Origin of the sequence: Paenarthrobacter sp. CCNWLY172 (assembly GCF_037402035.1) — a bacterium.
Taxonomy (GTDB): domain Bacteria; phylum Actinomycetota; class Actinomycetes; order Actinomycetales; family Micrococcaceae; genus Arthrobacter.
This window is the reverse complement of record NZ_JBBEGB010000004.1, coordinates 338,217-394,867: the sequence shown is the minus strand read 5'-3', so window position 1 is coordinate 394,867 and position 56,651 is coordinate 338,217. Positions and strand designations below refer to the sequence as shown.

Genomic DNA, 56,651 nt, shown 5'->3' with positions numbered 1-56,651 from the left:
GACGGGAATACCGTGGCCATCCCCACCGAGCGAGAGGAACTCAACGGGAAAATTCTTCGCAGACCACTCCTGCCCCAGCGCCGAGGTGCGTGCGGTCAGCTTCTCACTGCCGGTGGCGGGCGTGGCCAGTCCTGAAAGATCACCCTTGATGTCCGCGAGGAAAACCGGGACACCCGCCGTACACAGCTGTTCGGCCATCATGTGCAGCGTGACCGTCTTGCCGGTGCCCGTGGCGCCGGCCACCAGTCCGTGCCGGTTCATCATGGCGAGCGGGAGCCGGACCTGGGCCTCTTTGTGGATCTCACCGTCCACGATCGCGGCGCCCAGCTCGATGGTGGCACCTTCCAGGGTGTACCCCTGCTGGATGGTGGCAAGTTTCTCGGCAGTTGTTGCAGTGGGTTTCTTGGCCATGCGCATAGCTTAGCTGTGCACGGCAAAATCCTTGCTGAACGCCAAATGCTTGATGTCCTCGGGGTCTGCGGCGAGGTCGAACAGCGCCTTGTAGCCCGTGGCAAGGTAGAGGTTTTTCGCCTCCGGCTGGCGCGGGCCGGTGGTGAGGTAGAGCTTCCGGTAGCCGCGTCGTCGCGCCTCATTTTCCAGTTCCGTCAGGACCAGGCGTGCCAAGCCGCGACGTCGGTGGGCCGAGTGCGTCCAGATCCGCTTGAGTTCGGCAGTGTGGTCGTCATAGCGCCGGAACGCGCCGCCGGCCACTGACTCGCCATTCTCCTGGATGATGATCAACGCGCCGTGCGGGGCAGCGAACTCTTCGGCAGGGTACCGGTTCAGTTCCTCCGCGGCCCCTTCGCTGCTGAACAGGTCGCCATAGCGGGTGTTGTATTCGACGGCGAGCTCGTCCAGGAGGGGGCGAACGCGGGGATCGCGCATGGGCAGGCTGAGGACGGTCAGGCCCGACGTCGGCAGGGTTGGCGTTGTTGTCATGTCAGGCCTTTCGTAGGTGGAATCCAAGTAGGTAGCAGTTAATGCCGTTTTGAGGGCTCATAACGGCGTTAACTGCGACTCAGTTGGGCGGGCGGCAGCAACAGTGGACAGGATCCTCCGCGCCAGGGCGTCGTTCTCCCGGAAGGGTGCTGCGTTGGTGTTGGGCCGTGCAAAAGCCCCGGCACCCCACCCGGACGTCCACGGGCCCACCGCGAACAAACCCCTCTGAGGAGTACCAACAGGGGACAGGACCTCGTGATTCCCGGAGACCAGCAGCTTTCCTGTGGAGTGGGCACCGTCGGAGGTGAGGAGCCGCTGTTCGGTGCCCCATCCGGCGTCGTGCAGGTCAAACAACGCGGGGTTGGCGGAACGTTCCACCGAAGCGGCAGGCAGCCGCGCCTCAATGTACGCGGCGGCGTCCACCACAACGGGCGATTGGAACGAGCCGGCAACGAACCTGCCCATGGAATCGTCGGCACGGACCCACATGCCCGGACCCAGGAACTTCAGGAACCCGGCCCGGTGAAGTGCCAGCATCTCGCGGAGGCGGTGGGAGGGCGGCCCGGAGTCGACGAAGCTGAAGAAGCCGTGCCACCACCCGTGAATGGCCTGCTGGGAGCGGGCATTGAGCCTTTCCTGCGGGACCAGGCGGCCGAGGTCCATGTAGACAAACAGCAAGGCGGTGAAAAGGGCCAGGGTCTCGGAATGGTCGGGGCTGGTGCGGAGATCAAGGTCGCGCTGGATATACGCGGCCACCGAGCGTTGCACTGAGTCATGGTCGGCGAACGCGCAGCCGCTCAGGGGATGGTCCAGCTTCTCGAGGTCCAGGCGCAGCGCCGGATCCGGCACGGAGAAGTTGACCAGTTCTTCGCGGGCAGCGCTGTACCAATCGAGGGCCTCGAAACGTGACTCAAAACTGGTCCACGTCCCCAATACCCGCTCCGGGTAGCCGGTGAAGAGCTCGCGGTAGTAGGCGTACCCGGCGTCCTTGGCGATCAGCGGCCACAGGTGCTTGCGGAAATCGAGTTCCTGATGCTGGGCGAGGAGCGCATCAATGGCCTCTGCGGTGAAGTATCGCGGGCGGGCGATTGGCTCGCCGCGCAACGTGGAGGAGATCTTGGAGTGGAAAGGTACACCGCGCCGGGACCCTGCCCAGACCCGCGGTTCGGCGCCGGAGGCTACGTAGTCCAGGTGGCCATCGGGCGTTTCTTCGAAGCGGCCACCACGTCCCTCGAACAGCAGCACGAGCAGGTCCACGAACGCCAGGCCCATCCCGGAAACGATCACGTCCTGGCCGGGTTCAATCGCGGAGTAGTCCACGTCCGTGGTGTACGACGGCGGCGCATGGAACCCGCCGTGCCGGGCAGCGAATTCGCTGAGGCGGGCGGACTCGGGGTCGGGAACGGAATCTGTGTGCCCCAGCGCATACACCACGACGTCGGCAAGCACCTCCGCACCGGAAGCCAGCCGCACGCGGTGAGGACCGTCGTCGAGCCCGCTGTGAGACCCAGCGGAGGCGCCGTCCGCAACCGAACGCTCGACGGCGGTGGCCGTGTCCCGATGCACGGTGACCGTCGCGTCGGAGCCCAAAGCGCTGACAGCCCGGCCGAAGAACCATTCAAGGTACTTGCTCTGAAGTTGACGGGTGGGAAACGACCCCGGAGTCAGCGAGCGAAGATGTTCGAGCAGGTGCGGCTCCAGCGAAGGAACATCCCGGATGCTGCCGTCCAGCACGCCCGACGCCCACGTGGACAATCCCGGCCCCTCCACCGACGGGCCGTCGCAGGCTACCGAGGCGTCCGTGAACATGGTGACGTCCGCAGCCGTGGAGTTCAGCAGCAGCCCGGGATCCTGGTCATAGCGCCAGATCCTCCCGGAACCGGGTTCATGGGGTTCGATGACGTGGATGTGCAGGGGACCGAGGAACACCGCAGGACGGTTGGCGGCAAGCCGTTCCAGGACGCCGGCGGTGCGCGGGCCGCCGCCAATGAAGGCGATGGCTGGAACTCGTGACGGCATGGGATCTCCTGAAGAGCAGTGGTGTTGTGATGCCCAATCTAGGGACGAACCGGGCCGCTGGTCGAGGCGGTGGTCACGGCCGTTCACCACGCGTCACGTCACGTTAAGGTGCGCAAAGAAGGGACGCATATGGCGCCTGATGACATCGATTATGACGTTGTACGAACCCTTGCGAAGCCGCGCGAAGCCCAGTGAAGAAGTGCAAATTCCCGCCTTGCTGCGGGGTTTCGCACGCCCATAGATTGGCAGCCATCCGATAGACAACAACCGATCTGAAATGAGGTGGCGCATGAGTGCAATCGCACCGCCTGCCACGGCGGACACTGCACCGCCCACCCCGGATTACTCCGAGTACAAGCTGGTCCCTGCACGTCACCCGTGGCGGTGGGTGGGCACCGTGCTGGTGGCTGCCGGCGTGGCCGCCATCGCGTGGTCGCTGGTCACCAACCCGCGCTGGGAGTGGGGCGTGGTGGCCGAGTGGTTCACCGCCCAGTCGGTAGTCAACGGGCTCATCGAGACCCTCAAACTCACGGCCATCTCCGGTGTCCTTGGCTTTGTCCTCGGTTTCATCCTGGCCCTCATGCGCCTGTCGGCCTCGCCGCTGCTGGTCTCGGTGTCCTGGACGTTCTCCTGGATCTTCCGCTCCACTCCGCTGCTGGTCCAGCTCCTCCTCTGGTACAACCTGGGGTACCTGTACGAGAAGATCAGCCTGGGCATCCCGTTCACGGACGTCCGCTTCTTTGAAGCCCAGACCACCACGCTCATCAGCCAGTTCGCCGCAGCGGTCCTCGGCCTCACCTTGAACCAGGCGGCCTACTCCGCCGAAATCATCCGCGGCGGCATTCTCTCCGTGGACCAAGGCCAGCTCGAAGCCGCCTCGGCCTTGGGCATCCCGGCGTGGAAGCGTTCCACCAGGATCGTGCTTCCCCAGGCGATGCGGGCCATCCTGCCCAACGCGTTCAACGAGATCATCGGCCTGGTCAAGGGCACCTCGATCGTTTACGTCCTGGCGTACTCGGAGCTGTTCTACACGGTCCAGGTCATCTACAACCGGACCCAGCAGGTGCTGCCACTGCTCCTCGTGGCGACGCTCTGGTACGTGGTGATCACCTCCGTGCTGAGCATCTTCCAGTACTACATCGAACGCCACTTCTCCAAGGGCGCACTGCGGACCCTGCCGCTCACCCCGTTGCAGAAGGCCCGCAAGTTTTTCACCACACACGTTGCTGTCTCTCCCACCAAGGACGCCCGATGAGCATCATTGCTTCACGCAAGGAAAACACGACGACGGCGGCACAGCCTGACGCTGAAGCTCCGGCCCGCGATTCGGCCGGCACAGTCCCGGCCGGAAAAGCTCCGGCCGGCGCAGCCAAGGCCGCCACCCGCGGCCAGGTGGACATCACCAACGTCCGGAAGTCCTTCGGCGCCACAGAGGTGCTCAAGGGTGTTTCCTTGTCCGTCCCACCGGGCGGCGTCGCGGTGATCGTGGGGCCGTCGGGCTCGGGCAAGTCCACCCTGCTGCGCACCATCAACCACCTGGAAAAAGTCGACGGCGGCTACATCACCATCGATGGCGAACTGGTGGGCTACGAAGTCCGCGGCAACAAACTCCACGAACTGCGCGAGAAGGACATTCTCAAGCAGCGCACCCACATTGGCATGGTGTTCCAGAGCTTCAACCTGTTCCCGCACCTCACTGCCCTGGAGAACGTTATCGAGGCGCCCATCGTGGCCCAGAAGCGTTCCAAGGCCGAAGCCCGGAAGCGAGGATTGGAGCTCCTGGATCGGGTGGGCCTGAAGGACCGTGCAGACGCCTACCCGCGCCAGCTGTCCGGAGGCCAGCAGCAACGCGTGGCCATTGCGCGGGCGCTGGCGCTTGATCCCAAGATCCTCCTTTTCGACGAGCCCACCTCAGCACTGGACCCCGAACTCGTCAACGAAGTCCTGGACGTCATCCGCGAACTCGCCAAGTCCGGTACCACGCTGATTGTGGTCACCCACGAGATGGGCTTTGCCCGGGACGTCGCTGACACCGTGGTCTTCATGGACCAGGGCCAGATCGTCGAATCCGGCACTCCGCAGGATATCTTCGCGAACCCCCGTGAGGAACGTACCCGCAGCTTCTTCTCCAAAGTCATCGAACCAGCTTTCAACATCTAGGACACTCCATGCTTCGCAAGACCCGCACCTTTGCCACGAATAAGAGCAAGCTCCTGGCGCTCGCAGTACTTCCCGCCGTTGTGCTTCCCGTGCTGGCCGGGTGCTCCGATCCCGGGGCGTCGGCAGCCAAGCCGGAGTCCGAAGCTGCCAAGAACGGCGTTGTCTACAACACCTCCGTGGACCAGAACCGGATCCGCGGCGAGAAGGACACAGCTGCCGCAGCGGCCGTCCCGGCAACGATCGCCAAGGACGGCAAGCTGACCGTGGCTACCACCGCTGGTTCCATTCCGCTGTCCTTCCACGCCACGGATGACAAGACGCCGATCGGTGTGGAGGTGGACATCGCCCAGCTGGTGGCCGACAAGCTCGGCTTGGAGCTGGACCTTCAAGTGACGTCGTGGGAGAACTGGCCGCTCAAGACCCAGTCCGGTGACTTCGAAGCCGTATTCTCCAACGTGGGCATCAACGCAGCCCGCGTGAAGCTGTTCGACTTCTCCACCTACCGCGCCGCGTACATGGGCTTCGAAGCGAAGAAGAGCTCCACATACGACATCAAGGGTTCAGACGACATCTCCGGGCTGAAGATCTCCGTGGGCTCCGGCACCAACCAGGAGAAGATCCTGCTGGCCTGGAACAAAGAACTCGAGGACAAGGGCAAGGCGCCGGCCACCCTGCAGTACTACTCTTCGGATGCCGACACCATTCTGGCCCTCTCTTCGGGCCGCACGGACTTGAACCTGGCACCGTTCCCGTCCGTCACGTACCGCGAAAACACCCGCGACGACCTCAAGGTAGTGGGCAAGGTCAACGCCGGATGGCCGGCCGAAACGCTGGTAGCCGCCACAACGCTCAAGGGCAACGGATTGGCTCCGGCCATCACCGACGCACTGAACTCCACCATCAAGGACGGCTCCTACGGCAAGGTCCTGGAACGCTGGGGCCTCTCCGAGGAAGCCCTGCCGGAGTCCAAGACCGTCACCGAAGCGACGTTTGGGACCCCGGCCGGGACCACCAAATGAAGTTCCAGGTCCTTGACATCATTCCGCACCTGAAGAACCCGGTGACCGGAGAGATCGTCTCCACCGCCGACCGGCTGAACCAAGTGGTGGAAACGGCCCGCCGGGCCGAGGAGCTCGGTTTTGACAGCTTCTCCGTGGGGGAGCGTCACGCCGGCGAGTTCGTCTCGTCGTCCCCGACGACGGTTCTCGCCGCGATTGCCGCCGTCACCAGCCGCATCCGCCTGCAGACCGGCGTCACCGTGCTCTCCGTCCTGGACCCGGTACGGGTGGCGGAGGACTACGCCACCATCGACCAACTGAGCCGAGGCCGCCTGGAGCTCGTGATCGGCAAAGGCAACGAAGTCCTGCAGTATCCGCTCTTTGGCCTGTCATTGGATGACCAATGGGACCTGCTCGCCGAGAAATACGCGCTGCTGCGCACGCTCTGGCGCAAGGAAAGTGTCACGTGGTCGGGTCGCTTCAGGCCCGCGCTCACCGAACCAACCACGACGACGCCCCGCCCCTTTGCGGGGTCGCCCCGGATTTGGCACGGCTCGGCTACAACCCTGACGTCCGCTGCGCTCGCCGCCAAGTGGGGCGACCCGCTGTTCACGGCCAACGCCATCCAGCCACGGGAGAACTACAAAGTCCTGATCGACCACTACCGCGAAGAGTACGAGCGCCACGGGCACGATCCACGGCACCAGTACCTCGGCTCGGGCAGCGGCGCCGGAGGAGTGTTCATCGCGGACACCACACAGGAAGCCATCCGCCAGTACGGACCGGTCTATGAAGGACTTACTGCCAGCCGTAACGTCCCCGGCAACAACTCACCGTTCCGGGATATCCAGCACGCCGTGGCCGAGGGACCGGCACTGGTTGGCAGTCCGGAGCAGGTCATCGACAAGATCCTCAGCTACCACTCGCTGTACAACCACGATCTTCAGTCAATCTCCTTGCCTACTACGCTGCCGTTCGACCAGCAGCTGGAGATTCTGGAACGCTTCGCCCTCGAAGTTATCCCAGCCGTTCGCGCTTCCGCACCCAGCACGCTGTGGGAAACCGGGGATCCCTTTGCGGGCCGACCCGAATTTGCCGGGGCCACCGAACCGGACGCCGCAGCCACCGTGACAGCAGACCATGCCTTCAACAGGAGTGATACCGCACATGTCTACGCACACTGAAACAGCACTCGAAGCCTTCGACGAGGAATGGCAGGAGTGGCACGAGGCCCATGAGCGTCACCGTGCCCACCCGCACGGCTTCCTCGCAGTGACCCACCTGCACTGGCTCGGCAGCGAAGCGGCCCGGCTGGAAGGTGCGCCGGGCACGTGGAGTGTGGACGCCGACGTCGTACGTGTGGTCCTGGAGCCGGGCGAAAGCCTGCAGCAGGATGGGGTGGAATTGAACACCGGCTCGGGCAAAACGCTGGAGCTGGGCCCCATCGAGGAACGCGGCGGGATCAACCTGGTCTCCGGCGACACCGTGATCGAGGTGGCCAAACGTGGCGGCGAGTACATCGTTCGGCCTCGAAATCCGCAGAATCAGCTGTTGCAGGAGTACCAGGGAACACCTGCATACACCCCCAATGCCGCATTTGCCGTGGCAGGTACCTTTGTTCCCTTCGATGCTCCGCGCCCCACCACGGTGGGTGCCGCCGTCGAGGGTATCCAGCATGTTTATGAAGCACCGGGTGAGATCCGCTTCAAGCTGGCCGGTGAAGAACTTGCACTGACCGCGTTCAACGGCCACGCACCCGGCTCACTGTCCGTGCTGTTCACAGACCAGACCTCCGGCAAGACCACGTACGCGGCCAACCGCTCGCTATCCGTGGTTCCCGCAGCTGATGGCTCTGTGCAGCTCGACTTCAATCGAGCCGTGAACCTGCCGTGCGCCTACACCGACCTCGCAACCTGCCCGCTGCCGCCTGCCGAGAACCGGCTTCCGGTGGCCATTGAAGCCGGCGAAAAGATCCCCTACGAACGTCAGGACCAGAAGTGAGCTCCTCCGAAGAAAAGAAGGCCGGATTCCTGGCCATTGAACTCGATGGCGCCGGCTATGAGAACCTTGCAACCGCCGTCCTCGCCGCCGAGTCCGCCGGCTTCCACGCGGCAACCTTCACGGACGGACGGGTTCCCGGCCGCGCCAACGCCCTGCAGCGTGCCGCGTTCGCCGGTCCCGTCACCCGGAACATTGCCGTGGTCCCTGAGGTGGACACCGTCTACACGGAGCCCTTCCATATCTCCACGCAGCTCGCGAGCCTGGACTACGTGTCCGGCGGCCGTGCCGGGTGGATTGTCACAGCCGCTGAGTCGCCCGAGGCCGCTGCCGCCGTCGGACGTTCGTCGGTGGAAGGCGCCGCGCTGGCACACGAGGCCGCAGCGTCCATCGAGGTAGGCCGCCGACTGTGGGACTCCTGGGAGGACGACGCCGTGATCCGGGACGTCGCCACCGGCCGCTACATCGATGTGGACAAGCTGCACTATGTGGACTTTGAAACACCCTCCGATTTCCCGGGTCCGGGCTATTCCGTGAAGGGTCCCTCCATCATTCCGAGGCCGCTGCAGGGCCAGCTGCCGGTGCTGGCCGCGGCATCGCTGGTGGGCGATGGCTTGGTGCCTGCTGATGCCGTTGATGCTGTGCTCGTCTCTGCCCCTACTCCGGAGCTGCTCGCTGGGGAGGTTCGCGACGTGCGGGCCCGCCTGGGTGCGTCCGTGGCGATTGTCGTCGAGCTCGACGTCGTCCTGGACGCGCGCGGCGAAGCTGCGGCTTCGCGCTCCGGGTCCGCTGAGGAAACCGGACGGGCGCGGTTTATTGGCTCTGCCGCGGCTCTCACCGATCTTCTCGACTCGCTCCTCCAGGAATCCGACGGCGTCCGTCTCCACCCTGCCGTCCTGGACGTGGAGCTGGATGAACTTTCACGGGCAGTCCTTCCGGAACTTCGTCGCCGCGGTTCCCTGCGGGCGCCCATCCAGGACGGCACGTTCCGCGACCTGCTGGGCCTGGGGCCGGCGGAGAACCGTTATGCAACCACCGCTACCGGCGCAGGAAAGTAAAGGAACACCATGACACGCGACATTTTCCAGCCGAGCGGCCAGATCCAGTTCGGTATCTTCTTCCAGGGCGTCAATTCCGGCACCATTTGGAAGGCCCCGGAATCCGGTTCGCAGACGGACTTCGAGTCGTTCCGCCGGCTCGTCCAGACCGCAGAGCGCGGCAAGTTCGCTGCTTTTTTCCTGGGCGAAGGGCTGCGACTTCGCGAGCACTTGGGCCGCCCGCACGCACTGGATGTGGTGGGCCGTCCGGACGCGCAGACCATGCTGGCCGCGCTTGCTGCAGTAACCACGAACATCGGTTTGGTGGCCACCCAGAACGCCACGTACAACGATCCAGCGGACCTCGCGCACCGTTTGTCCTCCCTGGACCTCATCTCCGGTGGCCGCGCTGCGTGGAACATCGTCACCACGGACAACGCCTGGACCGGTGCGAACTTCCGCCGCGGTGGATACCTGGATCACGCCGACCGCTACCGGCACGCAGAAGCCTTTGTTGAGACCGCCAAGAGGATTTGGGATTCGTGGGAAACGCCGAGCGGTCCAGCGCGGAGGGTCCTTCACGAAGGCCAGCACTACACCGTGGACGTCACCCCGTTGTTGCCCCGAAGCGCCCAGTACCGCCCTGTCCTCTTCCAGGCCGGGGACTCACCTGAAGGGCGCGACTTCGCGGCCCGCCAGGCCGACGTGATCTTCTCCGCACATCCGAAGTTCGACAACGCCGTGGAATTCCGCCGCGACATTGTTGCCCGCTCGGTTGCCGCCGGGCGTGGGGCCAACGCCGTCCAGATCATGCCGGCCAGCGAATTTATCCTCGCTGCCACTGACCAGGAGGCCCAGGACAAGAAGGACTGGGTCCGCAGCCTCCAGATCGGCCCGCAGCAAGCCATTGCCTACCTGGAGCAGTTCTGGGGCCGCGAGCTCTCCTCGTACGACCCCGATGGGCCCCTTCCGGAGATCGATCCCGTGGTGGAAGAAACCTCGGAGACCCGCGGCAGCGGATTCCACGGCGCCAAGGCCCGGCAGCTCGCTGATCAGTGGAGGGCCGAGGCCAAGGACAAGGGCCTCTCCATCCGCCAGTTCGTCACGTCGAAGACGGCACGCGTCGACGCCACTTTCACCGGCTCCTACACCGCAGTGGCGGACCACCTGGCGGAATACGCCCGGGTTGGTGCCGTGGACGGCTTCAACATCTCGCCGTGGCTGGTCCCCACCGGCCTGGATGACATCGTGAACCATCTGGTGCCCGAACTCCAGGAACGCGGCGTCTACCCCACGGAATACCGAGGCACCACACTTCGCGAAAACCTTGGGTTGGAGACGCCGGTGCGCTCGGAAGAACCGGCGCGGGTCCGATGAGCATGGGCCGACTGTTGCAGCTCTGCCGGCGCTGGTTTGGTTTCACGCCGGACCAGCACGGCAAAGCGCCCGACGGCGGCGGGCCGGGTCCCGCCGTCGTCGACGGTTCGCGCGGGACCGTCAGCCTGCAGTTGACGGTGTTGGGGCAGCCGCTTTAGAGCAGTTCCTTGAAGACGTTCCAACCCTGGCCGATGGGACCATACGGGCCATACAGCCCTGTGCTTGATGCGCCGGTAAGGTAACTGAGAAGGTTGCCGTTGGCGTCTACGGCAGAGAGCTCGTTGTATTTCGAGTGGCCGGAACTGCCGAGTCCGGCCACTTGGGAGAACGACTCCCACCCGACGCCAACCTGCGCAGGTTCCTCCCAGCCGCCATGGCCGTCGGAGGGGTACTGGTGCAGCTGGCCATACTGGTCGCGACCGAAAATATCCACGGCACCATCGGCGTTCATATCGCCACCGGTGATGATCTTGTTCATGACCTGCCAGCCCCACCCCACCTGCTCGGGGTTGAGCCAGCCGCCGTCTCCATCGCCGGGGTAAAGGAAAAGGCCACCTGCTGCATCGCGTGCCAGCACATCGTTGGTGCCGTCGCCATTGAAGTCGCCCGGGCCCACGATGGCATTGAAGACGTTCCAGCCCTGGCCTACCTGCTCGCGATCGAGCCAACCGCCCTCACCATCGCCGGGGTAGAGGAAGAGTTTGCCTGCGGCGTCCCGGCCGAGGAGGTCGTTGAAGCCGTCGCCGTCGAAATCGCCGGGGGAGAAGACGATGTCAAAGACGTTCCATCCTTGCCCTACCTGCCGGGGTTCGTCCCATGAACCCCAATACGCAGGGCAAGGGCCCTCGCACATGCCTTTGTAGTACGTGTAGGTCCGTGGGTAAAGGATGAGCCTGCCGTCGTTGGTCCGGGCGAGGGGCTCAAAGTTGCCCCTGCCGGTCCACCCCATGGCCCGGCTGGAGGCTTTCACGGGCAGGGATTCCGCGCTCAGTTGCGTACCGGTGGGGCAGCCTTGGTTCCCGGGTGTCAAGGGATGTACCCGCATCAAAATGCGGCTTCCTTGGTCCTCTGGGAGGATCCGCAAGGTTTCCCCTTGCCGTTCCTCCGGGAGCGTCTCGCCGTCGCGCAACCACTCCAAAGTAATGGCGTCGCCCCCACCGTCCGGATTCCTGCAGCCCCAGTAGCTGTAGTCGTACTGTCGGCGCAGCTCGGCACCCACGTACGGGGCGCCGTCGATGATTGGCGTCGGTTGGTTGTCCGCAGTGGCAGGCGGTGCCTCCGCGACCAAAAGTCCAGCTGCCAAAGCTATCGCTGAAAGCGTTGAAAGCCGTGTGGTGCGTGCTCGAACGTTCCCCATGATGTTCCCCCCGGAAGCCTGCATTGACGTTTGTGCTGAGGCTACCGCATGGGCGGCCGGCGGTCAGGAGGCGTGGGGGTTCGGGGCCACCATGAAGACGTCGATCGGGTCCTCGGATTCCAGCATGAAACCATGCCGCTCATACAAGCGGCGGGCGGCGCTGCCCTGAAGCACGTTCAAACGGAACGGGCGTTCGTCAACGGAGGCAGCCATGACGTGACGCAGCACGGCACCGCCCAGGCCCCTGCCTTGGTGGGTGGGAGCAACATAGAAGTGCTCGATCCACCGCTCGTCGGGCTCCGGACGAACGGCAATGACACCGGCATCCACGCCGTCGGTATGGATGATGTAGGTGTACTCCGGCTGGAAACCGTTCAGGAACCGCTCGCGCACACGGACGGGATCGAAACGGTCCAAGCGTTCAAGGTCCGGGCGCATCACCACAGCGCGCAGTTCCGCTATCCAGGCAGCATCCGAGGCAACGGCAGGACGGAGGGCAAAATCGGCAGGCATGGAACAAGCCTATTCCGCCGGACCCAGCCCACCCGCGCAAACCATAGGATGAAACGGACGGAAAGGTGCAGCCACGATGGTCACACGCGAAGAAGTAGAAGCAGCGTACTCACGGACAGCGGGCTGGGTCCGCCACACGCCCCTCGCCGAGAGCGGCGACCAAGAGCCGTACCACCTGTGGTTCAAATGCGAATACATGCAGCACACGGGCTCGTTCAAAGCACGGGGTGCCTTCAACCGGCTCCTCACAGCGAAGGAGAACGGCGAGCTGGACCCGACAGCCGGCGTCGTGGTGGCGTCCGGCGGCAACGCAGGCCTGGCCAACGCGTACGCGGCAGCCAAACTCGGAGTCCCGGCAACGGTGTTCGTCCCGGAGTCCGCGCCGGCGAACAAAGTCCACAAGCTCTATGCCATTGGCGCCACCGTGGTCCAGGGCGGGGCTGAGTACGCCGAAGCCTATGCGGCTGCCGTGCGCTTTGCCGAGGAGAAGGGTGCGGTCTACTGCCACGCCTACGACCAGCCGGAGATCGTGGCCGGCGCCGGTGGAGTGGGGCTTGAACTGCTGGATGAACTGCCCGACGTCGACACCATCCTCGTTGCTGTTGGCGGCGGCGGATTGATGGGCGGCATTGCGGCCGCGGCAGAGGGCAGGGCGCACGTCGTGGGGGTCGAACCTGAAACTGTTCCAACTTTGCACACGGCGTTGGCCAAGGGTGAGCCCGTGGATGTGGCTGTCTCCGGGATCGCCGCGGACTCCTTGGGAGCCCGGCGGATTGGTGGGATCGGCTTTGGAGTTGCCCGCCGCACGGGTGTCGAGAGCGTCCTGGTCACGGACGAGGACATCATCCAGGCGCGTCGTGCGCTTTGGGAGAAGCACAGAATAGTGGTGGAACACGGCGCTGCCGCAGCCTACGCTGCGTTGCTGTCCGGCGCCTACACCCCTCGGGCGGGCGAAACCGTGGCAGTGATTCTGTGCGGCGCCAACACGGACCCCGCCCACTTCTAACGGCACCCAACTGGGTCACAGCAAACGCTCCATTGAGCGGTCATTGCGACATGTGCTGTCACCTACTTGGGTCAGCGGCGCAAAGAATCCCCGCCGGTGATGTCCGGCGGGGATTCGGCGTCGGCAGGTCTGCCCTGCCATAGCGGTTCCTACTTTTTGGGCAGGCCTGCCGGGTTCAGTTCGGACGCGGGAATGGCCTCCGAAGCGAGACCCCAGCGGTCCAGGATCTTGCCGTAGTTGCCGTCCTTGATGAGGGTGTTAAGCGCGGCCTGGGCAGCCACGGCCAAGCCGTTGCCCTTCTGGGTAGTGAAGGCGATTTCGGCCTTCAGCGGCCAACCACCTTCGAGTGTGCCCACTTCCTTGGTCTTGCCATCCTTGGCTGCCTTGTAAGCTGCCGAAGCGTTGGGCCCGAACGTGAGGTCCGCACGGCCTGACTGGAGGGCGAGCTGGGAGGCGGAGTCGTCGTCGTAATACTGGAACTCAACGGGCTTCAAGCCGTTCTTCTTGTTCTCCTCATCCCAGCGGACCAGGATGGCTTCCTGGTTGGTGCCCGAGCCGACGATGATGCGCTTGCCGGCTACGTCCTTGGGTTCCTTGATGGGAGAGATGTCGGCGTCGGACTTGGCATAGAAGCCCAGGAGGTCGTTGCGGTAGGTGGCAAAGTCGAACTTCTCCTTGCGGGCCTCGGTGACGGTCACGTTGGAAAGCACAGCCTCGTACTTGCCTGACTCGACGCCCAGCGGCCAGTCAGCCCACGCTACCGGTAGAACCTCAACCTGCAGCCCCAAACTCTCACCCACGGCATAAGCGATGTCCACTTCGCTGCCGATCAGGGTTTTGTTGTCTGTGGCGAAGGTGCTCAACGGGGGAGTGCCACCGGTGGTCACCACGGTCAGCTTGCCGTCGGCCTTGATGGCGTCCGGAACCAGGGCAGCCGCGGCGGAGTCCACCGTCACCTTGATGCGGTCCTGCTGCGGGGTCAGGTTGAACTCCTTGGTGCTTGAGGAGGCGTTCGACGCCGGAGCGGACGCCCCTGTCGCCGCCGTCGCACCCGGGTCCGAGCAGGCCGCGAGCCCGAGCAAAGCGGTGGCGGCCAGCGCCGCGGTGACGCCGGTCTTGGCTGCAAAACGTGCCATTGGTTCTCCTTGGTATGCCCTCTTTGGGAAGTCTGATGCGTACTTGTGGCTGCAACTATCCGGCAGCCCGCTGATACAGGTCAAAGTGCTCTGAAACGCTGGGATACAGGGGTTCATGGCGGTTAATCGGGCGTCGAACGGGGTCACAAAAGCCTCCCGACAGCGGGTGGAAACCAGCGCGCGACGCAACTCACAGAAATAAGCCGGGTGCCGCCGTCGTTGTCGCTTAAGTGCCAGGCAACCAAAGCAGGCACCGCCAACGTACCGAAAGGCCTTCCCGTGACTGTTCCTCTTTCCATCCTCGACCTGGCAACCATCGGCAAGGGCCAGACGGTGGCGGAAAGCCTCGCGGGCAGCGTGGCCATGGCGCAGAAGGCCGAAGAGCTGGGCTACCGGCGGGTCTGGTATGCCGAGCACCACAACATGTCCGCGATCGCTTCCTCGGCCACGAGCGTTTTGATCGCCCACGTCGCCGCCCACACCAACACCATTCGCCTGGGGGCGGGCGGCGTCATGCTGCCCAACCATTCACCGCTGACCATCGCAGAGCAGTTCGGCACGCTGGAGACGCTGCACCCGGGGCGGATCGACCTCGGACTGGGCCGCGCACCGGGCAGCGACCAGAACACCATGCGGGCACTGCGCCGCGACCACACATCCTCTGACAGGTTCCCGCAGGACGTCCTGGAACTTCAGGGCTACCTCACCGGACCCACCCGTATCCAAGGTGTCGAAGCGACGCCGGGCAAGGGCACCAACGTGCCGCTCTACATCCTGGGTTCATCGCTGTTCGGCGCCCAGTTGGCCGCTCAGTTGGGCCTTCCATATGCGTTTGCTTCACACTTTGCGCCGGCTGCCCTGCAGGATGCAGTTGCCCTCTACCGGCGCGAGTTCACGCCCTCAGAGCAGTTGTCGGAGCCCCATGTCATCGCGGGCGTCAACGCTACTGCCGCGGATTCCAATGCCGAGGCCCAGGCCATCCACCTTGCTGTGAAGCGTGCCCGCGTTTCATTGTTCTTTGGTGGTGGCCGCGAGTTCACGGACGACGAAGCGGACATGGTGCTCGACTCCCCGCAGGGCCAGCACATCGCCCAGATGATGAAGTTCTCAGCTGTGGGAACCAAGGACGTGGTGCGCGATTACCTGGACGAGTTTGCGGCGTTCGCTGATGCCGACGAGCTGATCGTGGCGCACCAGAGCGTCGGCACCGAAGAGCGCTTGCGGTCCGTGGAACTGGTGGCCGAGGTCGCGGGCCTGGTTCCCGCATAAATCCAAGGAAAAGCTTTACGCGTTTGCAATCTACTAGGTAGTCAAGCGAAACCGTCCGGGCAGACACTGTAGGTATCCGCCCCGGAAGGATCTGCCATGCCTACGCACCTGAATCAATCAGTTGCCGATTCCGCGCTGCTGATGAAATCGCTCCCGCTTGGCCTGCTCCGGACTGTGCTCCAATCCGACGCGGAGAACGGCATCAGCCCGCAGTTATTCGCGGAGCTGAGGGTCCTTGCCCGGGTTCCTGGTTTGCTGGTGGCCTGCAACTACGGCGGCACCCTCTGCTCGGCGGAGGGCGTATCCACGGAGACCTTGCCCCTGGACAGCGCAGCCGTGGCGCTCCGCGCGCTGGCTGCGCTGCCGAACACCCACACGGCCATCATTTCCGGCCGGTCCCTCAGGGATCTGGCCGCAGTGTCCCGGCTGCCTGCGGAGGTCCACCTGGTGGGGTCGCACGGGGTGGAGTTCGACATGGGCTATGCCTACACGCTCTCCCTCGCCACGGAACAGTTGCTTCAGCAGGTGGCCACCGCGCTGACGGAAGCCGTCGGTTTCGAAAAGGGCATCAGCGTTGTCCGCAAGCCGGTGGGTGTCGCGGTGCACACCCGGCCGGCGACACCCGAAGTGGTGGACAGGGTGGTCTTCGCTTCGCAGAAGATCGCCATCGAGTTCGGGCTCTACTTCATCATTGACGGAACGGTGCTGGACCTGACCGTCGAAGAACCGGCCAAGGGCCAAGCCCTGGAACAGCTCCGTGCGAGGCTTGGCGTCAGCGCCGCTCTGTACGCAGGTGACGCCGAGAGCGATGAAAAGGCGCTCGCCACCCTGCGTGGACCGGACCTTGGCCTGCACGTCGGACCGGGGGATACGACGGCGGGACACACCATTCCGGACCCGGAAGCCTTTGCACACGTGCTGGCTCTGTTGTTCGAACTGCGCCGGGCGTGGCTCTTTGGCGAAGACGCGGTAGGCCTGGAACGGCATTCGATGATCGGCAACGGAAGTTCCACAGCGCTGCTCACCCCGGATGCAAAGGTCTGTTGGATGAGCCACCCCCTGCCGGATTCCGGCTCGCTTTTTGCCCACATCCTGGGCGGTGATCCCGCCGGCCACTTCAGCATTGAGCCCGTAAAGCCATCGCCGGTACTGGCCCAGCGTTACGTGGAAAACACCATGATCGTGGAAACCCGCTGGGCCGATGTCACGGTGACTGACTATCTGGAGCCCGCACCCGAGGGCATCACCAGCCTGGTCCGTGTCCTGTCCGGGACGGGTAACGCGCGTGTAGTGTTCGCGCCAAGGCCTGACTACGCCAATGCGCCGTTCAACATGGAGATCCGCGGCGATGAGGTCCACATCATCGGGACATCGGATCCCATCATCCTCTCGGCGCCGGGCGTTGTTTTCACCATCACCAGCGACGCCAAGTACGCCACGGCAACGGCAGAGGTCGCATTGGGTGATGGTCCCGTAGTGCTGAATATGCGCTGCGGTGACACTGAGCCGCCACCCGCAGACCCGGCCGGCGAACCTCACCGGCGTGCCGCCGTCGGGCTGGTAGCGCGCGAGTGGGTCAAGGCACTCCAGGTGCCCACCATCAAGACCTCGCTGGTGCGGCGCTCCGCGCTGGTGCTGAAGTCGCTGGTCCACGAGCCCACCGGTGCCGTCCTCGCCGCGCCCACCACGTCCCTGCCTGAAGGCATCGGCGGCACGCGTAACTGGGATTACCGGTATTGCTGGTTGCGGGACGGGTCCATGACGGTGAACTCGTTGGTGTCGTTGGGATCCACGGAAGAAGCCGACGGTTTCCTGGGGTGGCTGGGCCGGATTTTGGAGAACGCGCCGGGACCGGAATGGCTGCACCCCCTCTATTCGGTGACGGGCGCGCCGCTGTCCACGGAGGCCATTGTGGAGAGCCTTCCCGGGTATGCGGGATCGCGGCCGGTGCGGATCGGCAACGCCGCGGACCACCAGGTGCAATTGGACGTGTTCGGGCCCATCGCCGAGCTGATCCACGATCTTGCCGAGCGGCGCGGATTCCTGCCGGACCAGCACTGGTTCCTCATGGAGCAGATGGCGCATGCCGTGCTGGCCCGCTGGCACGAGCCGGACCACGGGATTTGGGAAGCCCGCCGGCCGCCGCGGCACCACGTGTACACCAAGGTCATGTGCTGGATGACGCTGGATCGGGCGCTCCGGGCTGCCGCGTTGCATGGCCGGGTTCCTCATGCGGACTGGTCACCTACCGCGGACACCATCCGCGCGGAAGTCCTGCACGAAGGGTGGGATGAGTCCGCCGCTTCCTACACTGTGGCCTATGACAGTCCGGACCTCGATGCCGCCGTCCTGCACATCGGATTGTCCGGCCTGCTGGACGCCCAAGACCAGCGTTTCCTGGATACCGTGACTGCCGTTGAACGCGAACTTCGCGTGGGGCCCACCGTTTTCCGTTACAGGTACGACGACGGCTTGCCGGGTTTGGAGGGCGGCTTCCACATCTGCACTACCTGGTTGATCGAGGCGTATCTGGCAGTGGGACGCCTGGACGATGCGCTGGAGTTGTTTAACCAATTGGTGGCGCTGTTTGGCCCCACGGGCCTGCTGCCCGAAGAGTACGATCCCGGCACCGAAACACACTTGGGCAACCATCCCCAAGCGTACTCGCACCTGGGCTTTATTCGCTGTGCGCAGCTCCTTGACCACTATCTGGCCAGCGCGGACGTGGAGTAACCCAAGTAGGTCGCAGCAGAGCGCGTTTTGAGTGCTGACAACGCGATCAATTGCTGCTCAGTTGGGTGCTGGTGCTGGTGCGGTTAGGTGAGCAGCAGCGCCACCGCGATCATGGCCGGCACGGCCACGATGGTGGTGATGAGGACGGTGTCCTTGGCTACGGTGATACCGGCCTGGTAGCGGTTGGCCGCGACAAATACATTCTGGGCCGTGGGCAATGCGGATGTCACCACCACAGCGAACAGCGCGTGCCCGTCCATCCCCAGGGCGAAGCGGGCGAACAGGTACGCGATCAACGGGTGCACAATCAGTTTGAAGCCACTGGCCAACAAGGTGTCCAGTCTCCGCCCGGCGTCCTTCTGCAGGGGTTTGGAGCCATTGAGGCTCATGCCGAACGCCATCAGCATGGCCGGAATCGCTGCTCCGCCGATCAGGTGGATGGGCTCCAGGATCAGCGTCGGCACTTGGAATCCGGTCCCGGCCACCAGCAGGCCGAGCGCCGAGCCCACGATCATGGGGTTCCTCACGATCATCAGCAGGAAGCGCAGGGGAGTGGTGCGATGCGAACTGGTACTGGCGTCCAGGGCCATCAAGTACATCGGAGTAAAGAACGCCAGTTGGAAGATCAACAACGGCGCCACGTAGCTCGCATCGCCCAGGACAAACACGGCGATGGGAATGCCCAGGTTGGCGGAGTTCGCCAGCGATGCGCTCATGGAGGACATCAGTGCTTCGGGCATGGCCCGTTTGAGCCAAAACTTTACGATCAGGAAGAACAACAAACCGGTGAGGACGGCACCCACGGCGGTGACCAGGAGCGGGGCGGCAAAGACGTCATGGAGCTTGGCCTTGCTCAAGGTCTCGAACAGCAGGGCAGGACTTGCCACGAAGAACGTCAGTGAACTCAGGACCGACCGGGCGTTTTCGCCCAGGATGTTGCGCCGTCCAACAAACATGCCCACCAGGATGATGGCCCACACTACGAAGAACCCCTGCAGTACGCCGATCACGAGGCTGCGCCGAAGGGGAATCGTTGGATCACGAACAACAGCCTAGCCAATGCCTCGCCGCGAGTAAGCGTTTTCTCGCGAGAGTTCCGTCATGCGGACACTCGAGTTTTTGTACAGCTAATGACCTTATTGGGCCTTCTTAGGGGCATTAGTTGTACAAAAACGCGCTCGACGTCGGCGCCGGTGGTGAGTGCCGGCGTCGGGCCTTATTTCGTGGCTGGCTTTTGCGTCGTTCCGTTCGCCGCCTCCAGCGCGGTTATCAGTCGCCCTACCTGAACGACGGCGGACCTGATCCGGGCGGGGTCGCTGATGGTGAGGAATTGAAGCATGAGGCCGTCGAGGGCGGCGAAGATGGCAAGCGAGGCTTCGTTGCGTGTGTCCACTCCGCGGCGGGTTAGCGCCTCCTCCACTGTGCTGACGTAGTTCGCGTAAAGGCGTTCAACCATCGCGCGGATCTGCGGGTTGCGCCTGGATTCGAGGATCATTTCGAACTGAAACAGCTGGAGTTCCGGTTCGGCGGAAACGGTGGCGATAAGAGTATCGGCGAAGTTCCCGTCGAAGTCCGCGATCCCGGACAGTCCCGTTTCCTCAATGGACCGCTGGACGGACCATTCCATGGTGGCGGCCAAAAGACCTTCCATGGAACCGAAGTGGTGCGTGACCAGTGCGTGATTGACTCCGGCGCGGGCGGCAACTGATCTGTAGGTCGCCCCGCGCAGTCCCTTCTCTGCTACGACATCCAGCACGGCAGCCAGAAGGGCATCCCGACCGTCTCCGTAGGGCAACTTGCGTGCTTCCTGGCTCATACAGCGAGTTTAGCGGCGTTGAAATCCCGGGCCGGAACCCATTGACACTCCAAACTATACAAACGTATAGTTTGGAGTGTGGCCCGCATCACCCGCCACCAAGAGCAGCTTCAGTCCAGCCCCGTGTCCCGCGGCCGCAGGACTCCCTATCCTCCGCAGTGGCGATGGCGCCAGTGCATTCCGGAAAGAACAGCCTCATGAACAAATTCAGTCAAACCTCGGCCCCAGCCGGTCCCCAAGATGCCGGTTCTCCGGCGGGTACCGTGCGGCTCAGGGCGAACAAGCTTGGCGTCGTTGCCATAGCCTTCTTCGCTATTGCCGCCGCCGCCCCTATGGCCGCCGTTGTTGGAGCCAGTCCCGTCATCTTCTCGGCGAGCGGGCCCGGCACTCCGGTGATCTATGTGATCGCGGCCTTGCTGGTAGCCCTGTTTTCGGTGGGATATCTCAGGATGAGCCAACACATCACCAACGCAGGCGGATTTGTTGCGTACATAGCCAAAGGCTTAGGCAATAAGTGGGCCACGGGAGGTGCCGGAATAGCCATCCTGACTTATCTCAGCCTTCAAATAGGCCTGTGGTCCCAGTTCGGTGTCTTCGCCCAGCAGCTCGTGGAGAGTCTTACGGGCATTGGGTTGCCGGTCTATTTTTGGATCGTCGCAGTGCTGGCGCTGACCACGTTCCTGACCATGAAGGGCGTGGACGCCAGCTTAAAGGTGTTGGGAGTGCTCATTCTCGGTGAAACGCTGGTGGTTGCAGCACTGGTTGCCTCCCTCATCGTCCAGAAGGGGCTGGGGATCTTCACGTTCGCAGGGTTCACGGGCGAGAACATTTTTGGGCCTGGCCTGGGAATCTCGTTGTTGTTCGCCTTTGCCTGCTTCACCAGCTTCGAAGCCACGGTTGTCTTCGCGGAAGAAGCCAGGAATCCACGGCGCACCATCCCTCGGGCGGCCTACTTGGTCATCGCATTTATTGGTCTCTTCTACATGGTGTCCACATGGGCCATCAGCGGCGCTGTGGGGATCGATGGGATTCAGGCCGTGGCCACGGAGAACCCCTCAGGGATGATCTTCGAACTTGCCGAAGCCAGCGCAGGAGCCTGGTTGAGCGTCGCCATGCAGGTTTTGGTGGTCACGAGTTTCATCGCAATGCTCCTGGGCCTGTCCAACATGTTTTCCCGGTACCTGTTCGCTTTGGGACGGGCCGGCGCGCTCCCAGCCAAGTTGTCATCCGTGTCCGCCACGGGGGCGCCGTCGTTTGCAGGACTGGTCAATTCGCTGGTGGTCCTGGCCATCATCGGTGCCTTTCTCATGGCCGGTGCTGACCCGATCGCGACGGTCTTTGCCTGGTTCGTGGCGTTGGGAACCGCAGGCTTCATTTCCATCCTGCTACTGACGTCCGCCGCAATCCTGGTGTACTTCGCCCGATCCGGAATGAAGGACAACCCCTGGGTCACGGTGATTGCTCCGACACTTTCCTTCCTGGCATTCGCCGTGGTGGGCTACCTGACCTTGGACAACTACGACGTCCTGCTCGGAGGCGCAGGAGGGGTGGCCCGCTGGCTCCTCCTGGCCATCCCGCTGATCTTTGCGGCCGGCCTAATACGAGGAGCGCACAAGCCCGCCATCAACTACGCCGCCGAAATCGTCTGAATCCGAACTCTCTCAACAAAAGGACCAACTCATGACCTCCGCTGAACTCCAGGACTACGTTCCCGAGGAAGAATGGCCGCCGGTCTCCACCATGCTGGACGGCTTCGGGGATCAGACCCTCCCCGCGTCTCCTGCGCTTGCCGCGACAACTCTTTTCCTTCAGGCAGCTGATGGCACCCCTATCGAGTACAACTTCCCCACCCCGTCAACGCTGACGTGGAACGAGGGCACTGCCAGCGGGACCGCTGCCTACAAAGCGATTGAGGCCCGCCCCGGAATCTTCATCATTGATTTCGTCCGTGGACACGACGGCGCCAAAGTCGCCGACGCCGAAGACGTCACCATCATCTTCGACCAAGCCACAGGTGCCGTCACTACTGCTGTCTCCCGGTTTGTAGCCTCGGACGGCAAGGTCCGGGGAACTACAGACTTCACGCATGCGAACGCCAACGGCCAGCCGACGGTTCACCAACGGTCCTCGGACCTCGTGGGCAAGCGCATCTTCTACCGCTACAGCGACGTGGAATCCTACGAGCACATCTACTTGAATCAAGGGACCTTCACGTGGCACTGCGTCCGGGGAGGGGAAGCGGGGCTCGCCGATACCGACCGTTGCATGACCTGGGCCGTCGCGGAGGACCTGTACATCTTCTTTTGGACCGAACAGGTGATGACCGTAGAAGCAGTGCTCCTGATCGACCTGCGCGAGCAGCGCTCCATCGGGCGGATGTTCGGCTGGGACAATCCCGCAGCGGAACCGGTCACCTTGCCGTTCAACTCCAGGCTCAGCGTCCTGAACACCACCAGCTACCCACAGGACACCCACAAGCACTGAGGTCCGCCTCCGCGAACCCACCATAGAGGAGCCACACCATGTCCCAGGTCTTTCACGCCCACCTTGACCACGCAGCGTTTGAACCGTTTGCGCTGGGCGCCGTCCAATGGCTTCGGCGCCCCGGCGATAACGGAAACGAGTTGTTGAGCGGCGGCATCTGGAAAGTCACACCGGACGAAGCGCCTGAACCGTTCGACCTCCCGATTGACCAGGATGAAACCATTTACATCGTTTCAGGCCATCTCCGCATCGAGGTCAAAGGCGGGAGCACCCTTGAGCTGAAAGGAGGTTCCATGGCTTCCCTGTCCAAGGGGGCAATGACCCGCTGGAGTGTCCTGGAGCCGACCGTCGAATTCTTCGTTTACAGCTGAGGAACGGGCAAGTGGAAACCTCCGACGTCATCGTTATCGGCGCAGGATTTGCCGGTCTCACAGCAGCACGGGAACTGTCCCGCAGCGGTTACACCACCATGCTGCTGGAGGCGAAGGACCGGATCGCCGGACGAACCCATCTGGCAGAACGCCTTGGCCGGAACCTGGAACTCGGTGGCACCTGGGTGCACTGGACCCAGCCATATGTTTGGGCGGAAATGGGGCGCTACGGCATCAAGGCCCTTCCCGGTCCAGAGTTCACCAAAGCTCTGTGGACGGTGGGCAGCCAGCGGCATGAAGGCACCGCTGAAAGCTTGATGGAACTGCTGGATGAGCCGAACCGGCTGCTGCTGGCTGACTCAAGGCGCTACTTCCCGATGCCGTGGTCACCCTTGGATAACCCCGACGTGGCGGACATTGACGGGCTCACGCTTTCGGAAGCCATCGAGCGCCTGGAGCTTCCCGATGATCAGCGCCGGCTCCTGAGATCCTTCTGGACGCTGAACTTCAACGGCAGGCTGGATCAAGCGGCCTACACCCAGGCGCTGCGTTGGTGCGCGGTGGCCAGTGGTGACTGGCAGCTGATGTTCGAGGCGTGCGCGAGCTTCAAGATCGACGGCGGCACCCACCGGCTTGCCCAGGCGATCCTTGCGGACTCAACGGCAGAGCTGCGGCTGAACCAGAGGGTCGCGTCCATCGACCAGGATGACCATCGGGTCCTCGTGACCACTGAAGCGGGCAAGCAGTACGCGGCCCGCCAGCTCATCCTCGCGCTGCCGCTCAGCGTGCTCAACTACCTTGAGATCCAGCCAGCGCTGTCGCCCGGTAAACGGGAGGCGGCGGTAAAGGGACAGGCAGGACGCGGCGCGAAATTGTGGGTTCAGGTGGAAGGCCAGCAGGAAAGGTTCGTCGCGTTTGGGCCCGAGTCAGCAGCACTCAACTTCGTCCAAGCCGAGTACATCGATCATGACACCACCACGCTGGTCTGCTTCGGCCCGGACGCCGGGGCCGTGGATGTCCAGGACGTCGCCGGGGCACAGCGGCACCTGAACGCACTAGTCCCGGGGCTGACAGTACTCGATGTTGCCGGACACGACTGGGTTGCCGATGAGCACGCACGGTCCACCTGGCCCATGCATTACACCGGCTACCTGACCCGGTACCTGGCAGAACTCCAGCGGCCGGAGGGAAGAATCCGCCTCGCGGGATCCGACTTCGCCAACGGCTGGGGAGGGTTCATCGACGGTGCCATCGAGAGCGGCCTCGACGCCGCCCGGCACGCAGCATCTGCACTGGGCAGTGATGCTACGTCACCCCTTCAGGCTCCTGCTGCCGTCGGCTAAGCAGCCCAAACGCGCGCTCGACGCCGGCACTCACCTGAGTGCCGGCGTCGAGCGTTGTTGTGGAACCTTAGCTGAGGTGCGCCGCGTTGCTCAGGGCGTGCGGCGGGCGCATCAGCCCGGGAGTGTGCCCCTCAGCGGGGTCGTTGCCGAGCTGCAGGATCGTGTTGTCCTTGCCCACGTGGACCACCCGGGGCTCGTAAGTCCTGGCTTCCTCCGTGGTCATTTCGGCGTAGGTGATCAGGATGACGGTGTCGCCAACATGGACCATGTGGGCCGCCGCGCCATTGATGCCGATTACGCCGGAACCGCGCTCGCCGGCAATCGTGTACGTCTCCAGCCTGGCGCCGTTGGTGACGTCCACAATGGAGACGAGTTCGCCGGGGAGGATGTCGGCCGCGTCCAGGAGGTCCAGGTCGACAGTGACCGAACCGACGTAGTGGAGGTCGGCGTGGGTCACCGTTGCGCGGTGGATCTTGGACTTGAACATTGTGCGGATCATAATGCGATCAGTTTAGCGCGGCACCCTCATCCGGCGCTGTGACGTACCAGACGTTCAGCCGGTTCGTAGCGTTCCAGGCTCGTGCCTGCCACCACCAACTGCCGCAGCCCGGCCAGCCCGCCGGCCACCACTCCGGCAGCGCGCGCTTGGACCAGGACATTGCCCTGAGCGGTCGCCTCAACGGGTCCTGCAATCACGGGCTTTCCCGTGGCGTCCGCGGTCAGTTGGCACAGGAGCCGGTTTTGCGAACCCCCGCCCACAATGTGCACCACGCTGGTGCTGCGGCCCGTAAGGCGCTCGGCGTCGGCCAGCGTTCGGGCGTACCCGGCGGCGAGGCTGTCCATGATGCACCGCACGACGGCGGCAGGCCGGTCCGGGAGCACCGCGCCGGTGTTGCGCACGGCTGCGCGGATACGGTCCGGCATGTTGTCCGGGGCAGTAAACGCAGGATCATCGGCATTGATCTGCGGACCGCCGGCCGGAAGTGCGGCCGCCGAGTCCAGCAGCGCCGGGAGTGCCTGGGTGTAGCCTTCCGCTGCCCACGAACGCTGGCATTCACTGAGGAGCCACAGACCACCCACGTTGCGGAGGTACCGGATGGAGCCGCCCACGCCGCGTTCGTTGGTGAAGTTTGCTTGGCGGCTGGATTCTGTGAGGACGGGTTTGTCCAGTTCCACGCCTACGAGGGACCAAGTTCCCGAGGAGATGTAGGCAAAGTCTTCATGCTCAGCTGGGACCGCTGCCACGGCCGAGGCGGTGTCGTGCGAACCCACGGCGACAACTGTGGTGTCCGCTGGGAGCCCCGTCTGCTCCAGGATTCCGGGCAACAGTGTGCCCACGGTTTCCCCCGGCTGGATGAGCTCAGGGAAGATGTTCCGGGGCAGCCCCAAAGCCTCCAGGAACTCGGTGGCCCACTCGCCGCCCACGGCATCGAACAGGCCGGTGGTGGAAGCGTTGGTGGCTTCCGTCCGGCGCTCACCTGTCAGCAGGAAAGCGATCAGGTCCGGAATCAGCAGGGCCTGCACACCGTCAAGGTTCGGCTCCGCTGCGAGCTGGTACAGGGTGTTGAACTGCAGGAACTGCAGGCCCGTGGTGGCGTACAGCGTTTCGGGAGAAATTGTTGAGTGCACCCGCTGCACGGTGGCCCGGCTGCGCTCGTCCCGGTAGCTGAACGGCACCGAAGTGAGGTCGCCGGCGTCGTTCACCAAGCCGTAGTCCACCGCCCACGTGTCGATGCCGATGCTCACGATGCGCTCGCCGTTCCCACGCGCCACCGCAGCGGCAGCCGCCAAGCCCTTGAGTACCTCCGCGAACAGGGCGTCGAAATCCCAGTGGAGGCCGCCGTCGAGCTCTATGACGCCGTTGGGGAAGCGGTGGATCGTCTCGAGGGACACCCCGGCTTCAGGTGAGACACGGCCCAGCATGACACGGCCGGAGGACGCTCCGATGTCGATGGCGGCGAACACTGCGTTGGGGCCGGACACCGCCCCGGCGTGTGCCGGGACGGTGCCTGCGGTGGTTCCGTTGTTCACTGTCAGTCCTAGCGGAGGAATGCTGCCGCGACGCCGGCGTCCACGGGGATGTGGAGGCCGGTGGTGTGCGAGAGTTCGTTGCTGGTCAGCACGGACGCCGCGTTGGCCACATGCTCCGGGAGGACTTCGCGCTTGAGGAGCGTGCGCTGGGCGTAGTACTTGCCCAGTTCCTGCTCGTCCACGCCGTACACGGCTGCGCGCTTGGCGCCCCATCCGCCGGCGAAGATGCCGGAGCCGCGGACCACGCCGTCGGGGTTGATGCCGTTGACGCGGACACCGTACTCGCCCAGTTCAGCGGCGAGGAGGCGGACCTGATGCGCCTGGTCCGCCTTGGTGGCGGAGTACGCGATGTTGTTCGGGCCGGCGAAGACCGAGTTCTTGGAGGAGATGTAGATGATGTCTCCGCCCAAACCCTGATCGATCATGACCTTGGCCGCGGCCTTGGAGACCAGGAACGAGCCCTTGGCCATGACGTTGTGCTGGAGGTCCCAGTCCTTTTCCGTGGTCTCCAACAACGGCTTGGAGATGGACAAGCCGGCATTGTTGACCACCAGGTCCAGGCCGCCGAACGCGAGCACGGCTTCCTGGATGGCAGCGGCGATCTGGGCTTCGTCGGTGACGTCAGCCTGGACGCCGATGGCGACGTCGGTACCGCCCAGTTCCTCGGCGACCTTTTGTGCGTTCTCAAGGTTCAGGTCGGCAATCACTACGCACGCGCCGTCGGACGCCAAACGCGTGGCGATCGCCTTGCCAATGCCCGACGCCGCACCGGTCACCAGTGCGATGCGGGTGGCGTGCGACTTCGGCTTCGGCATGCGGGCGAGCTTGGCTTCTTCCAGCGCCCAGTACTCGATGCGGAATTTCTCGGATTCCTCGATCGGGGCGTAGGTGGAGATGGCTTCGGCGCCGCGCATGACGTTGATGGCATTGAGGTAGAACTCGCCGGCCACGCGGGCGGTCTGCTTGTCCTTGCCGAAGGAGAACATGCCCACGCCCGGGACCAGCACGATGGCCGGGTCAGCGCCGCGCAATGCCGGGCTGTTCTCGTCGGCGTGGCGGTCGTAGTAGGCCTGGTAATCCTCGCGGTAGGCCGCGTGCAGTTCCTTCAAGCGGTTGACTGCCTGTTCCAGCGGGGCGTCGGCCGGCAGGTCCAGGACCAGCGGCTTGACCTTGGTGCGCAGGAAGTGGTCCGGGCAGGACGTACCCAAAGCGCCGAGGCGCGGGTGCTCTTCCGAAGCAAGGAATTCAAGGACGACGGCGTCATCGCTGAAGTGCCCCAGCTGCGGTTTGTCCGTGGAGGCCAGGCCGCGGATCACGGGAGCCAGGGCGGCTGCCTTGGCTTTACGCTCAGCCTCCGGGAGGGCGCTGTAGCCGGGGAGCGCGGCGCCGAAGGGCTCGGCCTTGCCGTTGTCCTTGATGTAGGCCTCGGCCTGGTCAATGATCCAGAGCGAGTTCCTTTCGGCTTCTTCGCTGGTGGCGCCCCACGCCGTGATGCCGTGGCCACCCAGGATGGTGCCGATGGCCTGCGGGTTGGCTTCCTTGATCGCCGCGATGTCCAAGCCGAGCTGGAAACCGGGACGGCGCCAGGGAACCCAGACCACTTTGTCGCCGAACACCTTGGAGGTCAGCGCTTCGCCGTCCACCGCGGTAGCTATGGCGATGCCCGAGTCCGGGTGCAGGTGGTCAACGTGCGCAGCATCGACGAGGCCGTGCATGGCGGTATCGATGGATGGCGCAGCGCCGCCCTTGCCGTGCAGGCAGTAGTCGAACGCGGCCACCATCTCGTCTTCACGCTCGACGCCGGGGTAAACGGACTTGAGCGCCTGCAGCCGGTCCAGCCGGAGTACTGCGAGGTTCTCCGCCTTCAGGGTGCCGAGGTCGCCGCCGGAGCCCTTGACCCAAAGAAGCTCTACGTCCTGACCCGTCACCGGATCCTTCTCAGTGCCCTTGGCGGAGGTGTTGCCGCCGGCGAAGTTGGTGTTCCGCTTATCCGCACCGAGGCGGTTGGAGCGGGAGATCAGTTCTTCAACAGTTGCGTTGGTCTCTGGCATGGTCATGCTTATGCGCCCCATCCGGCTTGCTGGCCGCCTGCGCGGTCCTCGTTGATCTTCTTCTGGTATCCGCTGGCCTTGTAGGCGGCCATCGGGTCGGCGGGCAGGCCGCGGGACTCGCGCCACTCGGCCAAGGCCGGGCGGACATCCGTGTAGAAGGCATCGTTGAAGATGCCGTTGGCGGCCAGGACATCGCCGGCACGCTGGGCTTCGGAGAGCGCTGCGGTATCTACGAGCAACGCGCGGGCCGTCATTTCCTGGACGTTGAGCACCGAGCGGATCTGGCCCGGGATCTTCTCTTCAAGGTTGTGGCACTGGTCCAGCATCAGGGCGACACCGGAATCCTTGCCGAAACCGCCGCCACGGATGACCTCGTGCATGATGCGGAACAGCTGGAACGGATCGGCGGCGCCAACAATCAGGTCATCGTCGGCGTAGAAGCGGGAGTTGAAGTCGAACGAACCCAGCTTGCCCAGCCGCAGGAGCTGCATCACGATGAACTCGATATTGGTGCCCGGGGCGTGGTGGCCGGTATCCAGGCAAACGAACGCCTTCTCACCCAGGGCGAGGGTCTGCGCGTACGAGGTACCCCAGTCCGGAACATCGGTGTGGTAGAAAGCGGGCTCGAAGAACTTGTACTCAAGAACCAGGCGCTGCTCGTCGCCGAGGCCTGCGTAGATCTCCTGGAGTGACTCCGCCAGTCGGTCCTGACGGCCACGGATATCGTCCTGGCCCGGGTAGTTGGTGCCGTCGGCCAGCCAGATCTTCAGATCCTGGGAACCGGTGGCGTGCATAATCTCAATGCATTCCAGGTGGTGATCGATGGCGCGGCGACGGACGGACTCGTTGGAGGAGGTCAGGGAGCCGAACTTGTACTCGTCATCCTGGAAAGTGTTGGAGTTGATGGTGCCCAGTCCAACGCCCAGCCCCGCAGCGTACTCACGCAGTGCTGCGTAGTCATCCACTTTGTCCCACGGAATGTGCAGGGCCACAGTGGGGGCCAGCCCGGTGAGCTCGTGGACCTTGGCGGCGTCGGCGATCTTTTCCTGGACGGTGCGTGGAGTACCCGGGGTGCCGAAGACCTTGAACCGGGTCCCGGAATTTCCGTAGGCCCAGGACGGCACTTCAATGGCCAGTTCTCCCAGACGGCCCAGGGCCGATTCTGTGGTGTTCATGCTTGTTCCTTTTGCTTGGCTGGGTCTTTGTCTATGTGTGTGGCACCGGGCGTATCTGTGACGATGCCCACGGCCGCAAGCTGGTCTTCGAGGTTGAAAACTTCTTCGACGATTTCAAAACCCTGGTCCGGCGGGACGTCGCTGTTCGCGAAGAGGGTTGCCATTTCCGCCTGCCAGCGGGCGTTGACCTTGGTGAGCGCCATGCGGGCCTGGGCTGCCTCGTAGTCTTCGCATTCCAAATAGCCGATGAGTTGGCCGTCCGGAGCGAGGAACAGCGAGTAGTTGTTCCACCCTGCTTCTTTCAGTGCGGACAGCATCTCCGGCCATACGGCGGCGTGGCGCTGCTTGTACTCGGTCATCAGTTCCGGCTGGACTGAAGAGCGGAAACAAACCCTCATGTGCGGTTCTCCAGGGTCACTCGTCTTTGAATCGTTTCATTTGTTACGATTCAAATTACCCTCGGAAACGGGAGGGTGTCAAGGCGTTTCCAGCACATTGACGTCAGCCAACGGAGATCGGAAAGCATGTCCCAGACAGCCAGCATCAAAGACGTTGCAACCCACGCCCAGGTAGCAGTGGGAACTGTTTCCAATGTGCTCAACTATCCGGATCGTGTGTCGCAACGAACCAAGGAACGTGTCCTCAAGTCCATCGCGGAACTGGGCTTTGTGCGCAATGACGCCGCCCGCCAGCTCCGCGCCGGGCAGAGCAGGACCATCGGCCTGATTGTGCTGGACGTGGGAAACCCCTTCTTCTCCTCGGTGGCCCGTGCCGCGGAAGATGCAGCTACGGCGCTTGGGAGTGTGGTGCTGGTGGGTGACAGCGGGCAGGACTCCTCCCGCGAAGCGCATTACATGGACCTTTTCCAGGAGCAGCGCGTCCAGGGCCTGCTCATCTCCCCCGTGGGTGATGTGCGGGAGCGCATCGACACCCTGCGCGAACGCGGCGTCCCCACTGTGTTGGTGGACGAACTTGCAGACACCGATCGTTGCAGCTCAGTGTCCGTGGATGACCAGGAAGGCGGGTATCTGGCCGCCAAGCACCTGTTGGAGCTGGGCCGTCGTCGTCTGGCTTTTGTTGGCACGCCCTCCATCCGCCAGGTGGCGAGCCGGCTCAAGGGCGCACAGCGTGCCGTGGCCGAGGTGCCGGGGGCCAGCGTTGAGGTGCTGGACTCCGCCGGGCAGACCGTCCTTGCAGGCCGACAGGTGGGTAACGCCCTGGTGGAACGCGCCCCGGAGCTTCGGCCTGAGGCGGTTTTCTGCTCCAACGACCTTCTGGCGCTCGGCGTCATGCAGTCGCTGACCATGTTGCGCACGGTGAAAATTCCCGAGGACATCGCGCTCATTGGTTACGACGACATCGACTTCGCCATCTCCGCAGTGGTGCCGCTGTCTTCCATCCGGCAGCCCACCGAGGCGCTGGGCCGGACGGCGATCGAGTTGCTCGCCGAGGAGCAGGACAACGGCGGGACCAAGCACCGGGCAGTGGTGTTCACTCCGGAATTGGTGGTTCGCCAAAGCACGGCCGGTTCACCCAACTGAGTCGCATTTAAGCGCATTCTGACCGCTCAAAAAGCGCCTGACTGCGACTTAGTTGGGGTAGCTACAGGGCGTACATGCTCCAGGACGCCTTGTGGGACGCGCCAGGTTCCAGTCGGATCAGGTCCGTGCCGCTGTTGAAGGCATCCGGAGGACAGGTCATGGGTTCCACGGCAAGGCCGATCCGGCCCGGGATCGGTTCCGGCTTGTCAGCCGTGTGGATCTGCAGCCACGGACAGCTTTCGTCCCACGACAGTCCGACGCCGGTGCCCGCCGGGTCCCGCACGGAAAGCCGCGCCAGCCCGCCGTCGAACGTTATTCCGGTGAAGGCGTGGTCGATTTGGGTGCTGCCGATGGCGCGCGCTGAACGGAAGTCGAAAGCGTGGCCGTCAACTGGCAGGACGCCAATGGGCAGGAGCCTGTCCGGGGTGACATCCAGGAAAGAGTCGGCTGAAAACTCGAGAAGCCACTCATCCAGCGGTGAGGAACCTGCCACCAAGTAAGGGTGCGGGCACACGCCGTAGGGAGCGGCGACGTCGGCGGCGTTGCGGGCTGTGACCGAGGTGTGAAGCCCGGCGTCGTCCAGCGTGTACCGCGCCTCAAGTTCCAGCACGAAGGGGTAGCCCGCCGTTGGCCCCACCGTGCACGTCAAGGTGAGCGAACCGGCGTCGGACTCTTTCAACGTCCAGTCGAGCGGGAAGGCGAGGCCGTGCAGCGCTGTTTCCCGCTCAGGTTCGTTGACCGGCAAGTGATGCTCGACGCCGTCGAAGCTGTACTTGCCGTCAGCAATCCTGTTGGGCCACGGCGCGGCTATGATGCCGCGGTAATCCGGGATGGGGCCGCCCTCAGGAAACGGGACCACGAGGTCCCGGCCTTCAAACTGCAGGATGCGCAGCGCGGCCGCGCGGGCGGTGACAACTGCCGTGTAACCGCCCGCGCTCAGCGTGAATTCAGTGCTCACAGGCCGCCAGCCAGCTTGTAGTATGCGGCGTTCCAATTGAGCTCTTTCTTGAACTGTTTAATGGTGGTGCTTTCGTCGATGGTGAGGAGTTCGGTCTTGGCAATTTCGGCGAAGTCCTCGAACACGTCCAGGCCCACCTGGGTGGACAATACCGTGTGGTGCGCCGCTCCGGCGGTGAGCCACGCGGCGGCCGAGGTGGAGAAGTTGGGTTTCGGCTTCCACAGCGCACGGGCCACCGGCAGGTTGGGCAGCGGCTGGTCGAGGTCGACAACGTCCACCACGTTGGCCACCAGGCGGAACCGATCACGCATGTCGGAGAGCGCAACCACGATGCCGGGACCGGCGTCGGTGTCGAACACCATGCGGACGGGGTCTTCCTTGCCGCCGATTCCCAGCGGGTGGATCTCAACGCGCGGCTTTGAGGCGGTCAGCGAAGGGCAGACCTCCAGCATGTGGGCGCCCAGGATCTTCTCGCTGCCCGGTTCCAGATGGTATGTGTAGTCCTCCATGAGCGACGCGCCTCCGGGCAGGTCGCCACCCATGACCTTGGCGGCGCGTACCAGGATGGCGGTCTTCCAGTCGCCCTCGGCGCCGAAGCCGTAACCGTCGGCCATGAGGCGCTGGACGGCCATGCCGGGGAGTTGGCGCAGTTCGCCCAGGTCTTCGAAGGACGTGGTGAACGCTGCAGAACCGTTGGCTTCCAGGAAGCTGCGGAGGCCCAGTTCGATCTTGGCGCTGTACCGCAGCGACTCGTGGCGGTCGCCGCCGGTCTTCAGCTCGTCAGCCACCTCATAAAGGCGCTCGTACTCGGCAACCAAGGCGTCGACGTCGGACTCTGCGGCAGCGTGGACAGCCTCGGCGAGCTCGTTCACGGACCAGGTGTTCACGGAGACGCCGAAGCGCAGCTCGGCTTCGGTCTTGTCGCCCTCGGTGACCGCGACGTTGCGCATGTTGTCGCCAAAACGGGTCAGCTTCAGTGTTCGGACGGCGGCCCAGCCGGCCGAAGCGCGCTGCCAGGCCCCCACTTGGCGGGCAACCTCAGGATTGGAAACATGCCCGACGACGGTCTTCCGCGGCACGCCGAGGCGTGACTGGATGTATCCGAATTCCCGGTCGCCATGGGCTGCCTGGTTCAGGTTCATGAAGTCGAAATCGATGTCAGCCCAGGGAAGGTCCCTGTTGGCCTGCGTGTGCAGGTGCAGCAACGGCTTGCGGAGCGCGTCCAGGCCTTGGATCCACATCTTGGCCGGGCTGAACGTATGCATCCAGGCGGTCACACCGATCACGGAGTCGTTTGAGTTGGCTTCCAGGGCGGTGCGTCGTATGGAATCGGAATCGGTGAGGACCGGCTTCCAGACGAGCTTGATGGGGACGTCGCTGCTGGCGTTCAGGGCGTTGGCAATCTCCTGCGACTGCGCTGCCACCTGCTTGAGGACATCCTCGCCGTAGAGGTGCTGGCTGCCGGTGAGGAACCAGACCTCGTACTGACCCAGGGACGTGGTGTTGGCGGATGTGGTGTTGGCGCTGGGCATTGTGGTGGCTCCTGGATGCTCTTGGGTTTTCGAGGTGGCTTCTGGTTGACCGCGTCAGCGGCCGTAAACGTTCTGGTATCGGTCGTAGAGGGACTCGATCTTGGCCTGGTCGATGGGCAGTGGCTCACCGAGTTGGCGGGAGATATGGACTGTCCGGGCCACTTCCTCACACATCACCGCTGCCTTAACGGCCTCGCGGGCGGTCTTGCCGATGGTGAACGGCCCATGGTTCTGCATCAGGACCGCGGGGGAGTTGGAGTTCTTGAGGGTTTCCACGATGCCTTGGCCGATGGAGTCGTCTCCGATCAACGCGAACGGCCCCACGGGAATGGATCCGCCGAATTCGTCGCCCATCATGGTCAGTACGCAGGGGATTTCTTCGCCGCGCGCAGCCCAGGCCGTGGCGTAGGTGGAGTGTGTGTGGACAACGCCGCCTACCTCTGGCATGTGCCTGTAGACGTAGGCGTGGGCAGCGGTGTCGGAGGACGGCGAGAGGTCCGGGTTGCCCCAGTCCACGGTTCCGGCACTTCCGGTGTTCATGCCCCGGACCGGGGTGCCATGGAGGTCCGTGACCACCATAAGCTCTGGCGTGAGGTCATCGTAGGAAACGCCCGATGGCTTGATGACCATGAGGTCGTGCCCGGGGATCCGGCCCGAGACATTGCCGGCCGTCCAGACCACCAGTTCGTAGCGGGTCAGTTCTGCATGCAGCTCGCAGACCTCCCTGCGAACTCGCGCAATGGATTCCAGGAGGGTGCTCATGCGGAGGCTCCTTCCAAAGTGCTGGCCTGGGCCGCTGGGCCATTGTGTGAGGAGCCCTGGATCGCGGCGCGTTGGATGGCTTTGAGGCGGTGCATGACGTTGTTGGTGCCGCGGCCGAAGTAGTCGTGCAGGGTTTTGTATTCCTGGAAGAGGACCTCGTAGGCCGCCACGTTTTCAGGGATGGGTGTGTAGACCGCGCCGGGAGCTGCTGCCATGGAGGCTGCAGCTTCGCGGATGTCTTTGTATTTCCCGGCTGCGACAGCTGCGTGGATCGCCGAGCCCAGCGCGGGACCTTGCTCGGAACCGATGGTGGAGAGCTGCAGGCCAGTGATGTCGGCGTAGACCTGCATCAGGAATGTGTTCTTCAAAAGCCCTCCGGCCACGATGAATTCCTTGACCGGAACACCCGAATCGCGGAACGCGTCCACGATGGTGCGGGTGCCAAAAGCGGTGGCTTCCAGCAACGCCCTGTAGGTGTCCTCAGGCTTGGTAGCCAAGGTCTGGCCCACCACCACGCCGGAGAGCTCGTGGTCCACCAGCACTGAGCGGTTGCCCGAATGCCAGTCCAACGCGATCAGGCCGTGCTCGCCGATCGCCTGCTTCTCCGCGAGTTCGGTCAGGTACTCGTGGATACCCAGCCCCTTGTCTGTGGCGGCCTGGTGGTACTCCGGCGGGACGCCGTTCTTGGTGAACCAACCGAAGATGTCGCCAACTCCGGACTGGCCTGCTTCGTAACCCCAGAGGCCGTCCACGATGCCGCCATCCACGACTCCGCACATGCCGGGGACTTCGCGCAACACGTCGCCGTTCATGACGTGGCACGTGGACGTTCCCATGATGGCTACGAGCTGTCCTGGTTCCACGGCGTTCGCGGCCGGGGCGCTGACGTGGGCGTCAACATTTCCCACGGCCACTGCGATCCCGGCCGGAAGCCCGGTCCAGCCAGCCGCTTCCTCGGTCAGATAACCTGCAGCGTCGCCCAAACGGCCGATGGTGTGTTCCAGCTTTTCGGACACGAACCCCTTGAACCCGGGGTTCAACGCTGCCAGGAAGTCTTCGGACGGGTACTTTCCATCCTGGTAGATGCCCTTGTAGCCGGCGGTGCAGGCGTTGCGGACGTAGCTGCCGCAGAGCTGCCAGACGATCCAGTCCGCTGCCTCAACCCAGTGGTCCATGGCGCCGTAGACCTCGGGATCCTCTTCAAGGAGCTGCAGACCCTTGGCAAACTCCCACTCCGAGGAGATCAGGCCGCCGTAGCGGGGAAGCCAGGACTCGCCGCGTTCTTCGGCGAGCTTGTTGATGCGGTCAGCCTGCGGCTGGGCTGCGTGATGGCGCCACAGTTTCACGAAAGCGTGCGGCCGGTCAGCGAAGCGGTCCAGTTCGTTCAGCGGCGTGCCGTCCGCCGTCGTCGGAACCATGGTGCAGGCGGTGAAGTCGGTGGCGATGCCCACCACCTTGGCCGGGTTGATTCCGGCGTCGGCGACGGCGGCCGGGACAGCATTGCGCAGGACGTCGCGGTAGTCGTTGGGGACCTGGAGCGCCCAGTCGGCGGGGAGTCGTTGGCTGCTGCCGGGGAGGGTTTCCGTCACGACGGCGTGCGGATATTCGAACACGCCGCTGCCAAGTTCTGCCCCGTCCGATACACGGACGACGACGGCGCGCCCGGACAAAGTGCCATAGTCCACGCCAATGACGAACTGCTCGTCCAGCGGGAGGAATTCAGAGGTATTCATGGGGTCTCCATCCGGCTGGCCAGGGCCTCATTGCCGGGGGTCGGGGTGGAAAAGTGAAGAAGGTCTGATGCAATTGTTAGCGCTCACAACTTTGATGTCAAGAGCTGTCCCGTGGTTGGGTTCAGTAGCGGGACTCGTTCGTTAGCCGGCGAGCGGCGCCGTGGTGGCGCGGATGACCAGACGCGGTGTCACGGTGGCGGCTGAAACGGTGTCGCCGTTCTCCAAGCGGTCCAGCAGCAGGCCGATGCACCTCTGGCCCAGTTCCTCAAAGTCCTGAGCCACTGTTGTCAGCGGCGGGATGAAGTAGGCGGACTCGGGTTGGTCATCGAAGCCCACAACGCTGATGTCGCCGGGTACCTGCACGCCGGTCTCGTTGAATGCCCGCAGGACACCGAGGGCCATTTGGTCGTTGGCCACGAACAGTGCCGTCAGGGAACGGTCGGCGGCGATTTTCAGGCCTTCGCGGTAACCGCACTCAGCGCTCCAGTCGCCTTCGATCAAGGATCCCGGTTCACGTCCGGCCTCATTCAGTGCCTCGTGCCAGCCGTCGATACGGGCAGCGGCGTCAATCCAGTCGGCCGGCCCGGAAAGATGGCCGATCCTCTGGTGGCCTAGCTCAAGGAGGTGCTCGACGGCGAGCTTGGCGCCCTGCCGCTGGTCGACGGTGGCGCCGCTCAAGTGTTCGTCGCCGACTGAGCCTACGGCCACCAAGGGCACTGGAACGGTGATGTCCCTCAGGACATCGAAGGTGCCGGGGTGGGGCACGGTCACCACAATGCCGTCAACGCCCTGATCCATGAAGTGGGCGACGGCGTCCTTGATGGTCTCGGGCGTCACTTCGCGCAGGGCTGCGACACTGACGAAATAGCCCGCATCCCGTGCCGCCTGCTGGACGCCGAGGAGCGTGTGGGATGGACCGTATTGGGCCATCTCGCTGCCGAGGACTCCAATGGTTTGGGAACGTCGGGTCACCAGGCTGCGTGCCGCCGTGTTTCGGCGATAACCCAGCTCCGTGATGGCTTGCTCAACGCGCTCGCGGGTCTTGGCACTCACGTTGGGGTGGTTGTTCAGCACCCGGGAAACGGTCTGGTGGGAAACCCCCGCCACGCGGGCAACGTCCTCCATGACAGGCGGACGGGCTGGTGCAGATTGATCTGAGCTCACCCTGTCACGATAGAGCACCGACAGCCACGATTACCTCATGGCCGCAGTGGCAGCGTACTGGCGATACCTGGTCAGGAAGGGGGCCGTCCCGCCGATTTCCCGGGGTTTCACGTCCACGCCATCCAATGGCCATTCAGGGAGCTGGCCCGTGAGGACGCCTGCCGCTTGGCGGGCAGCGCCGTCGGCGACATACTCGCCGGGCCGGGGTACGAATACCGGCAGTCCAAAGGCCGAAGCAGCCACCTGTTGGACGGCCTCTGACTGGGCGCCTCCACCCACCAGGATGATGCGCTGAGCGGAGACGCCCTGCGCCTGCAGCGCAGCCAACCCGTCCGCTAGTGAACACAGCACACCCTCCACGGCGGCCCGGGCCAGATTGGCCGGCGTGTAGTTGGAGACCGTGATGCCGTGGAGTGAGCCCGTTGCATCAGGCAGGTTGGGTGTCCGTTCACCTTCGAAGTACGGCACCAAAGTAAGCCCATCGGCGCCCTCGGGAGCGGAGAGGGCCAGGGTTCCCAGTTCCGCGAGAGACACCCCCAGGAGAGCAGCTGTGGCATCAAAGACCCGTGTTGCGTTGAGCGTGCAGGCGAGGGGAAGGAAGTTGCCCGTGGCGTCGGCGAAACCGGCAACCAGTCCACTGACGTCCTGCGCCGGAACGTCCGACACCGCGAACACGGTCCCGGAAGTTCCAATGGAGATAACAACGTCCCCGACGGCGGCGCTGACGCCCAGGCCTGCTGCGGCGTTGTCACCGGCTCCGGGTCCGATCAAAGCGCCGCCAGGCGTCTTGCCCGCAACGTCCAAAGGTCCGACCACTACCGGCAAGATGGGGACATGTCCGAGCGTGCTTTCGAGTACGTCGGGAAGATACTCCCCGTTGCTGGCCGAGAAGTAGCCCGTACCTGAAGCGTCGGACCGGTCGGTGCGCAGGAGTTCCAGCGATGCGGGTCCGTCTCCGGGACCGTGGCCGGCCAGCCGCCAGGACAGCCAATCGTGCGGCAGGCACACCGCGGCAGTACGCCGGGCGTTCTCTGGTTCGTTCCGGGCCAGCCAGCGGAGCTTGGTGGCCGTCAACGATGCCACCGGCACGGTTCCGGTGCTGGATGCCCAGTATTCTGCACCGGCAGTGGCATCGCCATGACCGGCTTCAAGAATCATCTCTTTTGCCTCAGGCGCGGACCGGGTGTCGTTCCATAGGAGAGCTGGACGTACAACGTTTCCGGAATCGTCCAGGCACACCATCCCGTGCTGCTGGCCGCCCACGGAAACGGCGTCCACGTCGTCCAGTCCGCCTGCCTCCCTGATGGCTTCCTGGAGGGCTGTCCACCAATGATCGGGGTGGACTTCCGTGCCCTCTGGATGGGGCGCCCGGCCTTGGCGAACCAAGGCGCCGGTGGCAGAGTCCCGGATCACCACTTTGCACGACTGGGTGGAGCTGTCGATCCCGGCTACGAGAGGCATGCGTTTGTTCCTTCGGCGACCCGGCGCCGGGCCCCAAACCGAAGTTTGGCGGCCCGGCGACGGGACTGTGGTGGGTGGGGGTGATTTAGCGCGCGCCGAGCAAGTGCTCGATGGCCAGCTGGTTGAGGCGGACGAAGGCGAACGAGCGCTCGGCGGCGTGATCGGCGTCGAACGTTTCGAAAGCACTGGCGTCAGCCAGCAGGTCAGCGGTGGTTTCTCCGGCGTTCAAGGTGGGCTGGCCCAACTCGAAGACACCAGAGGTGGCGAGGGCTTCCTGGACTTCCGGATCTGCACGGAAAGCGAGGGCGCGTTCCTTCAGCAGGAGGTACATGGACATGTTGGACTTGGCTGATTCCCACACGCCGTCGTAACCGTCAGTGCGGGAAGGCTTGTAGTCGAAGTGGCGGGGGCCGTCGTACGTGGGTCCGCCGTTGGGGAAGCCGTTCTCCAGCAGGTCCACCGTGAAGAAAGCGCTGGTGAGGTCGCCGTGGCCGAAAACCAGATCTTGGTCGTACTTAATGCCGCGCTGGCCGTTCAGGTCGATGTGGAAGAGTTTGCCTGCCCACAGGGCCTGGGCGATGCCGTGGGTGAAGTTCAGCCCGGCCATCTGCTCATGGCCGGTCTCGGGGTTGAGGCCCACAATGTCGCCGTGTTCCAGTTGGGCAATAAATGCCAGGCCGTGTCCAACGGTGGGGAGGAAGATGTCGCCGCGGGGTTCGTTCGGCTTCGGTTCCAGCGCAATCCGGAGGTCGTAGCCCTTTTCCTTGATGTAGCCGGCGGCGGTGTCCACGCCTTCCTTCATGCGGTCCAGTGCTGCCGACAGGTCCTTGGAGCCGTCATATTCGCTGCCTTCGCGGCCGCCCCACATCACGAACGTTTCGGCGCCAAGCTCGGCGGCGAGGTCGATGTTGCGCAGGATCTTGCTTAGGGCGAAGCGGCGGATCGAACGATCGTTCGAGGTGAAGCCGCCATCCTTGAAGACGGGGTGGCTGAACAGGTTGGTGGTGACCATCGGCGTCTTCAAGCCGGTCTCAGCCAAAGCGGCCTTGAAGTTCTTGAGGATGAGGTCGCGCTCGGATGCGCTGGCATCAAAAGGAATCAGGTCATTGTCGTGGAAAGTGATGCCATATGCACCAAGTTCGCTGAGCTTGTGCACTGCTTCCACCGGGTCCAGGGCTGGGCGCGTGGCAACACCGAAGGGGTCGGCACCGGTCCAACCGACAGTCCAGAGGCCAAAGGTGAAGCGGTCTCGCGGGGTGGGCTGCGGGGTCATTTTGCTCCTTTGCAAAGCACTGGGGGAGGAGACGAAGAAAGGCGCTCCAATTAGTTTTCAATCTGAACTATATGGGGGATGATGGATCATGGTCAATGGAAGCCAGCAACAATTTTTCAGATCCGCAGGGAGTCCCACGCCAGTGAACGAGTCAGCAGCGCCCGGCCGCGTCGGCGATGTCCGCCGTCGAAATCTTTCGCTGGTCCTGGACTCCATTGCGCGGACCGGCGATGCGAAGCCCAGCCGCGCGCAGCTCGCGGCCGGGACGGGGCTCACCAAGGCGGCGGTCTCCAGCCTGGTGGCGGATCTGGTGGAATCGGGACTTGTATCTGAAGTGGGCCTCTACCGCGATGGCGAGCGGGGAAGGCCCGGCCAAGGGCTGGAACTCAGCTCACGCCGTGGCGTGGTGGGGATGGAAATCAACGTTGACTACCTGGCCGTGGGGTTGGTGGACCTGCGTGGCAATCTCCGCTTCCACTCCACCGTTGAGTCACGGAACCGCGGGATGGCACCCCGGGAAGTCATGGAACGCCTGCGGGTTCTGGTGTCCGAAGCAGTTGACACAGCGGCGGCCGAAAAGGTCGCCATCCTGGGTGGCGGACTGGCCGTCCCTGGCCTGGTGGATGAGCGGCGAAACATCGTCCTTTCTGCCCCGAATCTGCATTGGGAGAACGAGCACTTGGACCCGGGCTCGTTGCTCAAGGGCGCGCCGCTTGGCGTCCGGCTGTCCAATGAGGCCAACAGCGCCGCTCTTGGCGAGCTGTGGTACGGCAACGGCCCTGCCGACTTCCTCTATGTCTCCGGTGAAGTGGGTGTTGGTGGCGGTGTCATCATCGGCTCGGACCTGTACCTGGGGCCCGGAGGATCGGCGGGCGAACTGGGCCACATTGTGGTCCACCCGGAGGGGCCTGCGTGTTCCTGCGGTGGGGCGGGATGCCTTGAAACGTTCGCCGGCCAGGAGGCCATCTTCGAGGCGGCCACCATTCCCGAAGGCTCCCTGGCCGAACGCACGGAACAGCTTCTCGCCGCTTTGGCCGCCCAGGATCCGAACGCACTGAAGGCAGTTCACGACGCCGGGCGGTACTTGGGGGTCGCGCTCGCCTCCTCAGCCCGTTTGATGGATATTGACGCCATAGTCCTCGGTGGGCACTTTGCGTTGCTGGGGGAGTGGCTGAGGCCGGCGTTGCTGGCCAGTTTGGATCGCTACGCGCCTGGGCTGCTGGACCCGAAAAACCTGACCGTGTCCGGCCTTGAACATTCCGGCACGCTCCTGGGCGCTGCCGGCCAAGTGATCCGGTCTGTGATTGAGTCGCCGTTCGAGTTCCTTTTGGCGAGCAAGCTGGCGTAGTCATGTCCGGGTTTGCCGGCGGTAATTCGGCGTGGGTTCTTCCGCATGATTCATCAGCATGCTTACTATTGATGGGTCAGTTGTTCGCGAAAACCCAACCCCACGGACGAGTGCCCCATGACTACACAAGACTCAGCTCACACCAGCACAGCCAAGGCTCACACCGCACCTTCCCCGGAAGACTCGCGCAAGCCTGACAGTCCCAATGACCTGGCCAAACCCACGTGGATGTACATCGCCAAGCGGACGCTCCGCGAGTTCAGCAAAGACCAGTGTCCGGACGCTGCTGCGGGCCTGACGTATTACGCAGTCCTTTCCCTGTTTCCAGCCCTTTTGGCGCTGGTTTCCCTGATCGGCATCTTCGGAGATGCCGGCAAGACGACGTCGTCATTGCTGGATATAGTCCAACAGTTCGCGCCGGGGCCCGGCGTTGACGCCATGCGCCAGCCGATCGAGGAACTGACGCAGTCCAACACGGCCGGGCTCGCGTTGGTTTTCGGTATTTTGGTGGCGCTCTGGTCCGCCTCGGGCTACACCACGGCGTTCAGCCGGGCCATGAACCGGGTCTATGAAGTGGACGAGGGCCGCGGCTTCATCAAGCTGCGGGGCACCATGCTCGCCGTTACCATCGTTGCGGTAGTTGGTGCGGCACTCGCAGCGGCCATGCTGGTCTTGAGCGGCCCCGTTGCAGAAGCCATAGGCGGAGCCATCGGTTTGTCGGAGACCTTCCTGACCGTCTGGAACATCGCCAAATGGCCGGTCCTCATTCTGGTAGTCATCGTCATTATTGCGGTGCTGTACTACTTCACTCCCAACGTCAAGCAGCCCAAGTTCCGGTGGATGAGCATGGGCTCCCTGATCGCCTTGGTGATCTTCGCCCTTGCGTCGCTGGGCTTCGGCTTCTACGTTGCCAACTTCAGCAACTACAACAAGACCTACGGCGCCTTGGCCGGCGTCATCATCATGCTGCTGTGGCTCTGGATCCTGAACATGTCCCTGTTGTTCGGTGCGGAGTTCGATGCCGAGATGGAACGCGGACGCCAGTTGCAGGGAGGCATTGAAGCTGAAGAAAGCATCCAGTTGCCGCCGCGCGATACCAAGAAGAGCGACAAGATGCAGGAGAAGGAAGACCAGGTCATCCGGGATGGCGAAGAAATCCGTGAAACCCACGGCGACGAACCGCAGAAGAAATAGCGCATTGGAGAATCAACGGTGAACGCTGACGGCAGGAACAAGAAGCTCAAAGCCATCCGGCATGGGGACAGCGTCCGGATCAGCGGTGAGGTTTTCCGGGTGGGCTCCGTGCAACCCCTCGAAGGATCGCGGAACATCAGCCTTGAACTGCAAGGGCCCGACGGCGGTTCGGTCACCTTCATCGGCCTGCCGGGGGCCAAGGTTCAGCTCGCTGCGCGGGCTTCCTGACCTGACAGCTCAGGCTTCCGCAGGGAAGCCTTGGTCGGCGTCGTCCCACCAGCCTTCCCAGGCGCTGGAGGTCAGGCGCTCGGTGGCGAAAACGGGGTAGTGCTCGGGGCTGGAATCGCCGGTGGGGCCGCTGTGGGTGCCGCTGGCATCGAGGAAAAAGTTAAGGGTCTTCAAGAGCATCATGGTGGTGTCCTTTCAGTGGCTTGGTGAACGCCTTTGTTAAGGTAAAACCAGCGTAGGTGCCCATTGTTTCCTCCCATCGACGCAATGTTTCAGCTGTGTACCTTCTATCTCACCGGCTCCTTCCGCGACTCACAGCCGACACAAAACGGAGGGCGCGGTAGCAGCAAAAAGCGGGCCCCTGCCGTGACCGTGGCAGGAACCCGCTGGTTTTGGAGTGATCCTCCCGCGGAGCTTAGGGCATCCGCGGGAGGACCACGGTGTTACGCGAACGGGAGAACGAGCTCCGCGTAGCGCTGCTTCATGGTCTCCAGGACGGTGTCGCCGTCGGCGTCCCAGATCTCCTGGTTGAAGATTTCAACCTCGATATCGCCCGTGTACCCGGCGTTCCTGACCCAGGTGCCGATGGTGGCGAAGTCGATGACGCCGTCGCCCATCATGCCGCGGGACAGCAGCGCGTCAGCGGCGATCGGCAGGTTGAAGTCGCACACCTGGTAGGAGGCGATGCGGTTTTCGCGCCCGGCGCGGTCAATCTGCGCCTTCAGCTCGGGGTCCCACCACACGTGGAAAGTGTCGACGGCGACGCCAACAGCCTTTGCGTGGTACGGCGCGGCAAGATCGAGTGCCTGGCCGAGGGTGGAGATGAGTGCGCGGTCAGCGGCGTACATCGGGTGCAGTGGTTCCAGCACCAGGCGGACGCCGTTCTCGGAAGCGAAGGGCACAAGTTCCTCGAGTCGGTCGGCGACGCGCTGGCGGGCAGCCACCACGTCCTTCTCGCCGGGAGCGAGCCCGCCGACCACCAGGAAAAGTTCCTGGGTGTCCAGCGCAACGGCTTCACGGACAGCCTCGAAGTTGTCGGCCAGGGCAGCAGCCTGTCCCTCAGCGTCGGCTGCGGTCAGGAATCCACCGCGGCAGAGCGAGGAAACCCGGAGACCCGCGTCCTTGATGAGCTTGGCTGCCTTGTCCAGTCCGGCCTCGGCCACGCGGTCACGCCACGGTCCGATCGCGGGGATGCCGGCTCGGGCACAACCATCCACGGCCTCGGCCAAGGTCCACTTCTTGGTGGTGGCGCTGTTCAGTGACAGCCGGGAAAAGTCGCTCATGCACCCACCCCGTTGATCCGCAGGAAGTCAGACATCCGGAACGCGGCCAGCGATGGGTCCTTCAGCAAGCCGGCCTGATCTGCCAGTTCAAAGGTCTTGGCCAGGTGCAGGACCGAGCGGCCCGAGTGCAGGCCGCCCACCATCTGGAAACCGGGCTGCTTACCGTTGAGCCAGGACATGAAGGCAATGCCGGTCTTGTAATAGAACGTGGGTGCGCTGAAGATGTGCTTTCCCAGCTCACGGGTGGAGTCCAGGATGGCGCGCCCTTCAGCACCTTGGCCGGCGTCGTACTTCTGCAACGCGGCCGAAGCGGCCGGGTAGATGGCAGCGAAGATGCCCAACAGGGCGTCCGAGTGGTGCGTCTCGTCGCCGTCGATCAGTTCCGGGTAGTTGAAGTCGTCACCGGTGTAGAGGCGGACGCCTTCCGGAAGGTCGGCGCGGAGGGCGACCTCATGGGAAGCATCCAGCAGCGAGACCTTGACGCCGTCAACCTTGTCCGAGTGCTCGCGGATGAGGCTGAGGAAAGTTTCGGTGGCGACAGAGACGTCGTCGGAACCCCAGTATCCTGCCAGTGCGGGGTCGAACATGGTGCCCAGCCAGTGCAGGATGACCGGCTGGTCAACTTCCTGAAGGAGCGTCGAGTAGACGTGCAGGTAGTCGTCGGCCCCGTTGGCAACCTTGGCCAGCGCCCGGGAGGCCATGAGGATGACCTTGGGTCCGGCTTCACTGACGACGGCGATCTGCTCGCGGTAGGCGTCGATGACAGCCTGGATACCTGCAGCCCCCGCAGGGAGTGCAGCGATGTCCAGCTGGTCGGTGCCGGCGCCGCAGGAAACAAGGTCGCGGACCGACTTGCCCGTAATGGCGGCGTTGCCCGCGGCCACCACGGAGGCGGCTTCCGCGCCCGTGCGCTTGATGAGCTGCTGGGTGGCTGCCCAGTCAAGGCCCATTCCGCGCTGCGCGGTGTCCATGGCGTCGGCAACGCCCAGGCCGTAGGACCACAGTTCGTGCCGGTACGCCAGGGTGGCGTCCCAGTCGAGCTGCGCGGGGGCGCCGGGGGTGTTGTCGGCTGCAACCTCGGGGATGACGTGTGCTGCGGCGTAGGCGCGGCGGGCCGTCAACGGAGCGGTCGGCTTGACCCAGGAGGTGGCGGGCTGAAGGCGGTACTCGCGGGTGCCGCCGTCGTCGGTGGGAAGAATCAGTGACGTCATTAGAGGGTGATCTCCGGGATGTCGATGGTGCGGCGCTCTGCCGAGGACTGGAGGCCGAGTTCGGCAAGCTGCACGCCCCGGGCTGCGGAGAGCAGGCCGAAGCGGTGCTCACGGCCTGCGACGACGTCGCGCAGGAATTCTTCCCACTGCAGCTTGAAGCCGTTGTCCAGTTCAGCGTTGGCGGGGACTTCCTGCCACTGGCTGCGGAAGGATTCGGTGACGGGCAGGTCCGGGTTCCAGACGGGCTTGGGGGTGTGGGCGCGCTGCTGCGCAACGCACTTGTTCAGACCGGCGACGGCGGAACCGTGCGTGCCGTCGACCTGGAACTCCACCAGTTCGTCGCGGTAGACACGGACGGCCCAGGAGGAGTTGATCTGGCCGATGACGTCGTCGCCGCCCGGGGTTTCGAGCTCGAAGATGCCGTAGGAGGCGTCGTCTGCGGTGGCCTTGTATTCCTTGCCTGCCTCATCCCAGCGTGCGGGGATGTGCGTGGCGGTCTTGGCGTTGACGCTCTTGACCTTGCCGATGATGCCTTCAAGGACGTAGTTCCAGTGGCAGAACATGTCCGTGGTCATTCCACCGCCGTCTTCCTTGCGGTAGTTCCACGACGGACGCTGGGCAGCCTGGACGTCGCCTTCGAAGACCCAGTAGCCGAATTCGCCGCGGATGGAGAGGATGCGGCCGAAGAAGCCTTCGTCCACAAGACGGCGGAGCTTCACCAGGCCGGGGAGGTACAGCTTGTCGTGCACCACGCCCGCGGTGACGCCGGCGTCCTTGCCGATCTGTGCCAGTTCGATGGCCTCTTCCAAGGTCTCGGCCGTCGGCTTCTCTGTGAAGATGTGCTTGCCGGCGCGCATGGCCTTTTTCAGGGTGGCGGCGCGGAGGCTGGTCATGGAAGCGTCAAAGATGATGTCAACGGTGGGATCGGCGATGACGGCGTCCAAGTCGGTGGTCCATTCAGAGACCTTGTGGAGTTCGGCGAGTTCGCGGATCTTCGCTTCGTTGCGGCCAACGAGGATCGGCTCCACCTGAACCTTGGTGCCGTCTTCCAGGGTGAAACCGCCGGCGTCGCGGATGGGGAGGATGGACCGCAGCAGGTGCTGGCGGTAGCCCATACGGCCGGTGATGCCGTTCATGGCGATGCGGATCGTCTTTGTTTCGTAGCCCATGTTTTCTCCAGTGCCTTGTGTGCCGGTCGCGGTGCGGAAGCCGGTGCTTGCAGTTCGTGTGGGAAAGCGCATTCCCGTTGTCATCGATCATGCACCATGACTCGCCGGATTGGCAAGCGCTTTCCCATAACTCGCGGAAGACTGACATAATTTCCCTAGCGCCAGTCCCGACGCTTGCAGACAAGGAGGGCCCCGTGGCCGCCAGCACACTGAGTGAAGTTGCCCGTTTGGCCGGGGTTTCCCTGGCCACCGCATCCAGGGTCCTCAACGGCTCGTCCCGTAAGCCCGCCGAGGACATTGCCGAACGCGTCCGCGAGGCCGCCGACAAGCTCGGCTACGTGCCCAACGCACAGGCGCAGGCGTTGGCCAAGTCGAGTTCGGGCCTGATCGGACTGGTTGTCCATGACATCGCCGATCCCTATTTCTCTGCGATCGCCCGCGGAGTCCAGGAAGCTGCCCGCCAGCAGAACCGCATGGTGCTCCTGGCCACCACCTCCGGGGCTCCTTCGGATGAAAAGGAAGCCGTCGCAGCCTTCGCTGCGCGCCGCGCCGACTCGATTGTCATTGCCGGTTCGCGTTCCGTGCGGGCTGAGGACAAGCAAGGAAATGCCGAGCTGGCCGCCGAGCTGGACCGTTATTGCCGCAATGGCGGTCATGTGGGAGTTGTCGGCCATCCGGTGGTGGGCGCGTCCACGAGCGAGGGCTACCATGTGGTGAAAGTCCCCAACGAGGAACTGGCTGCCGGCCTCGCTGCGGAATTGGCCGCCACTCATGATGGTGCTTTCCTGATCATTGCCGGACCCGAGGGTCTCTACACATCGGACGACCGTGTCCGCGGTTTCCAGCGCGGGCTCGCGGACGCTGGGAGGCCCGCCGCCGAGGTGGTCCGCACTGGATTCAACCGGGCCGGCGGGTATGAAGCCGGTCAGGCGCTTGCCGAACGGATCAAGTCCTCCGCGGAACGCCTCTGCATCTTTGCCGTCAATGACGTCATGGCCATCGGCGTTACCGCCGCCCTTCGGCCGGAGGGCGTGTGGATTCCCCGCGACGCCACCATCGCCGGTTTCGACGACATCGAAACCCTGCGCGACTTCCGGCCCGCACTGTCCACCGTGCACCTGCCGCTCGAAGATATTGGCCGGCTCGCTGCGGGAGATCCGGATACTCCTCCCGTCAGTGGCGCGGTCAAGCTCCGCCGCAGCACCGAAACTCCGGTGGAATCACAGGTATGACGACGGCGGGGCCACCAGCGCAGGCGCCCCGGGCGCTGACGGTGATTCCCGCCGTCGCGCGTTCCACTGGTGCCGCGCGTTCCACCCAAGCCGCGCCGGCCATCCTGGTGCTTCCCGGCGGGGGATACGCCAAGCAGGCAGACCACGAGGCCGAGCCAGTGGGTGAATGGCTGGCTTCGTTGGGAATCCACGCATTCGTGCTGCGGTATCGGGTGGCGCCGGATCAGCACCCAGCCCCGTTGGTGGATGCCAAGCAGGCGATGCTGTGGATCCGCAACGGCGATCACGGACTGAAAGTGGATGCGTCGAGGGTTGGCGTCCTGGGATTTTCAGCCGGCGGACATCTCGCGTCCACGTTGTCCGTGGAGGTAGCCACCGGGGATCCTTCGCTGGATACCGTGGAGGCTGTGCCGGACCTCAGCATTCTCTGCTATCCGGTCATTTCGTTCGTGAATTCGGTCCATCAGGGGTCTGTGGACAACCTCGCTGGAGCGGGTGCCGCCCCTGGGGTCCTGCGGGAGCTCTCAACGGATCTTCACGTCACGCCGAGAACGCCGCCCGCTTTCCTCTGGCATACGGCCGACGACCAATCCGTCACCATCAGCCACAGCCTTGCTTATGCCGGCGCGCTCAGCCGGGCCGGTGTCCCGGTGGAACTGCACCTCTTCCCGCACGGCGTCCACGGTATTGGCCTGGCTTCGGGAACGGCCGGGGCTGATCAGTGGCCGGCGCTCTGCGCATCATGGCTCGGCCGGTGGGGCTGGGCTGCGTAACCGCGTTACGTAGTTGGCCTCAGTCCTCGCCCAAGGTGATGGTGTGGAGGAACGAGGCATCGTTGATGACGTTGTCCGGAAGGTCGTCCTCGACGAACTCCAGCATGATGTCCAGGTCCTTGCCGTTTCCGCGCAGGACGTCAGTGACGGTCTGCCACAGCAACTTCCGGTTCCGCAGCGGGAAGCGTTCGGCAACCGGCCCCCAGGAGAAGCAGTGCACCCCCACCACGTGGGGGAGGACTTCGTGGAGGGACTCCAGCGCCTGCTGGTCCGAGAGTCCGACGGCGGGCTGCCAGTAAGTGCCGACGTTGGCATGGTTCACCCGGTTCAGTAACTCCAAGGTGGTGGCGGGGGAGTCGGTGAGGGTGTTGCCGTGATACTCAAACGCGATGGTGACACCCCGGGCGGCCGCGAGATCCGCAATCCGCTGAGTGTCCTTCACCACTGCGTCCCAGTGTTCCTGGCCGGCGCCGGCCGAACCCTGTTCGCCGGCCCAGACCCGGATCCGTGGGGCGCCGAGCGCCGTGGCGAGGTCCAGGACACGATCGAAATCCCCGAAGGCGCCGCAGCGGTAGTACGAGCCGAGCGAGAGAACCATGAGTCCCGCTGCTTCAGTTGCTCCCTTTGCGTGCGCCGCGGACTCCGCATCGCTGACGTGCACATCAGTGCCCCACTCGATGCCGGCCAGGCCCGCATTCGATGAAATGCGGACCACCTCGTCAATCCCGTGGGAGCGGAGAGTCACGGAACAGATGCCAGGCGTGAGGTCAGCCAGAGTGGTGAGGTCGATCATGCTACACAGGATACCGGGAATGCGCTTACCCAGTAAGGGTGTATCGCCTGCTGAACAGAATGAACGCTGGGCTAGAGTGTGATCCAATAACGCCGGATCGCTTCGGTGACTCCGAGGTCCGCAGCGAAACTCTCCGGAGGCGGGACGCTTTCAAGAACGCCGCCGCACGCCTCGATGGTGCGGGCGGACGCCACGTTCGGCTGCTTGCACGTCACCAGCACGCGATCCATGCCGAGGGAGCGACCCTCATGGAGGGCGCCTTTCAATGCAAGCTTGGCGAGCCCCCGCCCCCGCGCGCTGGGCCGGATGCCGTAGCCAATGTTGCCTCCTACCTCAGTGAGATAGTCATTGGCCAACGAGTGCCTGAGGCTGGCTGCCCCCAGGTATGCGTTGTCATCGACAACCCAGATGGTGCTCTGGTTGGCCAAGCCTTCAGGGGGTTGGAAGCCCTTCTTGGGCAACTCGTGCAGAAGGTGAACCCACTCCGCGAAGTGGCTGCTGTCGCGGAGATCCAGGTCGTATCTCGCAGCCACAAAAGCCGCTGAGCCATCCTGGTTAAGGGTGCCCCACTCGTCGTAGCTTTCCAGCCAGGACTCATGGAACTTTGCGGACGGCTGGACGAGCTTGGCGTGAGTCATGGGGTGAGCGTACTACGGCTGCTTCCGGGGCCCGGTCCACTAGTTCGACTTACTCAGCGTCCGGCCCATGATGGCCTGTGTCAGGGCGTCGATGACCTCGGCGTTGGCGAGTGGATTCCGGATCAAGGTGAAGTCCACGTCGCCCACCGGCGGCAGGCCGAATCGCTGGGTGATGACCTTCAGGTCCTCGGGCACCAGCGATGCCGGCATTACGGCGACCCCAATCCCGGCCCGGACGGCCGCGAGCACCCCGCTGATCTGTTTGGTGCTGCAGGTGATCCGCCATGTCCGGCCTTCCGCTTCCAGGGCATCGATGGCAAGCTTCCGGCTCAAACTCGGTGCCGGATACGCAATCAGCGGCACGGGGGCGCCCGGTTCCAGCACTGTCTGCTCCACGCCGACCCACGCGAAGTTATCGTGCCGGACCACCGTGCCTTCCTTGGCCCCGGCCACCCATTTCACGAACACCAGGTCCAGTTGCCCGGCGTTGAGCCGCTTGTACAGCTGATCGCTTTGGCTGACAGTGAGCTCGAGGTTGATCTGTGGGTAGAGCTGCCGGAACTCCCGGAGAATCCGGGGGAGGCCGGTGATGGCGAGGTCGTCGGCTGTCCCGAAGCGGAGGCGTCCCCGCATGGCCGAGCCGGAAAAGTAGCGGGCCGCGGAATCGTGGGCAGCAAGGATGTTGCGGGCAAAGCCAGCCATGGCATCACCGTTGTCAGTAAGCCTGACTTCACGGGTATCCCGGGCCACGAGTACGCGCTTGGCGGCGGCCTCGAGCTTGCGGACATGCTGGCTGACCGTGGGCTGTGCGAGGCCCAGCCGCTCGGCTGCCTTGGTGAAACTCAGCGTTTCCGCGACGGCCAAAAAGGAACGGAGCTGGACAGGTTCGAACACGGAACTCCTCTAAGCGCAGGTCAACGCCGGGCCGGAGTACTGCGCCGTTTCCCCTTGTGCTGCAAGCAGCTCATTGCATTCCGCAATGCTAGTTATAGGCGCAATACGCTTCCATAATTGCTGCTGGCAACCATAGCGTTAAACGCATCCCACCGAAACTCTCGATCCGAGGACTACTTTTGGCACCCCCACCGCCTTCAGCGGCAAACGTCAGCCAGCCCGTCATCGATTCCTTGTCCGCTCGCCCGCTGCCGGATACAGACCAGCCGGACACCAACCAGCCGGACACCGTCACCCAGCCACTCGCCGTCGTGAGTGAAAAGCTGCCCTGGCGTCATACTTTCATCTCCCTGAAGGTCCCCAACTTCAGGATTTTCGCGATCGGCCACTTCATTGCCGTCATCGCCATCTGGATGCAGCGCATCGCCCAGGACTGGATGGTGCTGCAGCTGTCCGGTTCCGTCACCGCAGTCGGCATTACGGTGGCGTTGCAGTTCATGCCGTCACTGTTCCTGGGACCATGGGGCGGCATGATCGCCGACCGCTTTGCCAAGCGCAAGATCCTCATCATCTGCCAATCGGCGGCGGCCGTGCTGGCTGCAGTGTTGGCGGTACTGTCCCTGAGCCAGCGCGTTGAAGTCTGGCACGTGTACGTCATTGCCTTGGCCCTGGGCTTCGTGACGGTCCTGGACCAGCCGGCCCGGCAGGTGTTCGTCAATGAACTCGTCGGCCCCAAGTACCTCAAGAATGCCATCAGCGTCAACTCCACCACCTTCCAGCTGGGCGGCTTGATCGGGCCTGCCTTGGCGGGTGTGCTGCTCACCGCTGTCGGCGCAGGCTGGGCCTTCGCTGCCAACGCTGTGGCCTGCTGTTCCACTGTGGCCATGCTGCTGATCCTTCGCAAGGACCAGCTGCACCTCAGCCAGCCGACGCCCCGCAAAAAGGGGATGCTGCGTGAAGGCCTTAACTATGCGCTCAGCAAGCCCACCATTTACTGGCCGTGGATGATGGCCGGATTCGTGGCCGTTTTCGCCATGAGCTTGCCTGTGCTGCTGGCCGCCTTTGCGGACCACGTGTACGACGCCGGTGCCGGAGGCTACGGCCTGCTGAACGCCATGGTTGCGCTCGGTGCACTGATGGGAGCGGTGGCGTCCACCCGGCGTCGACAGCTGCGGTTGCGATCGGTGGTGGCGTCGGCTGGTTTGTACGGGCTCATGCTCTGTGTCTCATCGCTGATGCCGTCCATGGTGTGGTTCAGCGTCACCATGGTCCTTGCCGGATTCTGGTGCCTCATGTTCCTCACTGCGGCCAACCAAATGGTGCAGACCAGCTCCAACATGAGCATCCGCGGCCGTGTCATGAGCCTCTACCTGGTGGTGCTGATCGGCGGACAGGCCATTGGCGGCCCCATGATGGGCTGGCTGGCCGAGCACTTTGGTCCGCACCTTGCTGTCCTGATTTCGGGTGGCGTGCCGGCCATCGCCGCTGCGGTGGTCGCCGTCGTCCTTGCCCGGAAGTCTTCGCTGCACCTGAAGGTGGACCTGCGTGACCGGCGCCGGGTGCTGCGGATCGTGCAGGAGACCCAACCGGCATAGCCGCAGTCCCCGACGGATTAACAGGTGAAGCGCCCGCGGCAGGACCGCGGGCGCTTCCTGGTGGGCGTCGTTATGCCGTTGGCAGGTGCGGGTACTCCGCTGAGCGTCCTTGGAATTCCAGGACATCCGGGTTGCGGATGACGCCGTCGCGGATTTCGATGGCCCGCGAGATGGTCTCGTTGGCATCCCATCCGGCCGGGCCGGCCGCAACAGTGTCCAGGAAAGGAAGCAAGGCTTCGCTGATTTCCCAGCTGGCTGAGTTCCAGAGATACGACGGACTGTGGTCCACGGCGTAGTAGTTGACGTGCCCGCCCACACGGAACATGGGTTCGTCGAAGGTGGTGGTGCGTGCCCAGCTGAACCCCATTCCTTCGTCGCAGGAAACGTCCACAATCAGGCTGTCAGCCCGGAATTCCGTCAAATCTTCCGTGCGAAGGTACGTCAGCGGGGCGTTGGGGTCCTGAAGAGTGCAATTGACCACGATGTCCGCGGCGGCCAGGAACGGCGCCAAGGGCTTGCGCCCCTTGTCCGTGATGACTTCGCTGAGGAAAGGTGCGTTGCTGTCATGATCGAACTGCACAATCCGCACCGAGTGAATGGGTGACCCGACGGCGGCGACGCCACGGTTGGTCAGGACCTGGACGTCGTGGACGCCGTGGGCATTCAGTGCAGTGACGGCACCACGCGCAGTGGCCCCGAAGCCAATGACGACGGCGCTCAGCCGGCGGCCGTAGTCGCCCGTGGAACCCGTGAGTGCCAAGGCATGAAGCACAGAGCAGTACCCGGCGAGCTCGTTGTTCTTGTGGAAAACATGCAGGCCGAAGCCACCGTCGCCTGCCCAGTGATTCATGGCCTCAAACGCGATGAGCGTGAGCTTCTTGTCGATGGCCAGTTGCGTGATGGCCCGGTCCTGGACACAGTGCGGCCAGCCCCACAGCGTTTGGCCGTCGCGGAGTTCGGCCAAGTCCTGGGCCTGCGGCTTGGGCAGGAGGATGACGTCGCTGCCGGCGATCAATTCCTGCCGTGTACCGAGCCCACCCACCAGCGATTCCAGCGTGCTGTCAGAGACGCCGAACCGCTCGCCGTAGCCGAATTCAAACCTGAGCTGTTGGCGCACGTCCGGATCGATGCGCTCCAGATGCTGGGGATGGATGGGGAGGCGGCGCTCATTGGGCTTCAGCGAGGAAGCGAGGACGCCTATGCTCAGCTGGGCGGTTGGCGCGGTCACTTCTTGTTGCCGGTAGAGGGCTTTGCGGCCTCGGTGGCGGAGGACTCGGAAGCCCTCTTATCCGCACGTTTTTCCTTGATGGATTTACTGGATTTCTTTGATGCGGTTTGGCGCGGTGATTTGTCGCCCATGATTGCTCCCTAGAGCGGAACCGAAATGGCTCCTGACTCCTGACGATACACCTCGCACGGAAAAGCAGTGGCCGCGGTCACTGCCCTTGGGTCACTGCGCCGGCTCGGCCGCGGGACGGCCATGGGTGACGCGGTGGGTCACACGATCGGCGGTATCGTCCAGTGCTGCCGTCTTTTCCACCGGCTCCAAATAGAAACGCGCGCTGCTGATGATGCCCTCGTCCACGCCGAAGATGATGACGCCCGTCATTTCGTGCGGCGTACCATCGCGCCACGCACCCTTCAGGTGCAGCTCGGTCCAGATGGAGCTGCCGTTGACGCTGTGCGAGAGGAGATGCGCCTTGATGTCCGGAACACCCGTGAAAAGTTGCTCCCAATTGCTGCGGATGGTGTCCCGCCCAGTGAAGCCCCTGGTGGGATGCGCCGGCGTTTCGTTGACGTAGCCCGGCGCAAAGCAGGCCGCCAGGCCTTCCAGGTCGTGCTTGTTCGTGGCTTCCAGCAGGCGGTTGATGACGGCGAGCGGGCCCGCCTCACCAGCGTCGGTGAGAGTCATTGGAGGACCTCCCGGATAGGTGGATGTACCTATGAGTTTAGGCTCGTGAGACCCTCCGGTCGACGGGTGCGCGGCCCTGTTTGGTGAGTATCGCCGTCGTGCATTTGGGTCCTTGGACGCAAAGAAACCCCGGATCGTGGGATCCGGGGTTTTCCTTGAGCGGGCGACGGGAATCGAACCCGCGTATCGAGCTTGGGAAGCTAGCGCTCTACCATTGAGCTACGCCCGCGCTGCCCGGGAATTTTCGCCCCGAGCGAGTCCTAGCTTAGCGCAGTTGTGGGGCTGCTCATGACAGGCGCGTCGGCCGCCTACTTGAACAGTTTCAGGCCGTTCCATCCGGAACCCACCTGACGGTACGTTGTCCACTGTCCCCGGCCCAGGCCGTAGTTGTACAGGTTGCCGTCGGCGGTCTGTGCAGTGATGCCGCGGGTGCCCGCGCCAGTCAGCCCAAAGCTGGGGGCCAAGACGCGCATGTACTGCCAGCCGGTGCCCACGGTGGTGGCCGGTCCGTAGAAGCCTGCCCACCCGTCACCGCGGTAGTTAATCAGGGCACCGGAACCTGTCCTGGCCAGGATGTCGTTGGCGCCGTCGCCTTCCCAGTCGACGATGGTCAGTTCCATGCCGTTCCAGCCCTTGCCAATGATTTGCGGTGCGCTCAGCGCACCCCCAAAGGTGTTGGGGTAGTAGCGCAGCACACCGTCCGGGAAGTATCCGACGACGCCGGGCCGGCCATGCTTGTGCGTCCACTTACCCACGGTGATGGTCATACGCTCCCAGCCGCCGTTGCCCACCACAACCTGGTTGGCGAATCCGCCGCCCGGAAGACCTCGATAGACCCCCAGGACGCCGTTGTTCCACTGCGCCAGGATGTCGTAGACACCGTCGGTGTCCCAGTCCACCACGAAAGCCTGCTTCAAGCCGGTCCAGCCCGAACCGATCTGGACTGCACCCGCGTAGCCGCCGGCCGCCGTCGCGGGGTAGCGCAAAAGACGGCCCGACGAGTCGGCAGCCACCAGGTCGGCGCCGGACTTGATGCTTGCTGCGGCGGCGGTGTTGCCCGCAAAGTAGTGCTCCAGTGTCGGGAACCCGCGCCGGTTCATGTCGGTGGCCAAGGCTACGCCCACGTAGCGCAAGTGCCACGGTTCGTAGCTGTAGCCCGTGGTGCCCGTGTAACCGTTGGGGTAGCGGACTATGAAACCGTATTTATGGGCATTCGCAGCTACCCACTTGCCGGCCGCGGTATCGCCGAAGCAGGTGCTCAGGCCACAGCTGCCGGCTGCGTTGCCGATGTCCATGGCGAGCCCTGTCTGGTGCTCGCTGTATCCGGGGCGGGCCGAAATAGTGTCCGCGTAGGCCTGGCCGTAGATGCTGACGTAATACGCGTAGACCTGCTGCTGCTGCGCGTAGGACCGGTAGCCGCTCACGATCGACAAGCCGCCCGTGCCTGCGTCTGCCGCCCCCTGGAACAAACCGTTGAGCCACGCCGCAGCTTCCGCACGCATGTACTGGCCCGAGCCACGTGCGTTGACAAGGTCCGACGGCGCGTAGCTCGCCGGATTCAGCGGCCGCGATTTGTTGACCAGGACCGAAATGTTGGCAGGGTCACCGATGGGGTCAACGCCCGGCAACGGGTTCGCTGTGGCGGGGACCTTTGTGGTTGCTGCTGTTTTTGCTGCAGAAATTACCGTCGGTCCTGCCGCCGTGGCAGGAACCGCCGTGATAACTCCGCCAGCCACTGCCACGGCGAGGAAAACCGCGCACGCAGCCACCCGTCGTCGTGCCTTCACTGCAAAAGCTTGATGTCCCAGAACCCGCATAACGCCCCCAAATCGGTTTTAGCCAGCCTCGGGAACTCTACCCCGAGGTGCCATGCTCTGTCAGTCGTAACTTTGTGAAGGGCCAGATAACCATTCGGTCAAGGCTCGCCGCTTATATGCCCCAGTGCCGTGCGTGCTGACTATTCTGAAGGTGTTAGCTGCAGCGTATGGGGAACCGGGCTAAGACATATCGAACCGTACGCCGAAAGAGGTTTCCGTGGCATTTGCAGACTACGAAGTGGTGATCAGCCGGGACGCCATGACCGTGTACGGATTCCTCATGGACGGGATGAACAACTCCCTGTGGCGGTCCGGGATCCGCAGCAT

54 protein-coding genes and 1 tRNA gene (2 of these 55 cut by a window edge) are annotated in these 56,651 nt (G+C 63.9%); 23 read left to right on the top strand and 32 right to left on the bottom strand.

Translation table 11 applies throughout. The features are described 5' to 3' along the window. The 3 genes in view from WBN73_RS08575 to WBN73_RS08565 are tightly spaced (at most 57 nt apart) and all read right to left on the bottom strand, a layout consistent with a single transcriptional unit that may run on beyond the window. Positions 1-417, bottom strand: partial view of a helicase HerA-like domain-containing protein gene (locus WBN73_RS08575; protein WP_207595226.1) — the 5' end (the start) only. It extends 1,305 nt beyond the left edge of the window; only the first 417 of its 1,722 coding nucleotides appear in the window; the start codon lies at positions 415-417; its stop codon lies off the left edge, out of view. Positions 418-420: 3 nt separating this feature from the next. Beyond that, on the bottom strand, positions 421-939 hold the full coding sequence (locus tag WBN73_RS08570) for a GNAT family N-acetyltransferase (RefSeq protein ID WP_337339810.1): 519 nt from the start codon (positions 937-939) through the stop codon (positions 421-423). 57 nt (positions 940-996) lie between these two features. Beyond that, positions 997-2,958 (bottom strand): FAD/NAD(P)-binding protein, encoded by a 1,962-nt coding sequence (locus WBN73_RS08565; protein ID WP_337339811.1) that lies wholly within the window; start codon positions 2,956-2,958, stop codon positions 997-999. A 289-nt stretch (positions 2,959-3,247) separates the two neighbouring features. On the opposite strand from WBN73_RS08565, the gene WBN73_RS08560 reads away from it, so the two are divergent. Genes WBN73_RS08560 through WBN73_RS08525 form a run of 8 tightly spaced genes read left to right on the top strand, consistent with a single transcriptional unit; the run spans position 3,248 to position 10,686 of the window. Further along, positions 3,248-4,213 carry an amino acid ABC transporter permease gene (locus tag WBN73_RS08560; protein ID WP_207595223.1) on the top strand — a complete coding sequence of 322 codons (966 nt, stop codon included), beginning with the start codon at positions 3,248-3,250 and terminating at the stop codon, positions 4,211-4,213. Further along, positions 4,210-5,118 (top strand): amino acid ABC transporter ATP-binding protein, encoded by a 909-nt coding sequence (locus WBN73_RS08555; RefSeq protein WP_242703421.1) that lies wholly within the window; start codon positions 4,210-4,212, stop codon positions 5,116-5,118. The genes WBN73_RS08560 and WBN73_RS08555 overlap by 4 nt, the downstream gene beginning before the upstream one ends. Positions 5,119-5,126: 8 nt before the next feature. Next, positions 5,127-6,137, top strand: coding sequence for an ABC transporter substrate-binding protein (locus WBN73_RS08550; protein ID WP_207595222.1), 1,011 nt, complete (start codon positions 5,127-5,129; stop codon positions 6,135-6,137). Then, positions 6,134-7,300 (top strand): LLM class flavin-dependent oxidoreductase, encoded by a 1,167-nt coding sequence (locus WBN73_RS08545; RefSeq protein WP_337339812.1) that lies wholly within the window; start codon positions 6,134-6,136, stop codon positions 7,298-7,300. The genes WBN73_RS08550 and WBN73_RS08545 overlap by 4 nt, the downstream gene beginning before the upstream one ends. After that, the gene (locus tag WBN73_RS08540; protein ID WP_337339813.1) at positions 7,284-8,117 is read left to right on the top strand and encodes a DUF1684 domain-containing protein; all 834 of its coding nucleotides are present in this window, start codon (positions 7,284-7,286) and stop codon (positions 8,115-8,117) included. Before WBN73_RS08545 ends, WBN73_RS08540 begins: the two co-directional genes overlap by 17 nt. Further along, the gene (locus WBN73_RS08535; RefSeq protein ID WP_337339814.1) at positions 8,114-9,172 is read left to right on the top strand and encodes an LLM class flavin-dependent oxidoreductase; all 1,059 of its coding nucleotides are present in this window, start codon (positions 8,114-8,116) and stop codon (positions 9,170-9,172) included. Before WBN73_RS08540 ends, WBN73_RS08535 begins: the two co-directional genes overlap by 4 nt. A 9-nt stretch (positions 9,173-9,181) precedes the next feature. Further along, the gene (locus WBN73_RS08530) at positions 9,182-10,528 is read left to right on the top strand and encodes an NtaA/DmoA family FMN-dependent monooxygenase (RefSeq protein WP_207595218.1); all 1,347 of its coding nucleotides are present in this window, start codon (positions 9,182-9,184) and stop codon (positions 10,526-10,528) included. A gap of 2 nt (positions 10,529-10,530) precedes the next feature. Next, positions 10,531-10,686, top strand: a complete 156-nt coding sequence (locus WBN73_RS08525; protein ID WP_337339815.1) for a hypothetical protein — start codon at positions 10,531-10,533, stop codon at positions 10,684-10,686. On the opposite strand, the gene WBN73_RS08520 is transcribed toward WBN73_RS08525, so the two are convergent. Both WBN73_RS08520 and WBN73_RS08515 read right to left on the bottom strand, forming a co-directional pair. Then, positions 10,683-11,885 (bottom strand): FG-GAP repeat domain-containing protein, encoded by a 1,203-nt coding sequence (locus WBN73_RS08520; protein ID WP_337339816.1) that lies wholly within the window; start codon positions 11,883-11,885, stop codon positions 10,683-10,685. The two genes, WBN73_RS08525 and WBN73_RS08520, sit on opposite strands and share 4 nt — an antisense overlap. Positions 11,886-11,948: 63 nt before the next feature. Then, entirely contained in the window at positions 11,949-12,398 is a 450-nt protein-coding gene (locus WBN73_RS08515; protein WP_207595215.1) for a GNAT family N-acetyltransferase, read from the bottom strand. 76 nt (positions 12,399-12,474) lie between these two features. Between WBN73_RS08515 and WBN73_RS08510 the strand changes: the two genes are divergently transcribed. Further along, positions 12,475-13,404 (top strand): threonine/serine dehydratase, encoded by a 930-nt coding sequence (locus WBN73_RS08510; RefSeq protein ID WP_207595214.1) that lies wholly within the window; start codon positions 12,475-12,477, stop codon positions 13,402-13,404. A gap of 149 nt (positions 13,405-13,553) precedes the next feature. On the opposite strand, the gene WBN73_RS08505 is transcribed toward WBN73_RS08510, so the two are convergent. Then, positions 13,554-14,540 (bottom strand): ABC transporter substrate-binding protein, encoded by a 987-nt coding sequence (locus tag WBN73_RS08505; protein ID WP_337339817.1) that lies wholly within the window; start codon positions 14,538-14,540, stop codon positions 13,554-13,556. 279 nt (positions 14,541-14,819) lie between these two features. Here WBN73_RS08505 and WBN73_RS08500 point away from each other — a divergent pair, with 279 nt between their 5' ends. Continuing rightward, on the top strand, positions 14,820-15,809 hold the full coding sequence (locus tag WBN73_RS08500) for an LLM class flavin-dependent oxidoreductase (RefSeq protein WP_207595212.1): 990 nt from the start codon (positions 14,820-14,822) through the stop codon (positions 15,807-15,809). Between the two features lie 96 nt (positions 15,810-15,905). After that, complete coding sequence (locus WBN73_RS08495; protein WP_337339818.1) at positions 15,906-18,542, top strand: trehalase-like domain-containing protein; 2,637 nt, start codon at positions 15,906-15,908, stop codon at positions 18,540-18,542. A gap of 83 nt (positions 18,543-18,625) precedes the next feature. On the opposite strand, the gene WBN73_RS08490 is transcribed toward WBN73_RS08495, so the two are convergent. Both WBN73_RS08490 and WBN73_RS08485 read right to left on the bottom strand, forming a co-directional pair. Beyond that, a complete protein-coding gene (locus tag WBN73_RS08490; protein WP_280624098.1) occupies positions 18,626-19,552 on the bottom strand; it encodes an AEC family transporter in 927 nt (308 codons plus the stop codon). A gap of 206 nt (positions 19,553-19,758) precedes the next feature. Further along, positions 19,759-20,358, bottom strand: coding sequence for a TetR/AcrR family transcriptional regulator (locus tag WBN73_RS08485; RefSeq protein ID WP_089596462.1), 600 nt, complete (start codon positions 20,356-20,358; stop codon positions 19,759-19,761). A gap of 197 nt (positions 20,359-20,555) precedes the next feature. Here WBN73_RS08485 and WBN73_RS08480 point away from each other — a divergent pair, with 197 nt between their 5' ends. Genes WBN73_RS08480 through WBN73_RS08465 form a run of 4 tightly spaced genes read left to right on the top strand, consistent with a single transcriptional unit; the run spans position 20,556 to position 24,556 of the window. Continuing rightward, positions 20,556-22,007 carry an APC family permease gene (locus WBN73_RS08480; RefSeq protein ID WP_337339819.1) on the top strand — a complete coding sequence of 484 codons (1,452 nt, stop codon included), beginning with the start codon at positions 20,556-20,558 and terminating at the stop codon, positions 22,005-22,007. Between the two features lie 31 nt (positions 22,008-22,038). Continuing rightward, a complete protein-coding gene (locus WBN73_RS08475; protein ID WP_337339820.1) occupies positions 22,039-22,842 on the top strand; it encodes a MoaF C-terminal domain-containing protein in 804 nt (267 codons plus the stop codon). A gap of 38 nt (positions 22,843-22,880) precedes the next feature. After that, complete coding sequence (locus WBN73_RS08470) at positions 22,881-23,213, top strand: cupin domain-containing protein (protein ID WP_337339821.1); 333 nt, start codon at positions 22,881-22,883, stop codon at positions 23,211-23,213. Between the two features lie 11 nt (positions 23,214-23,224). After that, the gene (locus WBN73_RS08465; protein WP_337339822.1) at positions 23,225-24,556 is read left to right on the top strand and encodes a flavin monoamine oxidase family protein; all 1,332 of its coding nucleotides are present in this window, start codon (positions 23,225-23,227) and stop codon (positions 24,554-24,556) included. 67 nt (positions 24,557-24,623) lie between these two features. On the opposite strand, the gene panD is transcribed toward WBN73_RS08465, so the two are convergent. From panD to WBN73_RS08440, 5 genes are read right to left on the bottom strand one after another with little or no spacing between them, the layout of a single operon-like run. Then, entirely contained in the window at positions 24,624-25,055 is a 432-nt protein-coding gene (panD, locus tag WBN73_RS08460) for an aspartate 1-decarboxylase (RefSeq protein WP_207595209.1), read from the bottom strand. A gap of 26 nt (positions 25,056-25,081) precedes the next feature. Further along, positions 25,082-26,587 (bottom strand): rhamnulokinase, encoded by a 1,506-nt coding sequence (locus tag WBN73_RS08455; RefSeq protein ID WP_337339823.1) that lies wholly within the window; start codon positions 26,585-26,587, stop codon positions 25,082-25,084. A gap of 8 nt (positions 26,588-26,595) precedes the next feature. Further along, positions 26,596-28,638: a bifunctional aldolase/short-chain dehydrogenase gene (locus WBN73_RS08450; protein ID WP_280628048.1), complete on the bottom strand. Its 2,043-nt coding sequence runs from the start codon at positions 28,636-28,638 to the stop codon at positions 26,596-26,598. Between the two features lie 8 nt (positions 28,639-28,646). Then, positions 28,647-29,813 (bottom strand): L-rhamnose isomerase, encoded by a 1,167-nt coding sequence (gene rhaI / locus WBN73_RS08445; RefSeq protein ID WP_207595206.1) that lies wholly within the window; start codon positions 29,811-29,813, stop codon positions 28,647-28,649. Continuing rightward, positions 29,810-30,211, bottom strand: coding sequence for an L-rhamnose mutarotase (locus tag WBN73_RS08440; RefSeq protein ID WP_207595205.1), 402 nt, complete (start codon positions 30,209-30,211; stop codon positions 29,810-29,812). Before WBN73_RS08440 ends, rhaI begins: the two co-directional genes overlap by 4 nt. A gap of 126 nt (positions 30,212-30,337) precedes the next feature. On the opposite strand from WBN73_RS08440, the gene WBN73_RS08435 reads away from it, so the two are divergent. Further along, entirely contained in the window at positions 30,338-31,354 is a 1,017-nt protein-coding gene (locus WBN73_RS08435; RefSeq protein WP_337339824.1) for a LacI family DNA-binding transcriptional regulator, read from the top strand. A 61-nt stretch (positions 31,355-31,415) separates the two neighbouring features. On the opposite strand, the gene WBN73_RS08430 is transcribed toward WBN73_RS08435, so the two are convergent. From WBN73_RS08430 to xylA, 7 genes are all read right to left on the bottom strand, one after another. Then, the gene (locus WBN73_RS08430) at positions 31,416-32,312 is read right to left on the bottom strand and encodes an aldose 1-epimerase family protein (RefSeq protein ID WP_337339825.1); all 897 of its coding nucleotides are present in this window, start codon (positions 32,310-32,312) and stop codon (positions 31,416-31,418) included. After that, positions 32,309-33,844: an L-arabinose isomerase gene (araA, locus tag WBN73_RS08425; protein WP_337339826.1), complete on the bottom strand. Its 1,536-nt coding sequence runs from the start codon at positions 33,842-33,844 to the stop codon at positions 32,309-32,311. Before araA ends, WBN73_RS08430 begins: the two co-directional genes overlap by 4 nt. A 54-nt stretch (positions 33,845-33,898) precedes the next feature. Continuing rightward, a complete protein-coding gene (locus WBN73_RS08420; RefSeq protein WP_207595201.1) occupies positions 33,899-34,606 on the bottom strand; it encodes an L-ribulose-5-phosphate 4-epimerase in 708 nt (235 codons plus the stop codon). Beyond that, positions 34,603-36,339 (bottom strand): ribulokinase, encoded by a 1,737-nt coding sequence (gene araB / locus WBN73_RS08415; RefSeq protein WP_337339827.1) that lies wholly within the window; start codon positions 36,337-36,339, stop codon positions 34,603-34,605. Before araB ends, WBN73_RS08420 begins: the two co-directional genes overlap by 4 nt. 141 nt (positions 36,340-36,480) lie before the next feature. Continuing rightward, positions 36,481-37,464: a LacI family DNA-binding transcriptional regulator gene (locus tag WBN73_RS08410; RefSeq protein WP_207597662.1), complete on the bottom strand. Its 984-nt coding sequence runs from the start codon at positions 37,462-37,464 to the stop codon at positions 36,481-36,483. Positions 37,465-37,533: 69 nt separating this feature from the next. Then, the gene (gene xylB / locus WBN73_RS08405) at positions 37,534-38,964 is read right to left on the bottom strand and encodes a xylulokinase (protein WP_337339828.1); all 1,431 of its coding nucleotides are present in this window, start codon (positions 38,962-38,964) and stop codon (positions 37,534-37,536) included. An 85-nt stretch (positions 38,965-39,049) separates the two neighbouring features. After that, entirely contained in the window at positions 39,050-40,237 is a 1,188-nt protein-coding gene (gene xylA, locus WBN73_RS08400) for a xylose isomerase (RefSeq protein ID WP_337339829.1), read from the bottom strand. 142 nt (positions 40,238-40,379) lie between these two features. On the opposite strand from xylA, the gene WBN73_RS08395 reads away from it, so the two are divergent. From WBN73_RS08395 to WBN73_RS08385, 3 genes are all read left to right on the top strand, one after another. Then, a complete protein-coding gene (locus WBN73_RS08395) occupies positions 40,380-41,585 on the top strand; it encodes an ROK family transcriptional regulator (RefSeq protein ID WP_337339830.1) in 1,206 nt (401 codons plus the stop codon). 117 nt (positions 41,586-41,702) lie between these two features. Beyond that, on the top strand, positions 41,703-42,779 hold the full coding sequence (locus tag WBN73_RS08390; RefSeq protein ID WP_207595197.1) for a YihY/virulence factor BrkB family protein: 1,077 nt from the start codon (positions 41,703-41,705) through the stop codon (positions 42,777-42,779). 18 nt (positions 42,780-42,797) lie between these two features. Beyond that, positions 42,798-43,007, top strand: coding sequence for a hypothetical protein (locus tag WBN73_RS08385; RefSeq protein WP_089596442.1), 210 nt, complete (start codon positions 42,798-42,800; stop codon positions 43,005-43,007). 9 nt (positions 43,008-43,016) lie between these two features. Here the strand turns inward: WBN73_RS08385 and WBN73_RS08380 are convergent, their stop codons facing one another. The 4 genes from WBN73_RS08380 to WBN73_RS08365 all read right to left on the bottom strand — a co-directional run bounded on the left by WBN73_RS08380 (position 43,017) and on the right by WBN73_RS08365 (position 46,670). Then, positions 43,017-43,190: a hypothetical protein gene (locus WBN73_RS08380; protein WP_207595196.1), complete on the bottom strand. Its 174-nt coding sequence runs from the start codon at positions 43,188-43,190 to the stop codon at positions 43,017-43,019. A gap of 260 nt (positions 43,191-43,450) precedes the next feature. Continuing rightward, a complete protein-coding gene (locus WBN73_RS08375; protein ID WP_337339831.1) occupies positions 43,451-44,290 on the bottom strand; it encodes a sugar phosphate isomerase/epimerase family protein in 840 nt (279 codons plus the stop codon). Beyond that, entirely contained in the window at positions 44,287-45,501 is a 1,215-nt protein-coding gene (locus WBN73_RS08370) for a dihydrodipicolinate synthase family protein (protein WP_207595194.1), read from the bottom strand. The genes WBN73_RS08375 and WBN73_RS08370 overlap by 4 nt, the downstream gene beginning before the upstream one ends. Next, the gene (locus tag WBN73_RS08365; protein WP_207595193.1) at positions 45,501-46,670 is read right to left on the bottom strand and encodes a Gfo/Idh/MocA family protein; all 1,170 of its coding nucleotides are present in this window, start codon (positions 46,668-46,670) and stop codon (positions 45,501-45,503) included. Before WBN73_RS08365 ends, WBN73_RS08370 begins: the two co-directional genes overlap by 1 nt. Before the next feature lie 194 nt (positions 46,671-46,864). On the opposite strand from WBN73_RS08365, the gene WBN73_RS08360 reads away from it, so the two are divergent. Together WBN73_RS08360 and WBN73_RS08355 are read left to right on the top strand one after the other, a co-directional pair. Then, complete coding sequence (locus WBN73_RS08360; RefSeq protein ID WP_207595192.1) at positions 46,865-47,902, top strand: LacI family DNA-binding transcriptional regulator; 1,038 nt, start codon at positions 46,865-46,867, stop codon at positions 47,900-47,902. Next, positions 47,899-48,675, top strand: coding sequence for an alpha/beta hydrolase (locus WBN73_RS08355; protein ID WP_337339832.1), 777 nt, complete (start codon positions 47,899-47,901; stop codon positions 48,673-48,675). Before WBN73_RS08360 ends, WBN73_RS08355 begins: the two co-directional genes overlap by 4 nt. Positions 48,676-48,694: 19 nt before the next feature. Here WBN73_RS08355 and WBN73_RS08350 read toward each other — a convergent pair whose 3' ends face one another. The 3 genes from WBN73_RS08350 to WBN73_RS08340 all read right to left on the bottom strand — a co-directional run bounded on the left by WBN73_RS08350 (position 48,695) and on the right by WBN73_RS08340 (position 51,000). Continuing rightward, entirely contained in the window at positions 48,695-49,468 is a 774-nt protein-coding gene (locus WBN73_RS08350; protein WP_337339833.1) for a sugar phosphate isomerase/epimerase family protein, read from the bottom strand. Positions 49,469-49,539: 71 nt separating this feature from the next. Then, positions 49,540-50,106 carry a GNAT family N-acetyltransferase gene (locus WBN73_RS08345; protein WP_337339834.1) on the bottom strand — a complete coding sequence of 189 codons (567 nt, stop codon included), beginning with the start codon at positions 50,104-50,106 and terminating at the stop codon, positions 49,540-49,542. A 39-nt stretch (positions 50,107-50,145) separates the two neighbouring features. Further along, positions 50,146-51,000 carry a LysR substrate-binding domain-containing protein gene (locus tag WBN73_RS08340; RefSeq protein ID WP_026543322.1) on the bottom strand — a complete coding sequence of 285 codons (855 nt, stop codon included), beginning with the start codon at positions 50,998-51,000 and terminating at the stop codon, positions 50,146-50,148. A gap of 179 nt (positions 51,001-51,179) precedes the next feature. Here WBN73_RS08340 and WBN73_RS08335 point away from each other — a divergent pair, with 179 nt between their 5' ends. Then, the gene (locus WBN73_RS08335; protein ID WP_337339835.1) at positions 51,180-52,595 is read left to right on the top strand and encodes an MFS transporter; all 1,416 of its coding nucleotides are present in this window, start codon (positions 51,180-51,182) and stop codon (positions 52,593-52,595) included. A 70-nt stretch (positions 52,596-52,665) separates the two neighbouring features. On the opposite strand, the gene WBN73_RS08330 is transcribed toward WBN73_RS08335, so the two are convergent. The 5 genes from WBN73_RS08330 to WBN73_RS08310 form a co-directional block, all read right to left on the bottom strand. After that, positions 52,666-53,823 (bottom strand): N(5)-(carboxyethyl)ornithine synthase, encoded by a 1,158-nt coding sequence (locus WBN73_RS08330; RefSeq protein WP_280624053.1) that lies wholly within the window; start codon positions 53,821-53,823, stop codon positions 52,666-52,668. Next, complete coding sequence (locus tag WBN73_RS08325; protein ID WP_011776304.1) at positions 53,820-53,954, bottom strand: hypothetical protein; 135 nt, start codon at positions 53,952-53,954, stop codon at positions 53,820-53,822. Before WBN73_RS08325 ends, WBN73_RS08330 begins: the two co-directional genes overlap by 4 nt. Positions 53,955-54,045: 91 nt before the next feature. Then, a complete protein-coding gene (locus tag WBN73_RS08320; protein ID WP_207595185.1) occupies positions 54,046-54,507 on the bottom strand; it encodes a nuclear transport factor 2 family protein in 462 nt (153 codons plus the stop codon). 158 nt (positions 54,508-54,665) lie between these two features. Then, positions 54,666-54,736: transfer RNA gene (locus tag WBN73_RS08315), tRNA-Gly, on the bottom strand. 79 nt (positions 54,737-54,815) lie between these two features. After that, on the bottom strand, positions 54,816-56,294 hold the full coding sequence (locus WBN73_RS08310; protein WP_337339836.1) for a M15 family metallopeptidase: 1,479 nt from the start codon (positions 56,292-56,294) through the stop codon (positions 54,816-54,818). Between the two features lie 247 nt (positions 56,295-56,541). Between WBN73_RS08310 and WBN73_RS08305 the strand changes: the two genes are divergently transcribed. After that, a protein-coding gene (locus tag WBN73_RS08305; protein WP_089596431.1) for a hypothetical protein crosses the window boundary here: on the top strand, positions 56,542-56,651 show its start. 334 nt of this gene lie beyond the right edge of the window; the window shows 110 of its 444 coding nt (coding positions 1-110); its start codon is at positions 56,542-56,544; its stop codon lies off the right edge, out of view.

Coding starts and splice junctions, on each gene's coding strand:
- WBN73_RS08555 (WP_242703421.1), top strand. CDS start 4,210: ATGAGCATCATTGCTTCACGCAAGGAAAACACGACGACGGCGGCACAG.
- WBN73_RS08370 (WP_207595194.1), bottom strand. CDS start 45,501: ATGACGTCACTGATTCTTCCCACCGACGACGGCGGCACCCGCGAGTAC.
- rhaI (WP_207595206.1), bottom strand. CDS start 29,813: ATGAACACCACAGAATCGGCCCTGGGCCGTCTGGGAGAACTGGCCATT.
- WBN73_RS08390 (WP_207595197.1), top strand. CDS start 41,703: ATGACTACACAAGACTCAGCTCACACCAGCACAGCCAAGGCTCACACC.
- WBN73_RS08320 (WP_207595185.1), bottom strand. CDS start 54,507: ATGACTCTCACCGACGCTGGTGAGGCGGGCCCGCTCGCCGTCATCAAC.
- WBN73_RS08515 (WP_207595215.1), bottom strand. CDS start 12,398: ATGCCTGCCGATTTTGCCCTCCGTCCTGCCGTTGCCTCGGATGCTGCC.
- WBN73_RS08545 (WP_337339812.1), top strand. CDS start 6,134: ATGAAGTTCCAGGTCCTTGACATCATTCCGCACCTGAAGAACCCGGTG.
- WBN73_RS08495 (WP_337339818.1), top strand. CDS start 15,906: ATGCCTACGCACCTGAATCAATCAGTTGCCGATTCCGCGCTGCTGATG.
- WBN73_RS08520 (WP_337339816.1), bottom strand. CDS start 11,885: ATGGGGAACGTTCGAGCACGCACCACACGGCTTTCAACGCTTTCAGCG.
- WBN73_RS08435 (WP_337339824.1), top strand. CDS start 30,338: ATGTCCCAGACAGCCAGCATCAAAGACGTTGCAACCCACGCCCAGGTA.
- WBN73_RS08570 (WP_337339810.1), bottom strand. CDS start 939: ATGACAACAACGCCAACCCTGCCGACGTCGGGCCTGACCGTCCTCAGC.
- WBN73_RS08470 (WP_337339821.1), top strand. CDS start 22,881: ATGTCCCAGGTCTTTCACGCCCACCTTGACCACGCAGCGTTTGAACCG.
- xylB (WP_337339828.1), bottom strand. CDS start 38,964: ATGCCTCTCGTAGCCGGGATCGACAGCTCCACCCAGTCGTGCAAAGTG.
- WBN73_RS08525 (WP_337339815.1), top strand. CDS start 10,531: ATGGGCCGACTGTTGCAGCTCTGCCGGCGCTGGTTTGGTTTCACGCCG.
- WBN73_RS08530 (WP_207595218.1), top strand. CDS start 9,182: ATGACACGCGACATTTTCCAGCCGAGCGGCCAGATCCAGTTCGGTATC.
- WBN73_RS08365 (WP_207595193.1), bottom strand. CDS start 46,670: ATGGGCTACGAAACAAAGACGATCCGCATCGCCATGAACGGCATCACC.
- araB (WP_337339827.1), bottom strand. CDS start 36,339: ATGAATACCTCTGAATTCCTCCCGCTGGACGAGCAGTTCGTCATTGGC.
- WBN73_RS08565 (WP_337339811.1), bottom strand. CDS start 2,958: ATGCCGTCACGAGTTCCAGCCATCGCCTTCATTGGCGGCGGCCCGCGC.
- WBN73_RS08540 (WP_337339813.1), top strand. CDS start 7,284: ATGTCTACGCACACTGAAACAGCACTCGAAGCCTTCGACGAGGAATGG.
- WBN73_RS08440 (WP_207595205.1), bottom strand. CDS start 30,211: ATGAGGGTTTGTTTCCGCTCTTCAGTCCAGCCGGAACTGATGACCGAG.
- WBN73_RS08505 (WP_337339817.1), bottom strand. CDS start 14,540: ATGGCACGTTTTGCAGCCAAGACCGGCGTCACCGCGGCGCTGGCCGCC.
- WBN73_RS08375 (WP_337339831.1), bottom strand. CDS start 44,290: ATGAGCGACTTTTCCCGGCTGTCACTGAACAGCGCCACCACCAAGAAG.
- WBN73_RS08475 (WP_337339820.1), top strand. CDS start 22,039: ATGACCTCCGCTGAACTCCAGGACTACGTTCCCGAGGAAGAATGGCCG.
- WBN73_RS08560 (WP_207595223.1), top strand. CDS start 3,248: ATGAGTGCAATCGCACCGCCTGCCACGGCGGACACTGCACCGCCCACC.
- WBN73_RS08480 (WP_337339819.1), top strand. CDS start 20,556: ATGAACAAATTCAGTCAAACCTCGGCCCCAGCCGGTCCCCAAGATGCC.
- WBN73_RS08485 (WP_089596462.1), bottom strand. CDS start 20,358: ATGAGCCAGGAAGCACGCAAGTTGCCCTACGGAGACGGTCGGGATGCC.
- WBN73_RS08350 (WP_337339833.1), bottom strand. CDS start 49,468: ATGATCGACCTCACCACTCTGGCTGACCTCACGCCTGGCATCTGTTCC.
- WBN73_RS08420 (WP_207595201.1), bottom strand. CDS start 34,606: ATGAGCACCCTCCTGGAATCCATTGCGCGAGTTCGCAGGGAGGTCTGC.
- WBN73_RS08450 (WP_280628048.1), bottom strand. CDS start 28,638: ATGCCAGAGACCAACGCAACTGTTGAAGAACTGATCTCCCGCTCCAAC.
- WBN73_RS08550 (WP_207595222.1), top strand. CDS start 5,127: ATGCTTCGCAAGACCCGCACCTTTGCCACGAATAAGAGCAAGCTCCTG.
- WBN73_RS08325 (WP_011776304.1), bottom strand. CDS start 53,954: ATGGGCGACAAATCACCGCGCCAAACCGCATCAAAGAAATCCAGTAAA.
- WBN73_RS08345 (WP_337339834.1), bottom strand. CDS start 50,106: ATGACTCACGCCAAGCTCGTCCAGCCGTCCGCAAAGTTCCATGAGTCC.
- araA (WP_337339826.1), bottom strand. CDS start 33,844: ATGCCCAGCGCCAACACCACATCCGCCAACACCACGTCCCTGGGTCAG.
- WBN73_RS08380 (WP_207595196.1), bottom strand. CDS start 43,190: ATGATGCTCTTGAAGACCCTTAACTTTTTCCTCGATGCCAGCGGCACC.
- WBN73_RS08355 (WP_337339832.1), top strand. CDS start 47,899: ATGACGACGGCGGGGCCACCAGCGCAGGCGCCCCGGGCGCTGACGGTG.
- xylA (WP_337339829.1), bottom strand. CDS start 40,237: ATGACCCCGCAGCCCACCCCGCGAGACCGCTTCACCTTTGGCCTCTGG.
- panD (WP_207595209.1), bottom strand. CDS start 25,055: ATGATCCGCACAATGTTCAAGTCCAAGATCCACCGCGCAACGGTGACC.
- WBN73_RS08510 (WP_207595214.1), top strand. CDS start 12,475: ATGGTCACACGCGAAGAAGTAGAAGCAGCGTACTCACGGACAGCGGGC.
- WBN73_RS08410 (WP_207597662.1), bottom strand. CDS start 37,464: ATGGAGGACGTTGCCCGCGTGGCGGGGGTTTCCCACCAGACCGTTTCC.